The sequence below is a fragment of the Paenibacillus piscarius genome (genome assembly GCF_022234545.1).
Classification (GTDB): Bacteria; Bacillota; Bacilli; order Paenibacillales; family Paenibacillaceae; genus Paenibacillus_AQ; species Paenibacillus_AQ piscarius.
The window spans coordinates 1-56,789 of sequence record NZ_JAIEUI010000029.1; the positions used below are offsets into that span (position 1 = coordinate 1).

Below are 56,789 nucleotides of genomic sequence, written 5' to 3' on the forward strand. Positions count from 1 at the left end.
TCCTCCTCCTATATCTAGTCTACATTTTTGTGGGGGAGGACTCCAACTTCTTTAGGGGGCTGTGGAGGCATTACATCTCATTCCCTACAGAACTATCGAGTAGTTCGCCTTGCGACATTTCCGGGCTATTTTTACCGCGCTTTGAAAGATAGAGCATACGTAATTCCCTATTAGACTTGCGAGCACTCTTGATGGCCGGTTTAACCAATATCCCTTGATCGGGGATTAGCTCTAGTTCGACTTTCGCGCCCATAGTTAACTGAAAGTTTTCCAGAAAATCCTGTGGAATACGGATTCCGGCGCTATTTCCCCATTTACCAATAGTAGTTGTCACCATACAAACCAATCCTCTCTGGTGATTTTGAGTTAAGGATATCACATCGATTCCGGTTTGTAATGGCTTTATCTCCGCGACCCAACCTAGGCCTCATCCTGGCTGCCGAACAGGAGAAGCAGGGGGTCCTGAAGCTTGACCTGACCACTAGCCAGCGCCGCAACCTCTTTGAAATCAGCAGAATTCGTTACAATAACAGGCGTTATTGTAGAGAAGCCGGCTGCCTTGATTTGGTCCAGCTCGAATTCCAGCAGCAGATCTCCGGCCTTGACGCGGTCCCCTTCTTGAATATGGGAGGTGAAGTATTCGCCGTTCAGCTTCACCGTATCGACGCCGACATGAATCAGGATTTCCGCTCCTGTATCAGAGACTACGGCTAGTGCGTGCTTCTTCTTGAAGGCTACGGTTACGGTGCCATCGAAGGGGGCAACTACTCTGCCCGATACAGGCTCTACAGCAATTCCCTTGCCCATCGCTTCGGTAGCGAATGCAGGATCTGGCACACTTTCAAGCGGTAGGATGGTCCCTTCCAGCGGACTGCGGACTTCTTGATTGGCAGTAATCGTTGTCTGTCCGGATGGCACGGCCGGTGTGTCTGCAACTGCTTCTTCTTCCTCCACAGGATCTTTGAAGCCAAGTACGTAAGTCAATACAGCCGATAGAATGAAGGAAACTGAAATTCCGAGAATCAGGCCCGGGAAGCCTTGTCCGCCAGGTCCGTAGAAGATCGGCAGGGTCAAGAGCCCCGGTGCGCCAGAAGCGAAGGCTTGGGTTCCGGCTTGGCCGATAATCGCTCCGCCGACGGCCCCGCTGATCACTCCGGCGATGAACGGCCGCTTAAGCGGAAGGGTAATTCCGTATACCGCCGGTTCGGTAATCCCGAACAGGGCGGATAATGTTGCTGAACCGGCCAAGGCCCGCAGCTTCTTATTCTTGGTCTTCAGCATCACTCCGAAGGCTGCGCCCGTCTGCGCGAAGACGGATGCTGCGGCTGCTGGCTTAATGCCGTCCTTGCCATGAACCGCAATATTGTTGATGAAGATGGGAACCAGACCCCAGTGCACACCGAAGATCACAAGGACCTGCCAGCTGGCTCCGATAATAGCACCGGCCAGTAACGGGCTGAAGCCGAACACCGCTACGATTCCAGAAGCGATGGCATTGCCGACATAGACTCCGAACGGGCCAAAGGCGATCAGGGTCAGCGGAACCATAATGACCAGCAGCAGAAGCGGCGTGATGAAATTCTTGATACTCTCATGGAGAATCCGGTTGAAGAACTTGCCTAGCTTGCTCATTACAATGACTGACAGGATAATTGGAATCACCGTAGACGAATAGCTCATCATGATAACAGGAATGCCGAAGAAATCGACAGATGCTCCTGTTGTTTTTAGCTCAATAATAGAAGGGTACAGCATGGCGCCGGCAATGGTAACAGCAACGTAGATGCTTCCATCGAATTTACGGGCAGTTGTAACCGCTAACAGAACAGGCAGGAAATAGAACAGGCTGTCGGCGGCCGCCATCAGAATGATATAGGTTGTCTCCTTCGGCTCAAGCCAGCCGAAATTGGAGGCGAGCAGCAGCAGACCCTTCAGAATACCGGCCCCGGCCATGACACCAAGCAGCGGAGCGAAAATGCTGGAGATAATGTCAACAAGTCCGCTAAGGCCTTTGACAGACTTGCCAGGCTTCTCCTTGGGAGAGGAGGAATTCAGAATATTGGATACTTGCCCGATGGCACTGTAGACTTCAGGCACCTTGTTTCCGATTACGACCTGGAACTGGCCGCCATTCCGCTTAACGGTAATGACACCTTCCGTCTTCTCCAGCTTAGCCTGATCTGCCTTGCCCTCATCCTTCAGAACAAAACGCAGCCGTGTGGCGCAGTGGACCAGCGAGACCACATTCTTCTCACCGCCAACAAGCTGAATAATTTCCTTGGCCAATTTTTCTTGACTCATGCTCTAGCCTCCCCATTTACTCTAAGATGGCATTGCTTAGATTCTTTGCACAGATTCTTTGCACACAAAAAACCTAAGCCACAAGAGATAGACCACTTCGGTCCTCGTCCTTCCCGTGACTTAGGTTTTGCCTGCATAACCAGTAACAATCCCAGTTAAATCGATATTAAGTTTGTTTATAATTCCATAATAACATTAATTATACATATTTGTCAATATAAATCATCTGTTAACGACTCTTTGAATATGAACCGTCAAGTACAGCTTTTCTTCGTTGGTAAGCTCATGGTTGTATTCTTTTTTGACAAAAACCTCGATTTTGTCTATACAGGCCGCAGACTCGGGGTGCTTCTCCCGCATCATTTCATAGAAATGATCGTAATTATTCTCATAATGCGTTCCGTTAAATACACGCTGGGAGAAGAACTTCAGATGCGTAATAAAGCGGAAATAGCTTAGCGACTCCTCGTCGAACTCCATTCTGAAATGATACTTGGCAATATTCACGATTTGCTGGATGAACTTGGTAATATTCATGGTAGTGACTACTTCTTCATTCATCTCGGCATTCACGATATGCAGCGCGATAAATGCCGCTTCATCCTGGGGCAGCTCATAGCCCAGCTTCTCTTTGAGCTGCTCCAGCGTCCTCAGCCCCAAGGAGAATTCATCCTTGTACAGATGCTTAATCTCCCACATTAATGCATTCTTGATCTCGATCCCCTTCTCATAACGCTCAATGGCGAAGTGGATGTGGTCGGTCAAGGACACGTATATATTCTCGTTCAGCTTTTTGTGAAGGCTGTGTTTGGCATAATTAATGACTTCCTCCACAATGACAATGAGCTCAAGCGGCACCTCGCGCAGCAGCATTTTGAAATTATCGGAGGTCTGCTTATTCTTCAGCGCAAATACCTTCTGAATGCGGGTCTCGTCGACTTCTTCTCCGGGCTTTTTCTTAAAGGCGATACCACGGCCCATAACTACAAGCTCTTGACCATCTGCCTGATACACACTGATGACGTTGTTATTAATGACTTTAGCTATTTTCATCTCGTCCCCCATTCTCCCCGCGAAGAGCTATTCCCCCATCACCTAGTACAGCAAAAAAACCTAAAGCATAGCCAAATAAAAGGCAACATTGTCCTTGTTTGTTGGCGGCTTAGGTTTTGCCTACACAGATCTGCACGTTGCATGGAAGCATGCACAGTGCTCAGGTAGTAACAATCCTAAAGTATGGTGGATTCGCGTCAAGTATAACTTGAAGAGAGCAGAAATGTCAACGCTTTCAGGGAGAACATGTGGCTTCCGGGAGACCCGGGCCGGGTTCTACTCCCCGCCCAGGTTTGCACCGTCCGAAGCGATCACCTTCCGGTACCAGTCAAAGCTCTTTTTCTTCATCCGCTTCATGCTGCCGTTGCCTTCATTATCCCTGTCCACGTACACATACCCGTAGCGCTTCTTCATCTCTCCGGATGAGGCGCTGACAATATCGATACAGCCCCAGCTGGTATAGCCGATAATGTCTACACCGTCCTGAATGGCCTCTGCCATCTCAGCAATATGCCGCTTCAGATAATCGATCCGGTACGTATCGTCGATGCTGCCATCCGGCAAAATACTGTCGGTGGCTCCGAACCCGTTCTCTACTACAAATAACGGCTTCTGATAACGGTCATGGAGCTGATTGGCTGTAATCCGGAACCCCTTCGGGTCAATGGTCCAGCCCCATTCTGATTTCTGGAGATATGGATTGGCGACAGAGCCAAACACATTGCCGCTGGTCATATTCTTGATGATCTCCGGGTCTGTGCTCGTTGTACGGCTTGAATAATAGCTGAAGCCGATGTAATCAACGGTATGCTGCTTCAGAATCGCTGCATCCTCCGGCTGCATCTCAATACTCAGCCCATGATCCTTGAAGAACCTCTTGGCGTAGCCGGGATACTCTCCGCGGGATTGCACATCAATGAAGAAATAAGACTCGCGGTCCTTCTCCATGCCGAGGAATACATCCTCAGGGTTGCAGGTATACGGGTAGAAATTGCCAGCTGCGAGCATACATCCGATTTTGGCATCGGGGATGATTTCGTGACAGGCTCTGACAGCAAGCGCACTTGCGACCAGCTGGTGATGCGCGGCCTGGTACTGAATCTGTTTGATAGGATCTCCTTCTTTGAAAACAAGTCCGGCCCCTAAAAACGGCAGATGCAGCAGCATGTTGATCTCATTGAAGGTCAACCAGTATTTTACCTTATCCATGTACCGTTTAAATACGGTTATGGCATAGGTCTCAAACAGAGCAACCAGCTCGCGGCTTCTCCAGCTGCCATATTTCCCGACCAGGTTCACCGGTACATCGAAGTGCGCCAGCGTCACTACAGGCTGGATACCGTGTGCCAATAGCTCGTCAAACAGATTATCATAGAAAAGCAGTCCGGCTTCATTCGGTGCTGCGTCTTCGCCTGTAGGATAGATCCGGGCCCACGCGATGGATACACGCAGCGCCTTGAAGCCCATCTCAGCGAATAGCGCGATGTCCTCCGGGTAGCGGTGATAGAAGTCTATCGCTTCATGCGACGGATAGAATTGGCCGTCAAGCGGGGTGAGAGAGGGGACCTCCCCTTTCATCATCGCTCTTCTGGCTTCACCGGCAGGCAGCAGGTCAACAGTGCTCAAGCCTTTGCCGTCCTCCAGGTAAGCGCCCTCCGCCTGGTTGGCGGCCAAGGCACCTCCCCATAGGAAGTGCTTGGGAAATCTGAATGCGGACATTATAAATCTCCTTCCGTTGGATAGATTGGTTGCCGGTCAGAATGCAGCACAACAGAAAAAACCCAAACCAGCCTAGCTGCACGCAAGTGCAATTAAGCCGGATCAGGTTATGCCCATAAGGATCGGTAACATTCCTATGTAAAGTTATGCGGATGTGATGTGACTAAACCTTAGCAAGAAATAAAGGAGCTGTCAATATGGTTCCTCTTATCTGCGCGGTCCAGGCTCCCGCTGCTCCAGCCGGCTAAGCTCTCGCATAGCGTTGATCTGCCTGGTATGTCTTTCAGCCCGGCGGCTTTGTCTCGTCCGGAGCTGGCTCAGCATCACGAGCAGGCCAAGGCTGCCGAGCACATAAGAGGCGGCCGGCGGGATTTCATTCCACAGGATGGCCGCAATCAGCAGGAAAACCGCGCCCATAATGGCCGCTACAATCCGCTGCGTATTTTTGTTCTGCGTCTCGATTAACTTTTGCTCTAAGGAGCTCGACAGCTTGACCCTTAAGCCTCCGCTGTCCATTTTGTCGATTGCGGACATGAACTTCTTGGTTGTCGGCAGGATGTCTTTGAGCATATGCTTGCCATCTTCTACAATCTGGGAGATCACACTTCCCCGCAGATCCCTCCGCACCACCTTGTCCACATAAGGCCTGACGGTTCCCACCAGATCAAGCTCAGGGTCGAGTCCGGTACAGAGTCCGTACACAGTGACTATGGCTTTGCCCAGGAATGTGGTGTTGGCAGGTAATTGAAAAGGCTGGGAGTAGAGGAAATTACGCAATTCTTCCACATTATCGCCTGAGGTGACAAAGCTCAGGTCGAACGTATCCCCGTAGATCTGTTCGAATAATAACGTAAGATTCCGTGAGAAGACCTCCAGATCTACATTGCGTCTTAAGAATCTCAACCGTAGAAGGGCATCAATGGCGCCGTGGGCGTCCTTCAGATATACGGCCAGCAGAAGGGCGACCATCTGGGTCTTCATCTCACCGGGAATCCGCCCGACCATTCCGAAATCGATTAAGGCGATGGTGCCGTCCTGCTGTACAAGCACATTGCCCGGGTGCGGGTCAGCGTGGAAGAGCCCGTTCAACAGAATCTGTTCTACGAACATTTCGATCAGCGACGTCGCCAGCCGGGTCCGGTCCACGCCCCAAGCCTCCAGCTTGGCCCAATCATTGATTTTGACACCCTCCATGAACTCCATGGTCAGCACCTGTGAAGTCGTATATGCCCAATGAATGTCTGGAATCACGACATCCTTGCGGTGGGCTAACTGCTGCTGGAATTCTTCAGCATTGCGCCCTTCCTGCTGATAGTCGAGCTCTTCCATAATGGTGTCATGGAACTCCTCATACACCGCGTCCAGGTCCATGAAGTCTGTAATGATCTTCTGGCGCTTCAATAACAACATTGCGACTTGGATAGACTTCCAATCAATGGCGATAATGTCCTCGACTCCGGGACGCATTACCTTCACGGCGACTCGTTCGCCTGTCCGTAAGGTTGCCCGGTGAACCTGTCCGAAGGAAGCTGCGGCAATAGGAGCCGGATCGAACTCAGCATACATCCCGCTGATTGGTCCGCCCAGTTCACGCTCTACCTTCTGCCGGATCTCAGAGAAATCTACAAATTCTATGGAATCCTGCAGCTTGGTTAATTCCTCGATAACTTCCTTCGGCAGCATATCCACCTGTGCACTCACATGCTGCCCAAGCTTGATAATTAATCCGCCCATATCCATGGCGGTGGTTGTGAAATAGGCTGCCTGTCTGCGGTATAAAGCCCGCTGCTTCGCTGCAAAGCGCCGTCCTGACATCACATATTTCCGCCTGCTAAGCCACCAGTACTCCCAGGCGAATTTGAAAATCATCCGCATGGTTCGTCTGAACCGCGGGTCTTTCATCAATTTCAGGAATTCGCTCATACTTGTTCATCTGCCACAGAGTCATTATGCTGCATCCCAGATCTCTCCTTCTAATCATCCATCTGCTTAATTGTATGATATTTCATGACAGACAACTACACAATTACAGGCTTGGAAGACTGGCATCTGATGACTCCGGTTCATCCCGGAATGCCCGGCGGCCAAGTAAGCCGACTACCAGAGCCAGCGAGGTCAAAACTCCGGCCAGCAGATACAGGTTGACGATCCCGAACTGTTCGGCCAGCCCGGCCATGACCAGCAGCGAGATGCAGAAGACCAGATGCAGCAGCGAGGCTTGCGCGGACAGCACCTTGGGCAGCATCTGCTTGCTGGTGCTGCGCTGGATGAGGGTACGCCGGTTAATCACCGACAACTCCGTAAACGGTCCTGTCAGCAGAACAAGGATCAGTGCTACATAAGGCCGGGTATTCAGAGCATACATCAGGGTGAGCAGGCTGTAGCCTGCCATACCGATGAGCATCGCTCCCAGGTAGCGGTTGCCGATGAGCCGCACTGCCGACAGGACAAGCAGCCCGCCGCCGACCGTTCCGGCAAAATAGGCTGCGTTAATGAAGCCCCACCATTCTTCGCCTTGCTTCAGCGCCACCTGGACGAAGGCCAGCGTGAACGCGCCGACCCAGACCGAGCCGCCCAGCATGTCGATGATGTCCATGAAGGTCAGCATCCGCAGGCGGGGCATACGCCAGATGAGGCTCCAGCCTTCGGTGAGGGTCTTCCACTTCGAAGCCGCTGGCGGTTGCGGTTCGGCCGGCTGCCCCTGTATGTGGACACTTGTCTCTGCCGGCTCTCTTACGCCAAGCGTAAAAGCAGCTGCCAGCCCATAGATGGCCGCTGTCAGCAGCAGCGCCGGGCTGGGCCCCAGGAAGGCGACCAGCAGGCCGCTCAGTCCCCAGCCGGCAAACTGCACAACCTGATCGCTGACGCTGATCAGACCGTTGGCCTTAAGCAGCCCTTCCTCCTGTGTGATGAGGCGCGGCACCAGCGCATTACGGGCCGGAACGGTCCAGCCGTCGAGGAAGGACATGACGAAGACCAGAGCAAAGACAAGTAGGAGTGAAGCAGCCGCACCGTTAAGCTGCAGATACAGAGCAAGCAGCACAAACAGCAGGAACTGGCCGGTCTGTGAGATCAGCAGCAGCGAGGGCAGCTTGATCCGGTTAATAAGCAGCGGGGCGATGAAGCCGCTCACGATCTGCGCCGAGCTGCGCATCAGCGGCATCAGCGCCGCTGAGACAAGGGAATCGGTCCGGTCCAGCACCAGCACCGTCAGCGCCATAATATACAGGACATCAGCGGCATTCGCTGCCGTCTGGGTCGTCCAGAGATAATAGAAGGAACGTGTTAACAAGCGTGGCTTCAAGGAAATCGAGTCCTCCATTTCTGCATCCTTAACCTCAAATGTAAGTTAAGGATAACAATAATGGATATTTAAGCTTTTGACAAACCAAACAACCCATTCTACCTAGGGGGCCTTATCGTCACACACAACTATGCGAGTTGGCCGACTACTCTCCATGCTGCTTATCATCTCCGGTAAAGGGCAAGGATTTGCCGGGCAGTGAGGAAGAATTTGCGCGGCTGGTTTGGCAAGAATGAAGCTATTAATGACATCCTGCTAAAAATCGAGCATACCTATAAGTGGGAGCTTGATTCACAGTAAGCTTTTATGTTGAATGATATTATGTTGAATGACAATGTCCTCAGCATTAAATAAAACTAAAAGATTGCTTACAAAGATACACGGCAGCATTTTCCCATCATAATAGGAAAAATGCTGCCGTGTTAAGTTTTTTAAATATTGAAAATAAGTAATGTTTGTCCCTTCGGAAAAAACTACTTTTCGGAAAGTCCCATCTACTGATAAATCGTACCGGATCACACTTTCCCTTCTAATTTATAGATGTTTTTTAACAATAGTTAAAAGCAAGATTAATAATCGCTACTGATGCAGGATATAAATTTTCATAAAGGGAAGCACAATTTAGCAGAGCATTATCGCAGTTACATGCACCATAACCAAAAGCCGTATAACAACGATCATGTGCTCTACAGCAATAATCAAGAGAATTAATTGGTTCCCCCCCTCCAAATGTTAGTCCATCTCCACATCCGGGTCCGCAGTGTCTATAAAAACGCAATCCATCAATCATACAAACTGAAAACGGGAAATCCTCAGCAAAAACATGATTAATTAATTCGCCTGGAATGTAATCAGGGTCATCAACTAAGCTAGAAATATCGTGATCACTTAGTTCACCTTCATTAAGCTTATCGTGAATCTGTTCGACTTTCCCATTTTTGATTGTAAAAATCTTAATCATATTACTACTATCGTCTCCAACATAGGAGACTTTTCCAAGAAAAGAAAAACTGTGATCAGCTTTATTGGAGGTAGCAGCATCATATCGAATTGTTGCTTTTCCGTTGTTATACGAAAAGATAATGAACTCTGCTGTTACAACTTTGTCTTCTTCTACAAATTGATCGAATTGATAGGCCAGTTTAATTTCTACATTGTTGCTGTCAAAAGGTGATACTTCTTGTAATGTTGTAACCAAAAGCTGATACTCAGGATGTTTTTTTACATATTCGGTTAATTCGAGTTTTTTCTCTCCTTTAATAAAAGCACCATTCATTCTGCTTTCCATTTTCATCATCCTTTACATAATTTATGATAATTTAACAAGGGGCGCATTTGTTATAAACAATTTCTCCATCAAACCAAACTACTTTTCTTTTGCACGATGGTTCTGAATAGCAACAAAGTGTATCTAACTCACAAATATACTGGCCTTCAATCGTATCTTCTTCCAAAATCTTTTTATTCTCTTTCGCTTCATTGTTTTCCAACTATATCACCTCCTTCTCTATATCCAGTAAAGAGAAAAAACATCTCTAAAATACAACCCGAAATTTAATATTCTATTAGTTTAAGTTTAAGTAAAGCTTTTTGATAAATTTAGTAAACCGTTACCTTCTATCGTCGGGTTACCAAAAAGAAGTGAAGTGCTTTTTATTAACTGAGCATACAACTCTGCTTCAGTGAGTTCCCTTTTGAAGAGAATTCTTGCTTCTTCAATTAAGAGTGCCAATGCACCTGCAACAAAGGGTGCCGCCATAGAAGTTCCACTTAGTGACTTGTAGCCATTCTGTATAAAAGTAGAGTAAATACTCTCACCAGGGGAAATAATATCCAGTTGTTCATTTGAATTAGAAAAGGACGACAGCTTTTTTGTTAAGTTTACAGAACCCACTTGGATCACTTCATTGTAAGCACCTGGATACCTGTAATTGAGGACCTCTTTTCCATTTCTGTCATTCCCTGAGGCTACTACAATAGAAATATCATTCTTTACGGCATACTTTATAGCGTCATGTAGTAGTTTGATATTATTTTTTGTACCTAAAGACATTGATATTATATTTACCTTTTCTCCATTCTCACCTCTCCAATTAATAGCATAATAAATGGCTTGAATTAAATTCGTTACACTTCCTGAACCATTATTGTTAAGAGTTTTTAAAATTAGTAGACTAGATTTTGGAGCAACTCCTATATATTTTTTTTTATTTTGGGCAGCAATTATTCCCGCTACGTGAGTTCCATGTCCATTCCCATCCAGATAATTGTTAGGATTGTACTGATAGTCACTAGTAAAATTTCGTCCGCCAATTATATTATCTTTCAGCTCTTCGTGATTTATATCAATTCCTGTATCCATAACTGCAATGACAACCTTTGAACCCTCAATATTACGATTCCAAAATTGACTCGCAAAAATCATGTCTAAACCACTATTCTTTTGTTTGTCATCTGGCATAACATCAAATTCCAATAATGAGATCGAATCTTTCATTATATTTTCACTACCTTTCTTTTTTATTAAAAGTGCATTTACCAATCAGTTCTACAACCTTACATATACAAAAAAATACGAGTGTTTATTTAATTTATATAGCACCTAAAAAGCCCAGACCTTGGTGTCTATTTCACCGATCATCTGGGCTAAACTTTTACTTATTCAGGTGTAATGTTTTATATTTCTCAGAGCATCACTATATTAATCAACATTGTTATTCATATTCTTAATTGCTGAAATAAGTTGATTAACGGAGTCATTTAATTTATCGAATTTTTCTCCTAGAGTTTGTAAAATGTACCGGAGAAGAATAATACATAGCGCAACAGGAAATCCAACATTCGTTATTATTGAAACTATGTCTTCTTGATTCATGACCCTCATCCTATCTAAGAAAACTATTTCTTTTATAAGAGCACTCTCTTTAAAGCCACAGAATTGAAACCTTTCACAATTTCCTCTTCTCCTCGGCTATTCGTAATAATTGTATGGGGAACACCAATAATCTCTTTCTTTATTTTTGAGTCGGTAATTTCAGTAACATCTAATTCACTATAAATCATGTTGTTGTCATTCATCCAATCCTTTATTCTTGTGCAAAAAATGCAATCTGGTCGAGTATAAATCACAATTTTCTTATCCATTAAAATCTCTCCTTTTTAATGTTTTTGTAAGGGGGTGCTCAGATTTGAACCAGGTAAAAGTGTTACGGATTTTTTCCTCATCCACTTAGCGATACCCCCAAACTTGTTTTGAAATCATTAAATATAGTGTTGTTTGTTTTGAAAATAACAACCCCTTTATTTTTTTGTTTGGTTGTGTAGGATGCAATTTACTTCACTTTATCCAATAGAAATTTAAAGGAGTGATGAATATGACAGAATTAGATAATTGGAGAGTTAGACACAAAGCAATAAAGAATGAACTTTTAAAATTAAGTAACAAAATCGCTGAAGCTAAATATCCAGAAGATGTAACTTTCTATCAAGAAATCTGTGAAAGATATGCTTATCATTTAAAGAAAATAGAAAATTCCTGTCATGAAGAAATAGGAGTATATCTCTGTAATTGTAGTTTTAATGATAAACAGTGTGATTATACGATATAAAAACTTAAAAAGCCTCAATTACTACTTTTGTAGATAATTGAGGCTTTTTACATATGCATTTAATTGTATTTAGAGAATTTCCACAAAAAAAGAATAAAATTTATTAATTTAGTTTCATTGTGGTTGTTATTCCAGAAAGACACAACACTTTAAATGGTAATTATAAATAATGAAGGGAGAAAATATAAATATGTCCCAAGATACTGAAAGTATTTTAGCATATTTGAATAGGAATCCTATTATTAAAAACTTTCTTAATGATAAAAGTAACTATGAATTGTTATTAATGAATATTAAAAACCCTACTTTAAGTAATAAAAATCAATTAGACGAAGCATTTAAAACATATTTTTTTGAAATAAGATTTATTTCATATATATCATCTTTAATCCGTTATTCCTCTATTGATTTCGACAAAAAGGAAAGAATAATTCAAAAAAGGATGGTTTTTACTTTAGATGATTTTAATTCTATTAGTACTCAAGATTATTTTTTAGAAGATGCACAAATTGAGAGTATTGCTTCTACTTCTCTTTTATATAATGGAATCAAGTTATTAACAAAAAAGGAAAAAGAGGTACTTGAGGAATTTTATATTAATGGTCTTTCCGATACAGAGATTTCAAAAAAAAACAATGTTTCACAACAAGCCACTTTTAAAATAAGAACTAAGGCATTAAAAAAGTTAAGGGAGTTTCTTACAAGAGGAGAATGCGAATGATGGAAAACTTAATGAATTTAATAAAAAAAGCGAAGCAAAAAGACAGAGCAGCTATTGCAACGATCATTGATAAGTTCACTCCTAAAATTCAAAAATCACTCTATCAAACTAACGCACAGAATCGTAATGATTTAAGGCAAGAGGTAAATCTAAAAATGATTGAGGCTATAAATAAGTATGATTTAGAGTCAGTCCCAGGGTTTTGGGAGTTTGTTAACCAAAATATGTATGGAAGTTACAAAGAAACCAATTAGATAAAATTCCAGAAATGGGGTGGTCAAGGGCTGGGTACAAAGCGGAGGAGCGGCCGGTGTGGAAAATGGAACGGTAGAGAATCTACAGGCTCACTTGAAAACACATTGGGAAACAGTGAAAGCCGAACATGGAGGAAAGAATTAGCCGATTAAACCGCTCCCGGATTGGGTGGCTTGGCTACTTCCATCTAGCTTCGGCCAAGACGCACCTCCAAACATTGAACCAGTGGATTCGAAGAAGACTGCGAATGTGCCTATGGAAGCAATGGAAACTAGCGCAAACACGAATTCGGAAACTCCGAGCACTAGGAGTCCCTGAGTGGGCTTGTTTTACAATGGCCAACTCGAGGCGAGGCGCATGGGAAATGTCCCCGGAAAACGAACAATGCCCTTCCGACTTCCTATTGGGAAGCAAAAGGGCTGAAAAGTTTGCTTTCACGTTATCTGGAACTTTGTTAACCTTTTGGAACCGCCGTATGCGGATCCGCATGTACGGTGGTAAGAGGACGGGGACTTGCCGCCCCCTCCTACTCGATTTATGGTCTTTTTGTATTAGACCAAAAGAATCCGAAAATTAAAAAATAAGCAAAAATAATTATTACAATTGCAGCAGATATCCATCTGATAGCTTTGTTAATTTTATCGTTTTTCACAAAAAATGTTGAAACAAATGTGATTACAAAACCGATGATAAAAACAAATAAAAATGCGCGATTATAATTCACAACAAGGTCAAATGAATAAATACCTAAAGTGATGAGGGAGATTAAAAATAAAACTCTGGATAATAGTTTCATAAATCCTCCTTTTATTAGATCTTCCTCAGTAAGTATAACATAATTGGGATTAAAGTAAAGTTTTGTATAATACGCGGAAGGTTTAGAAACTCCATTGCTAAAACTATAAAGGATTTATTTGAGACATTTCTTTATCTTATAATATGTATCAGAATTTTGAATAATTCATCTTTCACTAATAAGATAATTCATTTCTTCGTTTGGAAAGTTAAATTTTTTTACTCGACCTGGTTCCAGCCTGCGTGAACTTTTATTTTTTGAATTAATCTTTACTGATCTATTTGAAATGCTGTGGGCTAAAATCCATACCTCATTCACCTCCCTAGTTTACTTTTTATTTAACATGGGAGCGTAGCCTCCTTTTACAAAGAGTCGAGTGATATTTTTTAGGGGCTTTTCCTTGCGTGAATATAAAATTGTAAAGCTCTATTAATTAGCTAACGCGGCGGGTCAACGCCCAGAATATCAGAGCCAGCGCACTGACCGCTGCACCGAGCAGGCATACCCCGTTCCAGCCCCAATATGCATACATACTGGTAGAGGCAATCGATCCGGTGGCGCTGCCGATCGAATAGAAGACCATGTAACCGGCAGTAATTCTGCTGCGGACTTCCGGGCGCAGATTAAGGATCATGCTCTGATTGGTGACATGTACGGCCTGTACGGCCAGGTCAAGCAGGATAATCCCAATGATTAACGCGAGCAGCGAATGTGTAGTATAACTGATTGGGAGCCATGAAAGCAGCAGCAGAGTCAGCGCCACGCCGGTGGTCTTTTGCCCCAAACCCCGGTCGGCCAGACGGCCAGCCCGAGCAGCTCCTAACGCTCCGGTAACTCCGGCGAGACCAAACGCTCCAATCGCAGTATGGGACAGAGACAACGGCGGAGCGCTGAGCGGCAGCACCAGGGAAGTCCACAATATACTGAATGCAGTAAAAATCAGCAGGCATAGTGCAGCGCGGATCCGCAGCAGCCGTTCTTGTGCGAACAGGGTAAACAGCGAACGGAGCAGCTGCGGGTAGGATAGGGATTCTCTCTGGGGTTCCGATTGCGGCAACACCTTAAACAATACACCAGCCATGATTAGCGTAAATCCCGCGGAGACAAGATAGACAGCCCGCCATCCGGCCAGATCCGTTAATACGCCGGCAAATGTACGGGCCAGCAGAATACCAATGACAATTCCGCTGGTCACCACACCCACTGTACGCCCGCGTTCAGCCGGGGCAGCCAGGGTGGCGGCGAAGGCCACGAGTGTCTGGGTCACTACCGCCAGTAATCCAACCGTAGCGATGCCTATAAATAACACCATGCTGGTGGGGGCAGTGCCCACCACAAGCAGAGCCAGCACGGACACCAGCATCTGTCCGGCAATCAACCGGCGCCGGTTCAGCAGATCCCCGAGCGGCACCAGCAATAGCAGTCCAAGGGCGTAACAAATCTGAGTAATGGTGATCACAATGCCTACAGATGAATGCGTAATCCCGAATTGGCTGGAGATTGCGTCCAGCAGGGGCTGCGCGTAATAGATATTGGCGACTGCCAGTCCGCAGGTGACGGCAAACAGGAGTGCAACCTTGCGGGACATTAAGGATACAGGTACTGATTCTGCTTTTACATCATTTAATTCCGGTTCTTTCACAACGCTCGCCAAACCTGACGCCCCCTTCGATCTCTCGGTCTAATAATATACTAATTGGTATGAAATAATTCCTGATAAATATACCGTTAACAAAAATTAATTGTCAAGGGACAACTGAAGACAAAGGAATATAGCATGACTGCATTGACAGAAGAATCCTCTGCAAATAAAATCATAATATACCAATCGATATGAAATGAGGGAATTCTATGGCCCGGCCCCGCGAATTTGATCAGGATAAGGCGTTGGATGCAGCGATGCATGTGTTTTGGGAAAAAGGGTTCGAAGCAGCCTCTTTAAGCGACTTAACCGCCAAGATGGGCATTCAGCGTCCAAGTCTATACTCTGCCTTTGGAGATAAAAAGGGATTATTCGAAGCAGCGCTGCGAAAATATACAAGTTCCCATGCGCTCTATATCCGGGGCAGTCTGCAAAAGCATGCTTCGGTTAAAGCGGCATTCCGTAACTTTTTTGAAGATATGGTGTCACAAGAATATGAGAAAAGCCTGAGCACGGGGTGCTTCTGCATCAATTCCATGGTGGAGATGGCTCCCCATGATGAGAGGTTTGAGCTTCTGACCAGAGAGCATCAGATGTATCTCTCGGTCATCTTCCAGGAAACGATAGAACGGGGCCTGCGGTCAGGGGAGCTTGATGCCGGGATTAATGCCAAGAATATGGCGCAGACACTGGTCATTTCGTTAATAGGACTCACGGTGTTCCTGAAATCTCGTCCAGACAAGGCGGTGGTTGATAATTTTGTGAACCAAATCCTTACTTTAATAAAATAGAGGGAAGGTGATTACCATCTTCATGGAATCAGCTAAAGAGAGGGAGCTCTCCTTCGATATCCGCAGAACAATTATCTTAGGAGTTTATATGCAGGAGTGGCAGATGCCGGAGTACCGGGTGATCTTAAGCAAACCCGAAACAGGCGTTCATGTTGAGATCTATTATTTTCCGGCGGCGGGGGAGGGTGAGATTGCGAGGTTCGCGACAGTCGGGTTATCCGCAGCTCACCGGCCCAATGGACAAGTAGTGGGTGCGGAGTGGATGATGGCTCTAACCTCTGACTTAGGCGGGGAGTCTGCGGACCGGATATTCAGCTATCTCAGTGATCTTATTGCCCATCATATTGAGACGGCTGGTGATTCGCGGATACCTAGAGTAATGGGGGAGAGTCCGCTTGCTCCGGCCAACTGGACAACCACTGCCCTGCTGCTGGATGAGCTGAGGGGAGAAAGTGAGGAACTGGAGGCGATCGAGGTTGGAGACGAGGGGGTTCAGATCCAATGGGCGGTGCCAGTTACGGTGCAGGAAGCCGCATTAATCTTAAGTGAAGGTGTGGAATCGTTCGATTCCTATATAGAGGAGATTGAGCATTCCATCATTGATCCCCGGCGGCCGGATGCTTCCACCGAAGCGTAACATTTTCCATGAAAAGGGTTGCATGAAAGTCTTGTTGAACCCAAAGTTCCATGTTATAATCGGTCCATAATTAAATAGATAACGTGGATTGTAACTACGTATGTAGGCAAGACCATTAACGGCACTATTTTGATATAGTGATGTTTTTGGTTTTGCCTTTTTTATTTTTGGGCAAAGGTGATTATTATGAGAATCCAAAAAGTGTTGAATAATAATGCCGTGATCACTGTGAATGAACAGAATAAAGAAGTTGTGGTAATGGGCAGGGGTATTGCGTTCAGGAAGAAATCAGGCGATCTGATTGAGGAGGCTCAAATCGAGAAGATCTTCATGGACAACGAGAGTATCTCGGACCAGATGAAGACGCTTTTATCCGAGATTCCGCTTGCGCATATGGACATTTCGGAGCGTATTATTAATCTTGCCAAAATGAATCTGGGAAAGAGACTGCACGACAGCATCTATGTCAGCCTGACCGACCACATCCATTCGGCGATTGAACGGTCCAAGCAGGGTCACCATATCAAGAATGTGCTGCTGTGGGAGGTCAAGAAATTCTACCAGGACGAATTCGCGATTGGTGAGAAAGCGCTGTTACTGATCCACGAGGAGCTGGGAATCCAGTTCCCGGAAGATGAGGCCGCCCATATTGCGCTCCATCTGGTGAATGCGCATATGAATGAGGAAATTCCGAATGTAGTGAAAATCACCAAGATTGTGCATGAAATTCTCAATATCGTGAAGTATCACTTCAAAATCGATTACGACGAAGAGTCGCTGACGTATTACAGGTTCGTCACCCATCTTAAATTCTTCGCCCGAAGGATATTAAATGGCACGCATATTGAGAATTCGGATAGTGAGTTATATGAGATGGTCAAGCAGCAGTATAAAGATTCCTTCCTGTGCGGGCGGAAGATCCAGGATTATATCCGGAAAACATACAATTGCACCTTAACCAACGAAGAAGTCATGTATTTGACCATCCATATTGAAAGAGTGGTTCATCTAAAATAAACCCTTGTTTAGGGTTGCTACTGCGGAGCAGGCAAAACCTAAACTGGACATGGTTTATCCCTGTGTTTTACGAGGGGTATTCTTTGGCCGGTTTAGGTTTTTCTTATATTTTTTCTTATCAATGAAGAGGAGTGAGCTGCACCATGGATCAACACAAGCTGGCAAAAGAAATACTGAGGTTAGTAGGCGGGGAAGACAACATACAGGATTATACCCATTGTATGACCAGACTTCGCTTCAATCTGCGGGATAATGGGAATGCGGACCGGACGAAGCTAAAAGAGCTGCCTGGAGTGATGGATGTTAACATCAACGGCGGGCAGTTTCAGGTGATTATCGGGAACGATGTGTCCAAGGTGTACGGGGAGTTAACCAAGATTGCCAAAAACAATGCCGGCTCTGCCCAGGAGAATGCGGATCAAGGAAACAATAAAAAGCAGAAGCTTGGCATCAAAGGCTCGATCGGCAAGTTTTTTGCAGATGTATTACCCGGCATATTCAATCCGCTTGTTCCGGCTATAGCAGGAGCAGGGATGATCAAGGCGCTGCTGGCTGTAATCGTCATGTTCAATGCCACAGCGGCAAATACGGATCTCTACAAAATTCTGAATATTATTTCAGATGCCGTATTCTATTTCCTGCCGATGCTGCTGGCCTTCAGCTCTGCCAAGAAATTCAATGTCAATCCATATCTGGCGGTTGTGATCGGGGGCGTGCTGCTCCATCCTAACTTTGCCAAGTTTATGGCCGACGGTTTAACGTCCATGAGCTTCCTGGGACTGCCGGTCAAGCTGGTATCCTATTCGTCTACAGTTATTCCTATTATTGCTACGGTATGGATTATGTCTTATATAGAACGTTTTGTCCGCAAAATTGTACCGAATGTACTCAAGACCATCCTGGAGCCGATGCTGATCCTGTTGATTGTGGCCCCTATCGCATTAATCGTGATTGGACCACTGGGCATTTATATTGGTAACGCTATTGCCGACGGCTACATGTATTTCTATGAGCATTTCGGTGTCATCGCCGGTACGCTGCTTGGAGCCACCTTCTCACTGATGGTCATCACGGGACTGCACTATGGCCTCATTCCGCTGGTCTTCCAGGCGATTGCCCAGAACGGCTTCGATTACATTATGCCGATTATGACCGTTGCTAATATCGCGCAGGCCGGTGCGGTATTCGCCGTATTCCTGAGAACCAAGAATAGCAGTATGAAATCCTTATCTGGGGCGTCAACGATTAGTGCGCTGATGGGGATCTCTGAACCCGCGATTTATGGTGTGAACCTCAAATTGAAAAAGCCGTTTATTGCCGGATTGATCGGCAGTGCAGCAGGTGCATTCATCTTAAGTATCTTCCAGGTGGCAGCCTATGCGCTGGGAAAAGTCGGCTTGCCGTCCTTGCCGCTGTACATCGGACATAAATTCTCGCTGATGGTTCTGGCGGTGTGTGTCAGCTTTGCCGTTGCGGCTGTGGTCGCTTATGTTCTGGGCTTCAAGGATGTTACAGAGGCACCAGTAGAAGAGAACGGTACAGACCTTCCCGTGCCGCCCGTTCCCGCTAATGAACCTGAATCTGCATCTGCCAAGAAGCTGCAAAATGAACAAATCTATGCGCCCATTGCCGGCGAGGTTAAAAGCTTACGCGAAGTCAGCGATCCTGCCTTTTCGCAGGAGACGATGGGGAAAGGCGTTGCTATTCTGCCTAGCGAGGGCCGTGTGGTCTCTCCAATTAACGGTATTGTGTCAGTAGCGTTCAAAAAGAAACATGCTGTCCTGCTTACCAGCGACGATGGGGCAGAGGTTCTGATTCATGTCGGGATTGATACGGTCAAGCTGGGCGGCAAGCACTTCACGCTCCATGTGAATCAAGGCGACCGTATAAATGTCGGCGATCTGATTCTTGAATTTGATATGGACAGCATTATTCAGGAGGGCTTCGAGATCATTACTCCGGTCATCATCTCAAATACAGGTGACTACACAGACATTACTGCGGTCAGCCCGTCGACTGTGAAAGAGAAGGATACGCTGCTGAAACTTACTGTATAAACCAACAGAAGGGAAGAGGATAGAATGAAACAGACAGACATGCAATTCCCGGAAGGCTTCTTATGGGGCGGGGCGATATCGGCGAATCAGGCGGAAGGCGCTTATCAGGAGAACGGTAAAGGGTTATCGATTGCTGATATTTTGGCCAACGGGATCTTTAACCCGCCCTATGAGCATCCCGATAAGAAGAATCCTTACCATGAGGCTATAGATTTCTATCACAGATATGAGGAGGACATCGCTTTATTCGCGGAGATGGGCTTCAAGGCGCTGCGTACCTCCATTGCCTGGACGAGAATCTTCCCGAATGGTGACGAGGAGACTCCCAATGAAGCGGGCTTGCAGTTTTACGATCAATTATTTGATTGTATGCGAAAATATAACATTGAGCCGGTCGTGACGCTGTCCCATTATGAGATGCCGCTTGGATTGGCCAGGGACTACGGCGGTTGGAGAAACCGCAAGCTGATTGAATTTTTTGAGAGATATGCAATTTCTGTATTCAAGCGTTACAAGGACAAGGTGAAATACTGGATTGCCTTCAACGAGATCAATGTGCTGCTCCATATTCCCTTCGTCGGCGGAGGAACGGTCATTGAGGAAGGCGAGAACAAGAAGCAGATTATCTACCAGATGGCGCATTACCAGCATGTAGCCAGCGCATTGGCCGCGAGGGCCTGCCATGAGATTATTCCGGGCTCGCAGATGGGCTGTATGATTGCCGCAGGGCCGTATTACCCGCATACCTGCCATCCGGATGATATTCTCACAGCGATGGAGATGGATAGACAGGTCTACTTTTTCACCGATGTGATGGCTAGAGGATACTATCCTACTTACGTGAAGCGGTGGTTCAAGGAATATGACATCAAGCTGGACCTGACCGCAGAGGATGAACAACTGCTCAAGCAGCATACTGTTGATTACATCAGCTTCAGCTATTACAAGAGCCGCTGTGCCAGCGCTAATCCGAGTGATCTGGAGATGGTATCGGGCAACCTGGCTATGGGGGTCAAGAATCCTTATCTTAAGGCATCGGAGTGGGGCTGGCAGATCGATCCCACGGGCCTGAGATTCACGCTGAACCAGCTCTATGACCGGTATCAGAAGCCGCTGTTCATTGTGGAGAACGGGTTCGGCGCTGTGGACACGGTTGAAGAGGACGGGAGCATCCATGATGATTACCGGATCTCTTACCTGCGGGACCATATGATTGAAGCGGGCAAGGCGATTGAAGACGGTGTTGAGCTGCTGGGCTTCCTGAGCTGGGGACCGATTGATATTGTAAGTGCCTCTACAGGTGAGATGAAGAAGCGGTACGGGTACATCTATGTCGACAAGGATAATGAGGGAAACGGCACACTGCGCAGAATCAAGAAGAAGAGCTTCGACTGGTACAAGGAGGTTATCGCCTCCAACGGCGGGAGCCTGTAGTCTAATGGAAATGAGCTCGCGCGAAAATGCAGAAGGCACCCGTTTGGGTGCCTTTTAAATTTGCTGGCCAGATCCGCTTTGCCCGTCGCTTGACCATGCTGGATGGAATAATTACACTTTTCCTAAAAGGCATGGTAGAGGGGGCAATGACGATCGACAATCCAATGAATCTGCTGACCTGGAGAACAGACTGTATGCTGTATTATGCGGAACCGACCCTAGCGTACAGACCCCGGGCTGGCTGGATCGGTGGGAATGCGCCCGAATATTTTGACGATCCGGCCAATCCCGTTCACGAAGGGGACAGAGCCTATCTGTTCTATCTAAGCCTTATTCATCCGTATCAACCGGAGCGTATGATTTCGATCTTCATTCCTGAGGAATATGAGGATTATCTGGAACACAACATATATCCTGACTGTTCGATCAAGGTGCTGGAGCATCCTGCATCCACGGAGAGCGGCAAAGAGTTGTACACGAACACGGGCCTGCGCAAACACCATATTTCGAACGGAGAACAGTGCAGCGATGAGGAATCAGCGGACCAGCCTTTTTTGATCAAAATGGGTGGAACCCCGAGAATGCTTCAGAGTGAAGAGTATTATTCTGCACAACTGAAGGAGGAAGGCTTCTCTTTCTTCTTCCAGGTTGATGAGGACGGTTATCCCGACACCTTGCTTCAGGAGGACGCCAGTTATCCTTTTGGGTATGGGGCGCTTTATATTTACGCACAAATTGGGACGGCTGAGATGAAGCATCCGGTAGCGGGGTTCTGGCAATTCTCTTAGGGGGGGTTCCGGCTGATCCTGTTCAGGCTTACAGCTATCATCTATCATTATTAATGATACTCGCCTTCTCTTCTAATCATTTTACCTAACCGCTGTAACAGCCTACACTTTATATGAAGCCACTACAGCGTAATAGGAGGATAACGAGATGAAGGCAATTACACTTGGACCGCAGGGTCTGCAATATACGGAGCATCCGGACAAGCGTCCTGGACAGGGGCAGGTCAAAGTAAGGCTAAAGACAGCCGGACTCAATCACCGGGATTTGTTCATTATCGCTGCTGCTTCTGCTACAGAAGGTGCGCCGGGTCCGGTTCATCCTTGCGTGCTGGGTTCAGACGGAGCGGGCGTTATTGAAGAGACGGGTGAAGGGGTAAATGGCCTGGCTCAGGGAATGGAAGTCATCATTAATCCATGTCTCGGCTGGGAGCGGGCAGATGAAGTGCCTGTGGTTCCTGACATATTGGGCTACCCTGCAGATGGGACTTTTGCAGAATATGTGATTGTGCCTGAGCAGAATGTGGTGCCTAAGCCAGCGTATCTGTCCTGGGAGGAAGCGGGGGTGTTACCCTTAGCGGCACTCACTGCGTACCGGGCGTTATTTACCAGAGGGAATCTGAAGCGGGGCGAGCATGTGCTGATTCCCGGCATCGGCGGCGGGGTGGCTACCTTCGCAGCGCTAATGGCGGCAGCAGTTGGAGCACGGGTTACGGTCACATCCAGAAGTGAAGCGAAGCGTGTAGAGGCTCTGCAATTACCTGTAACACAGGTTATAGACAGCAACAGCCGTTGGCGGGAAGAAATCGGGAACCACCCTGTGGACCTCATCCTGGATAGTGTGGGTCCTGCGACATTTGAGCAATACTTCGAGGTCATCAAGCCGGGCGGGAAAATCGTCATGTTCGGTGCAAGCTCAGGCGATGATCTCACCATTCCGGCCAGAGCGCTATTCTTCCCTCAGCTTCAGGTGCTTGGAACCTCCATGGGCAGCCATGAAGAATTCACCGCGATGCTTCTGTTCATGGAGCAGCATCAGATTCACCCTATCATGGATAGCGTGTATTCCTTAGCGGAGACTCCGCTTGCCCTTCAGCGGATGGAGCGCGGGGAGCAGCTTGGGAATATTGCGCTCAGGATAGGCTGAAGGTAGAGGGATAGGAGATACGCGACACACGGACCGAATGTATGTGAAAAACAGCATACATTATGCTCGCAAGCAGGCACACGGACCGAATGTATGTGAAAAACAGCATACAATATGCTCGCAAGCAGGCACACGGGCCGAATGTATGTGAAAAACAGCAATATGCTCGCAAGCAGGCACACGGGCCGAATGTATGTGGAAAACAGTATACAGCACAGGGTTCTATAAATGCGCCTAATAAAAAACGCTACTGACATAACGTTGTCAGTAGCGTTTTTTTATGATTGGACATGTAACTATTGAGGAAAGGGTGAACACTTATGAATTTCGCTTCCATACGCGTGATTACGGACGACATCGATCGTCTGGTTGAGTTTTACGAGCAAGTGACAGGGATTTCGGCGGAGCGGCCTGCTCCGGTATTTGCTGAATTCGTAATGCCCACATGTACCTTGGCCATCGGCCACTCCAAGACAGCGCAACTATTCGGCACAGATGCTGTAGTGGCGGCCAGTAACCGCACGGTCATTATGGAATTCCGTGTCGATGATGTCGATGCCGAATATATGCGCCTCCAGCCGCTTGTCGGGGATTGGGTACAAGAGCCGACCACGATGCCTTGGGGGAACCGTTCGATGCTGTTCCGTGATCCCGACGGCAATCTGGTGAACCTCTTTCAGCCGGTGACGGAGGATGCAGTGAGACGGTTTGCGGGCAGACCTTGATGGAAGCTTAGACGGTTCCCCTCATAGCGCCCCTGCATCTCTTGCCGTATAGAACGACGGATAGATCGGCCGGTAGTGCAACTCGTCTCTAATCCGTGAGGTATCGACAATCATCTCCCATGGATCATATGGCTGCTGCAGAGCTTCCGGCGAAGGTTCCGCCTGATGAAGCTGAAGCATCTCGGCTACGGAGATCGGCGCATCATCAGCCACATTATAGATTCGTCCATCGATACCGGGTGTGAAGGCGGCGAGCATCAGCGCCTGGCTGATATCTGCATGATGGGCCATATGAATGCGTCTGGCCGGATGCCATTGGCTGAAGTAGGGCAGAGCCTCCGCAATATGGGGGTCGCGCTCACCATAGACGAAGGGAAGCCGTATAATGCGCAGCCCTAAGCCCCGTTCACGATGGAGTGCCAGCAGCGCTGCTTCAGCCTCGGCCTTGCTCTGGGGATAGGCAAAAGCAGGCCGGAGCTCATCCTCCTCCCGGCTGGGCCGTGAGTGTTCTCCCGGTCCGTAAACGTGGTTGGTGCTTGCGAATACGAACTTTGGCACATCCGCATCCAGCGCTGCGCGGGCCAGGGCCACAGCGCCGTCAATATTGGCTGTTCGGGTGGTCTGCTCATCCACGCCCCGGAACTGGGCGGCCAAGTGCACTACAACTTCATTGCCCCGCAGTGCCTCAAGGTAACTATCCGGCTGCAGAAGATCGCCTTCTACGCATTCAGCCCCTTGCTGGCGAAGCTCCTCCACCTTGGCTGCATTCCTGACCAAGAGTGTAACCTGATGGCCGCGCTGGAGCAGGCGCGGAACCAGGCGGCTTCCTACCTTACCCGTTGCTCCGGTCACAAAAATCTTCATCTTTAGATCCTCCTAAGTGGTTAAGTCATAGGAGGATTATAATGGGACGCGCGAATAGCATCCTTCCTGCCTTTATCGTATGATTGGGAGTGTCAGGATAAGGAGGAAGGTTCCATGGAGAACGGATTATCCAGAACGTCATTGGGTGAATTTCTGCGTACGCGTCGGGAGCGCCTTACACCAGAGGAAGTGGGGTTGATAACCTATGGGCGGAGGCGGCTTCCGGGGCTGCGGCGGGAAGAGGTGGCCCAGCTTGCCCATATCGGAACCTCATGGTACACCTCCCTGGAGCAAGGCCGGAGCGTCAATCCGTCGGAGGATGTCCTTAATAATATAGCCAGAGCACTACGGTTAACAGAGGATGAACGCCAGCATCTGCATCTGCTTGCCAGGCCGGTACAGCAGGACCGGGAAGCGGATTTGCACATTCCTGTGGGCATTGAACGGATGATACAGGCGTTAGGTCCGCATCCGGCTTTTGTGCTGGGGAGATATTGGGATGTGCTGATGTGGAACCAGGCGGCTGAGCTTGTGTTTCGGTTACCTTCGTATGCGGATACGGAGCCAGAGTGCATTAACTGGATCAGATATCTTTTGACAGGGATGGGGCCACGCGTAGAGGATTGGAGAACAGGAGCCAAAGTACTGATTGCCCAGTTCCGTGCGGATTATGCACGCTTCCCTGATGATGCGAGGTTTAAGCAGCTCATAGAAGAGTTCATGCAGAACAGCCAGCTCTTTCGCGAGATCTGGCCGCTTCATGAGGTTCAGGCGGTAGCAGACCACCACAAACAGAGATATGATCCCCGGATCGGTGAAATGGAGTTCGAGCATGTGACCCTGCAGCCTCCGGGCAATCCGGACCTGAAGGTGATGATCTACACAGCCTCAGCAGATACAAGTGTGCGGCTGCAGCGTGTGCTGGAGACCCTTGAGACAGAAGCGAAATAGAAATTAAAAAAGCTGGAAGGCCTCTTGAGTGCCTCCAGCTTTTTGCTGCATTGAACCATGTCTAGTTCCCGTAATCCTTAAGCCACGACTTCAGTGAACCGCTCATGATCTCATACTGGCTCTGTGCATCATCGGGATGCAGCTCAATGCCCCCGGACGGGCCCAGAATTACCATATCTACACGGGTCTGGTCCTTAAAGGTGATGGTTCCGGTATTGCTCGCTCCGAACGAATTCCCTGCATCAAAAGGTCTAAGCTCAGCATCCTGTATCATCTGGATCATTCTATTCGTTTCTTCTTCGCTTAATACGGTGGGGTTAATCATGCCGATGCTGATTTCCTGAACCTGTCCCGATTCCAGCTTCTCTTTGAATTGCTCGGACCAGCGGCGCTCTGCGTTCCCTGAGGCGCAGCTCGATACAATCAGGATGAAGCCGGCGATCACCAGGATCACCCCTGTTACCCGTTCCGCCCCCAGGGCCAGCCCGCTGGGCTCCGCATTCTTGAATCTCCAGCCCAGCCGTAAATACCAGGCTATCTTAGGCCAAATCGCTATAACCAATCCTATGGCTAGGATTCCAACACCCATCAATCCTGTCAAATCCATCACATCCCATGTCTGTTTATTCATATGTACTACGGGGGACTGTTCCTCCAGGTTTCTTTTATAGAAATTCCTTACAATATAGGTATTGACTTGACGTGCACGTAAACCTGTAGGATAGAGCCATGAAGTACTTCAAAGCCACAGGAAAGGAGAATATATGATTACCACTCAGCTGAGTAAAATCGGAGAGGTGTCGGGCCGGTACGGGGTCTCCAGCCGCACGCTTAGATACTATGAGGAGATCGGCCTGATCGCCAGCATCAGGGAACCTGGTAGCGCAAAACGCCTGTACAGCCAGGAGATGCTTAAGAAGCTTGAACTGATTCTGCTGCTGAAGCAGTTAAGCTTCTCCGTGAAGGACATATCAGCGGTTCTGCTAGCCTCTGAACTGTCAACGGCAGTCAGTGTCTTCTGTAATAAACTGGGTGAGACCCAGCGGGAGATCAGCAATATGCTGGTACTCAGAGAGCTTCTCGAACGGTATGTGGAATTATTGCAGGCACAGGGTGTCGCCAAGGGGAATGCCATCGGTCTATTATTGGAGCAGTCGAAGCGGATTCATCTGGACGTTGCTGCCATGTTCCGGGAAGAAGAATTCAATATAGAGACGGAGGAATCAGGAAGAATGGAACAGCAATTAGTGAAGCTTGCGGATCATCAAGTCCGGTTTATCGAGCTGAAGCCAATGAGAGTGGCGTATTATCAGACGACTGCGGGGAATCAGCCGGAGGATGAGGCGTGGAATGTGCTGTATGCATGGGTGAAGGAAAAAGGGTTAGACCAGGTTCCGGCCACCCGGTATTTCGGCTTCAACCAACCCGGCGTGCAGAATGAGCATGGTTATGAGATGTGGGCTACGGTCGCTGAGGACACCGAACCCTCGGGCGAGGTACGGATCAAGCAGACGGGCGGCGGACTCTATGCCGTCTCCAGCCTATACGGGCTCGATATTCCCGAAGCCTGGAACCGCTTAAATGAGTGGGTGCAGAGCAGTAAATATCAGCCGGGCCCGGGTCAATGGCTGGAGGAGCACTTCCTGTTCAACGGGGATATGTTTGTTGACGAAACGTTCCAGATGGATCTTTATTACCCCATAGCCGTACAGGCGAAGGGTTAATCCAGACGTAAGCACCAAGGCCATCCGCCAAGGATGGTCTTAGCTTTTGGAAGGGATAACGGGGCGGTTAACCGAAAAGATATATTAGTCAAAAAACCAGCGAAACGGAAGGATAGAGCTATGAGTAACTTAATCCTGAAGCATTGGACGGAGGAGCATGAGCTGCCCGGGATCGATTGTATCGCTTATGCAGATGGCAGTCTTACGATTCTGAATATCGAGACCTGCTACGACCCGAATACCCATGAGCATACCATGAGCTGCCACCCCCTGTGCGACACAACGATTGAGAGCATTGTGAAGTATAATGATGATCCTTGGACCATCGTGGATGCATGGACGAGTCTGGAGTATGAGGGCGGAACAATCTACGGCGGGGATGGGCAGATGGGGAACGAGGGCTTCATTGCCTGCACCGGTGCGGGCGGTGATTTGGTTTGGGCTTTTTTCTCAGCTGTCACTAATCCTATCAAGCAATTAAGCATCGAAGGCCGGACATTAACCGCGGTGAATGAGCATGATGAGCTCGGGGTTGAGATCAATTTGGATAATCCTACAGAGATGAAGCTGATTCCATGCCGCAAGTAGAATCAAGAAATGCTTTTTCCTGTAATCTAGAATGAGAATAGAGCGGTTGGAACGAGGGGGTGAGCGGGCAGATGTACGAGTGGCACAGGCAGATCCAGACCATTGTCGATGAGATGGACCAGAGTATTAAGCAGCATAACAGTGAGGCCATAACGCTGGAATATTTGGCGGCCAGGCTGGGGTATTCGGAATTCCATACGACCAGGAAATTCAAAGAGATATCAGGGATGCAGCTTAGGGATTACCTTCGCCACCGGAAGCTGGCTTTTGCACTGAAGGAGGTGCGCGACAGCGGCAAAAGCATTCTCGATATTGCGCTCGATTATGGATTCTCCTCTCATGAAGCTTTTACGCGCGCGTTCAAGATGACCTATGGTGTAGCCCCAAGCGAGTACCGGAGGCACCCGTATCCCGTTGTCCTGCGGACCAAGATCAACCCGTTTGACCGCTACTTATTCGGATTAGGAGAGGTTGGCATGGTAAAATCTACAGATGAGGTTAAGATGTATTTCGTCACCATTCCTGCACACAAGTTCCTGCACATTAAGAATTACGAGAGTAACGGATACTGGGATTTCTGGCAGAAGCAGAGCCTGATTCCCGGGCAGGACTGCGAGACCATCACCGGCTTGCTGGACAGTATCAAGGGCAAGCTGGATGATGACGGCGGAAGCGATACGAACAGCGGCAACGGCCAGATCATGGCCTATATGAATGACCCGGACGGCAGACTCTGCGATTGGGGATTTCCGCGTACAGAGTGTTACGGTGTGCGTCTCCCTTACGATTACGAAGGCGAAGTTCCCTCCCAGATGCTCATGGCGGATATTCCCGAGGCCGAGTACATTGTGTTCGAGCACGGGCCGTTCGATTACGAGCAGGAGAACCGCAGTGTCGAGGAACGGATGGAGCAGGCGATGGCCGCTTTTGACTATACTGGCACTGGTTACTGCTTCGACCCTTCCCCCGGCCGGATCATCTACTTCTATTTCAACCCGGAGCGGTACTTCAAGTATGTCCGGCCTGTGCGGAAGTCCTAACTGCCGTTGCCATGCGCCTGCTGCTCTCATAGGGCAGGTGCTTTCTGGTTCCAGAGGAAGAAGAGTAATGTAACTCTATGCATGACATACAGCACTGAGGGCATCCATAATTTGTGATTAACTTGTAGGAGTTAGTGACGAAAGGTGATGTTTCTTGTGGATGTAAAAAATTCCAATACATACGGCGGCGTAGCGGCTCAGACGCGAATAAGATTGGCTCGCCCTCTGCTGCTTGCCCTAATCGCTATCCTGCTGATCAGCAGCCTGACAGCTTGCAGCGGCAACTCTTCTGCGGATGAAATAGCAAGTCCGGCTGCACAACCAGCCAGTCCATCGGCGCAGCCTGCCGAATTGGCCCAGGCAACCCCTGCCGCCACCCCGCTAACGACCAAAGCGACCGGCCAAATATATCTGTATGGCGAAGCCCATGGCGTGGCCAAGATTATGGACAAGGAATATGAAGCTTGGTCTGATTATTACCACAACAAAGGGATGAGACACCTATTCGTGGAGCAGTCCTATTACGCTGCCGAATACTTGAACCTATGGATGCAGTCAGACAATGACGACATTTTGGAGGCACTTTACCAGGATTGGGAAGGGACGAAGAGTCACACTCCATATACGAAGACGTTCTTTAAGAAAATAAAGAGCGGTTGTCCGGAGACAATTTTCCACGGTACGGATGTTGGGCATCAAGAGGATACAACCGGTAAGCGGTTCTTGTCTTATCTTGCGGACAACAATCTCACCGGATCGGAGATGTATACTTTAACTGCCGAGGCAATACAGCAGGGCGAGAGGTATTACAGGAGTCGTGATAATGTATACCGGGAAAATAAGATGACCGAGAATTTCATCCGGGAATTTGAGAAATTGGGTAATGAGAGCATTATGGGCATTTACGGCTCAGCGCACACCGAGGTTAATGAAATGGATCTTTTCACCAAATCTGTTCCTTGCATGGCGAATCAATTACATAAGTACTATGGCAGCAACCTGCATTCGGAGGACATAAGCTGGATGGAGAAAGACATTGAACCTGCCCGGGTGGATCACATCACATTACAGGGCAAGAAGTATGCGGCATCATATTTTGGGAAGCAGGATTTGAACGGGTTCAAGGATTACGCCTTCCGGGAGTTTTGGCGGTTAGAAGATGCTTATGAAGATGTCAGCAAGCTGCCAACGACGGGTAATGTTCTTCCATATGATCAATATCCGATGTTGATCGAAGAAGGGCAGGTCTTTGCAATCAGCTTAACCAAAACAGATGGTTCGGTGGAAAGAGTGTACTATGTGGCTAACGGTAGGAAGTGGGAGGGAAGGGAGGCAACGTGGCAACTTAAGGTAACGGAATGATCTGCTGTATGTAAGCTAACCTGCGAAAATGGTATATTAGTGTAGAGTTTCCATTTTTTTAAGCGGATGGGCAGGTGTGGCATTTGGACATGAATGATGGAAAAGGAAAAGCTCAACTTAGGGAATTTATGACTTGGGCCGAGGAGCAGGGCTGGGATGTACAGAGGAAATCCGGTTCTCAGCTACATTTAGATAGCGGGATTACTTCCCGATATAAAGGACTGCCCGATGAGTATTTAGAATTTCTAGAGGTTGTTGAGACCTGCGTTGCGCCGGATGAGCAAACCTGGTTTATCTGTGAGGCTGAGTTTAACAATAGCGCGGAAACCGAATTCCGGTGGAATGAATTTGAAATGCTTAGTTTGGAAGCCGCAGCGGGCGATCCAGCTTGGGAGTCTGAGATTACGGCCTGGTGGGATCATCATTTGCCAATCGTAATGTCTGTGGAGGATGGATATTCCTTCTACGCTATTGACTTAACAACAGACAGCGGGGCTATTGTCCGTGGAGTTGAGCCTGAGTTTGAAGAGGTGGAGAAGGTAGCCGATTCTTTCGGGGAGTTTCTGGCCTGGCTGATGACGAATTGGAATAGACTGTAAGATGCAAGAAGATCAGAACCTGAGGGATAGGCTCTGATCTTTTTTTGTATGCATTGAAAGAGTACGTGGACCAAATGCATGTGAAAAACCGAATACAATGGGGCCCTTTAACTCAATTTCTTGCTTCAACCCTGCTCCCGGCCCCGGTCATACTCTATTTCAACCATTTTAATAAAGTCGGAGGGGGCGATTTTTAGGCCTCTGCAAAGCTCAAATATTTTGGTAACAGACGGCTCGTTGCGGCCGACCTCAATCATCCATTATCATTCTGTTATAATTGCCACAACAGATAAAGTATTCAACAAAAAGTAAATATAATACATTTTATGTGGTCATCATTTAGCTTAAGGAGGCTAACCCGTGCGCCCATTTATTCTGAAATCTTTTAATCCGGATATTCTGGTAGAGATGATTGAAATGGCTCATATGCGCGGAATTGCTTATCTGGAGAAAGAAGAATATGAGCAGGCCGAGGCTTGGGTTGATATGTACGCTGAGCTTGGGTGGATGGAAGGACTGGATGATAAAGGGCTTGAGGTGGTGGCTGAATTTCGTTTCTTGGCCCAAACTATCAGGTATGCCATCGATTTAATGTCAGGTAGGGTTGACGCTCTGGATTCATATGTAGATTTCTTGCGGGAGAACCCGGAATCAAGCGCATTATTATCGTTTTAGTCATCAGATGGCCTTGTATAAAGCACGGACGGGACAAAGAGGTGAGGCTCTTACACAGGTGGTGGAGACGGTGAGAATTGCCCATCACACTGGAAAAGATAATTATATTGGACAAAGCCTGGCTCTTTTTGAATGGTTGCGTGATACCGCTGCAGAAGAGCAAATTCAAGAGATCCGGGCAATTGTGCATGAGGTTTGGTACAACAAAGCTTGAAGAACAAAAAAACTCCTCTTGCATCAGGCAGGAGGAGGAGATTCTTTGGTTTGAAGCCCCACCATCTCCATAAACCTGCACATTGCACTGGAGAGCACGGCGTTGCGGCGGTAGATCAACCATACCTGCAGCTTCCGGTAATCTTCGGGCAGGCGGTGGGAGGTGATTCGTCCGGCCTCTTCTGCCTTGCGGATCGAGGACTTCGGCAGGAGGGATACGCCGAGTCCGGCAGATACTCCGTTCAGAATCATTTCCAGCGTGCCGAACTCCCGGATCTGAACCGAGTGCATCCCGCTCTCGCGCAGGAAGCGCTCTGCTTTGACCCGATGCGTACATCCTACGTCGAAGAACAGCATAGGCTTTTGAAGTAATTCTTGGAGCCCGCTTCTCCCCGGTTCAGCAATGAGCACCAGCTCCTCCTCGTATGCCGCAACATGCCCGATATCCGGTTGATCAACCGGGCCATAGACAAAAGCGCCGTCCAATTTATAATCAAGCACCTTGTGCAGCAGGTCATGCGTTTCACCCGTGATGAGCGACAGATGGACATCGGGGTAGCGGGAATGGTAATCGGCGATCATCGTTGTCAGATGAATGACCGCTGTCGTCTCAATAGAGCCAATCCGCAGCGGGCCGGCCGGGTGCTCGGAGTATTGGGTTGATTTTACAGCCTCATCCATTAGCATTAGTATAGCATCCGCATATTCCAGCAGGTTCTCGCCCGCAGGCGTTAACGTCATTCCCCGGTTGGACCGGTGGAACAGCGGGGCCTTAAGCTCAGCCTCCAGGAACTGAATGCGGCTGGTCACATTGGACTGTACATAGTTCAAGGCTTGCGCCGCCTTCGTAATCGTACCCTCCCGGGCCACAGCCTGAAAAATCCTCAAATCTCCACTTTCCATTGCGGTGTCACCTTCTGTATATCATAATCTAGGGTAGTACCTTCCGATGCTGATCATTGTACTGAATTCCATCCTTGATGACAAATCCGGCACCCGTAAGGGGCCGCCTGGATTAATGATCTCTTACAGGGAGTGAGTTAAATGGAGCGCCGCAAGTTAATAAATGCATACAACAAAGAGATTCGAACCCTCCAGAAGAAAACCGTATCCAAAGAAGAACTCAGAGAATGGTATGCCTTAATTAAAGAAAGCATCCAGGACGATATCAAAGACGGTTACAAAGAGACCATTGCCAGAAACCTGACGCTTGGAATCGGTGTACATAGCGGAGATTATCCGAAAAATCTGATTCTGAACGGGCAACAGGAAGGGTGGAGGTATGTTACCCGGTTTCTGTATTGGGAGGAGCATATTCTGCGGAGGCTGTTCAAGTATAAAGAGGTCTCTTCAAGAACGATAGGCAGTATTATCGGGCTGGCCTTGTTATGGGAGATGAAGGAGCTGGCGCAATTGGCCAGGGATTATTTTCAGATGATTTTGGAGGAAGATGCGCAGCGGTATGCCCATAAGGAGACGCATCATTTGTTTATGGCGTTATTACATGACTTGTTCGTCACGGAGCAGATCAATCAGGAGCTGTATCTGGTGCTGCCGGAGCAGCATGTGTACCGGAGACTTCTCGATCACTGGCTTACCACGGATGAAGAGCTGCTGGGCAGCCTGCTGGGTGAAATCTGCGATTACCATATCTACAGCTCACTGGATCTGACCCATAAATTCGCAGAAATTCTCTGCTTGAATTACATCCCTTATGAAGTCCGGCTTATCCAAAAAATGAGACAGGCCCGGGGACTAACCTCCGTTACAGCAGAACACCCGCTGCTGGCTACTCCGCTTGCTCAAATTCCTGAACGCAAAGTAGAGTGGGACTTGGCGGGCGATGAAGTGTATCAATTTTTATTAAAAAGGGAAGCCGGGAGCTAGAGCTGGTGGCAGAAAGGAGACTCATATGGCATATGATCGTATAGATTGGCATTCCGGCGGGGATTATCCTGCAGATCTGCCGGAAGAGAATGGCGGGATTCATATCGGTATGTTTCTGACTTGGGCGTTCAGCCACGGAATGGCGGGCGAAGGTCACCTTGAGGAGTCGGCGGAGGCACTGAAACGGCTGAAGCAGCGTGAGCTCACAGGGCTGGAATACCTGGTGGAGTATTGTGACGGGAAGTTCTGGGATGAGGATCTGGACGAGCGCGGCAATGCCTTCGCCACTGATTATTACGACGGTCAATCGGCGTTCGCTGCTCAGTATGGAAGCTATCTTAATGATTATTGTGAGGTCTTCAACCGCCAGGCGGCTGAACACGGGCGCGAATACCCCACTATCTATCATGTAGAGAACACCTGGGCGAATTATGACCGCCTACAGCCCCTGCTGGACAAACGTTATGCCCAGTGGGAAGTTTGGTCTGAGGACCCGTCCCACCGTAAGCTCGATCCCAAAGCGCAATTCCTTCAGGCCTGCCAGCAGACCGGAGAACAGTTCCTCCAGGCAGAGGGCTTCAAATCCAATAAGGCGGGTACAGTATGGAAAAAAACAGCGGCCGACAAGGACACCGTGTTCGAGTTATCCTTCCACCCGGAGTCATACAATACCCGCACCGATGTGCGGATGACGGTGAACCTGCGGATTGCCAGCAAGCAGCTCAAAAAATGGACTGCCGGGCAGGCCGGCAGAGGGGACGATACTGTTCTGTTCGGCTCGCTGCGCAGACCGCAGAAATCGTCAAGCGCCATCGTCTGGCAGATTGCCGGCTCACAGCTGGATTCCTCCCTGCACGAGATCGGTCAGATGATCGGGGAACGTGTGCTGCCGCTATTCGAGCTGTTCGCAGACCGTTCCCGTGCACTGGAGCAGCTTGCCGCCTGCGGCGCAGGATTCCCGGGCATCTGCGATGCTGAATCCGGTCCGCTGGCTTACCTGCTGTGCTTCGGCACAGGGGAGCAGGCCCAGCGCTTCTTCGCCCATTACTTCAGCAGCCGGCCGTCGCCTTGGCGCCGGAATATTCAACAGACCTACAAGCGGTTACAGGAGGGAGAAGCCTGGGACTATTCCGCCTATTTCCGTGAGAATGATATCAAGCTCGCGTTCAAGAACGGCCTGGTTATCCCTTGATGCTATAGACGGGCAGCAGGGATGCTACCACACCCCGAAGCCCGGATCATACTCCCGGACGGCTGAATAAATCCCCTCTACGATACGGGGAAGGTCTTCTTCCGGGTAGCCATAGTCCTCGGGCATAGCCTGCGGGGGAACAATAGCAGTAACGCTGCCGGGGTACAGCTCAATCTTATGCTTTTCCAGGCCAATCTCGAAAGAATCCTTGAAGGTCAACCCGTCATGGGCCAGAAAAAAGTACATGTCATGTATATCATCCTCTTCAACGATGAGCACACCTTGTTCGTTCAGCTTCATGCGGCTAACCCCCTGTTCGAATAGTGTTGTATCTATTATATCGGATCGGGCAGGGAAAATGTACCAGATGTGTTATGCTGTAAGACAATCGGCCGGGCGATTTTGTAACATTCTTTCTAACCTGCAGGAGGGATCATCATGGAATTAGAGAAGCAGACTGCGCAGCTGGAACGGATCAAGACGAAGCTGGGGCAAGCCCTGCGTAAGGATGCGGAGTTCGCGGAATTCGGTGCCTCTTCGCATCAATATAAGCTGAAAAAGAAGCTTACAGCAGGCAAGCTGGCGGACTGGGAGACACAATATGGGATCAAGCTTCCTGAGTCTTTTGCCGGGTTCCTGACAGAGCTCGGGAACGGCGGGGCCGGACCGTATTACGGGATCTATCCGCTTGCACAGGCCACCTCCTATACCGAGCTTCCGGCCCTTCAGGGGCAGGCGGCGCTTCATCCGGAGATGACCCCAGAGGAATGGAATCTCTTGACGGAGCCTCTGACGGGCGAGCGGGACATCCCGGATGAAGAGTACGAGGAGGCCAGAAACAAGGCGCTTGGCGGAATGCTGTGTATCGGCACCCAGGGCTGCGATTATGAGATGTATCTCGTGCTGGAAGGGGAGCACCGGGGGAGGATTGTGTATACTTCGGAGTTTTATCCCGACCACCCGTTCTTCTTCGTCTATGAAGATAACTTCCTGGACTGGTACGAGCGTTGGCTGGATGAGATTATTCTGGATTATCACAACCCATGGTTTGGCAGCAGGCTGCCGGGTGACGAGAATACGCTCATTCAGCTGTACCAGAACACCCCTGACGGGAAGCTGCAGGTCAAGGCGCTGGAGGCCATGTTCAAGTTCAAGCGAATCGCCCCGACCACCCTGGAATTCCTTAACAATGTGGCTGAGCAAAGCCCCCGGGATTCCAAGACAGCCATCTCGCTGCTCTGCAAAACGTCCTTTGCGGCGGGCAGGCCCTATCTGCTGAAGCTGCTGCAGTCGGATGACGCGGAGGGAGCGCTGCACGCCTTAATCATTCTGAATACTCACGGCAACAATCAAGACCGGACCGAATTTATTCCGCTGATCCGGCAGCGGCTTGGGCACATTGACGATGCAGAAACCCTGCGTTATGCAGGTTATATCCTCAAAGACTGCGATGCTGTGAGCTTCAGCGACTTCGCACCCTTCCTGTGCCATGCCAGCCTGGATATGCAGACGACCGCGGTCTATGCTGTGAGAGATTGCCGGAACAAGCAGGAGAACTGGGAGATCATTGCACAAATGTTCCGCACTGGAGGAACTGAGGCGGTGCGCAGCAGCATTTTATATTGGGGTGTTATTCCGCATGAGAAGCTGCTGCCTTACTATAAAGCGATATGGCCGGAATACAAAGGCAATCCTAACTTCAGGGAGAAATTCGCCGCCTGCTTGCGGGAGCTGCATTTGCCGGAGGATTATTTCGGCTGACAAGTTAGCCCGGATCAGCATATAGCAGGATAAACATTCTTGGAGGGTATACGTATGCTTCTTTCAGAAATATTGCCCCATGTGGCCCGGTTACAGCCAGATCACTATGCTACAAAGTACAGAAATGAGTATCTGACCTATGAACAGTTACTGCATCAGGTGAGCTGTGTGGCGGGAGGTCTGAAGGACTTGGGAGTAGAACCCGGTGAACGGGTGGCGCTTGCAGGTGATCCATGCCCATATCTTGTGGTTGCAGAATGTGCCGTAATTGCTATAGGTGCCATTCCAGTTACGGTTTTTCCAGGTTTGGCTCCTGCCGAGATGAATCAGATTCTTGAAGATGCAGCCCCAACCGCTATCGTGTATGATGCAGATCATCCGGGAATAGCGCCTTCTTTTTCAGCGTCCAGTATAGCTTTTACCATCACGTTCAATCCGGTCAACGGCGGCCTGTCCTTGGAAGATTTAATCGTGACTGCCCCTCCATTAACAGAATGGTACACAGCACAGCCGGATGACATTGCGCTTCTGATTTATACCGGAGGTACGACGGGACGCTCCAAGGGAGTAATGCACTCCCATCGTGCGATTAGTAGGTGGGCCTTCATGAGCCCGGCAAGAGGCGGAGGGCATAATCCGGCCAAAAAATCGCTAGTCCCCAATCAAGCCCATCTTACCGGACAATTTATTCTTTGGACAACTCTTTTTGAAGGGGGCTGTCTCATTTATCCGGACTCCTATCCGCTCAAGGCTAAAGAGGTCATAGACATTATTGAGCGTGAGCAAATCAGATTTCTGGGAACAGTCGGACTCCTGTTTAGGGATATTACTGCCTTGGCAGGCAACCGTTCCAGCAAAGTCGGGTCTGTGGCAGGCATATCCTGCGGAGGTGCTCCGATTAGTGAGAAGACCTTGCAGCAAGCTCTGGAAGTATTCCCTAACGCACAGATCTCCGAGGTGTATTCACAGACAGAGAGCGGCCAATTTATCAGCTTTTTATCTGTACAAGAGTGTCTTGCAGAGGGGAAGCTGCACCGGCTGCAATCGGTCGGGAATCCATCCCATATGGACCGCTGGGGCCAGAAGCCTTTTGAAGTGCGTATAGTCAATGATTCAGGGCAAGATGTAGAGCAAGGAGACATTGGCGAGATTATATGCCGAAGTGAACAAATCATGCTTGGCTACTGGAACAACCCGCAAGAGACGGACAAAACCATCCGAAATGGCTGGCTCTATACGGGTGATCTGGGCAGATTGGATGAAGACGGTTATCTATACCTTGTGGACCGGAAGAAAGACATGATTATAGTGGGGGCTTCTAATGTCTACTGCTCTGAAGTGGAACAAGCAATCAGCGCACATCCTTCAATCCTTGAGGCTGCTGTTGTAGGAATGCCCCTGCCGGATGAAGGTGAAGAAGTCACTGCGGTAGTTGTACTGAAGCAGGAGCAGACGCTTGCGCTAGAGGACCTGCGACAATTCTGCGGTCAATACATAGCGGAGTATAAGTTACCCACCCGTTTAGTGATTAGCCAGTCACTAGCCAGGACCTCCGTAGGCAAAATGGATAAGAAGGCGATAAAACAAACTATTTGCTAAAGGAGAATCTTCATGAGACTTCGTGATAAAGTCGTTCTCGTAACAGGCGTTACGGGCACGGCAGGAGATAAAATAGCCAGAAGATGTGTTGCCGAGGGAGCGGAGGTCAAAGGGTTTATCCGAAATAGGGACCAGATCGCGTTATGTGAAGAGCTTGGCATTACACCTATACTGGGTGACTTGACGGACAGGGCCCCTATCAGGGCCGCGCTTGAAAATGTGAGCGTTATCATTCACGCTGCCGCTTATCTGGGGGCGGACCGGGCGCTTGCTGAGGCATCCAATATTAAAGGGGTACAAAATCTGGTTGACGGCGCTGTATCTGCGGGAGTGGAGCGCTTCGTGCATATTTCTACGGTATCGGTCTATGGTCATTTTGATGGAGAGGTGGAACTGGATGAGGCAAGCAGCCTTGCCTTCGGCCACGGGGAGGTATACATTTCAACCAAATGTGAATCGGAACGGATTGTGCAGGCTGCAATGGCTAACGGGTTGCCAAGTGTGATTCTGCGTCCTGGAGTGATTTGCTCTGAATCCAATTCGTATTGGGGCGACCGGCTGATCGCTAAGCTTGCTGATTCCGCGGAAGTGGACTGGATTCATCCGCAGGATTTGACGCCCTGGGTCCATGCGGACAACCTGGCTGAGATGTGTGTACTGGCGGCGGCGCAGCCTGCGGCTGTGAACCAGTGCTACAATGCGATTGACGGAAATTATCCGGAAAAGGATTTTACGATGCGTATCGGGCTTGCCCTAAACAAGAAGTTCATTATACCGGGCGGAGACCCCATAAGAACGGCGTATAGCTGCGATAAAATAAAAAACGGGCTGGGCTACCGCCCGGTCAAAACGTTCGAGGAGACCGTTGTCCGGCTGGAGCAGCAAGCTAGGGGAGAGCAAAATGTATAATAAACCGAAGGCCATGCGTTCCGTTCTAGACCCGAAGTATTTAGAATATTGCCTTAGTCCTCTGTATGACCTTGGAGACTGGAAGAGTTGCCTGTTCTGGTTACGCGGCTTGAACGATACTTACAGAATCCGTACCGGCAGCGGCACTTATATTCTGCGGATCTACCGCCAATCGATAGCTGAAGGTGATGTTGTCTATGAATTGTCCCTGCTGACACAGCTGGAACACCAACTGAGCGCAGTGAATACAAAGGTTTCCGTTCCCATCCCTCAAAAAAACAGCAGCTTATATACGGTCATCGATGCGCCGGAGGGTCCGAGAATTGCCGTGATTTACAGCTATCTGACAGGAATTGAGAACGTACTGCATGATGAGGAATCATGTGTCTCTTTCGGACAATCTGCTGCTGAATTGCACGCTGCCATGGACAGGGTTTCTTTAGATTTGCCTAGACCGGATCTGGATGCCCAAGCTCTGATTCTTCAGCCGCTGGAACGTATTGTGGATTATCTCGGTGAGGGACATCGCTCTGCTGCGTACCTGCGTGAGTTCGCCGGTGCATTAACGGAGCGGATCAACGCTGCTAGTCCGGGCCTGGACTGGGGCATCTGCCACGGAGATTTACACGGGAACAACAATGCCTTCCAGGAGGGTGATACGTTTACGCATTATGATTTTGAATGGGCGGCACAAGGATGGCGTGCCTACGACCTGGCTCAGGTCCGGCATAGAAAACGTCTGCCTGAGGAGAAGAAGGAACCGCTGTGGCAGGCGTTAATGTCAGGCTACCGCTCGGTCAGAGACTTTTCTGAACAAGATGAATCTGCGATTGATCTGTTTATGATTGCCCGCCGCTTGTGGGTAATGGGGCTTGATGTCGAATTCATCAGTGACAGCGGTGCGCTGGATTACACGGAGGACTGGCTGGAGGAGTTCATTAGTGAATTCCGCTCTTATGAAATAGTCTGATGATCCGATATTTAAAAACGGACAGAGCTTCCAGATTACTACGGCCGGGTGAAAAAAGAGCTATAGTGCGGATTGCTCCCCCTTAGGTCGAATGCCTATAAAAGCTCTCTGCAGATAGGCATCCGCCCAGGCATCCTCTCCGCGAATGCATATGATGATTATGCCTAATGAAACGAGAGAGGAGCGATTGGATATGGGATTCTTACCAGTGCCGGGAGGCGGCGGAGGGTTTCCGGGAATACCGGGGTTGCCAGGCGTACCAAGTGTGCCGGGAGGACCCGGATTCCCCGGCGGAGGACCCGGAGGATTTCCGGGAACGCCGGGAGGTGCACCGTCAGGGGTGCAGGCGCCGAGCTCGCCTCCGCCGCAATTCGTACCGCAGGCTCCCGCTGTTTCCACCTTTGCTGTTGACCCCGGGGGGATTAGAGGCTGCCTGTTCCGCAATACGTATGTCTGGCTGAATAACGGCGAGCAATTCTGGTTCTATCCGGTATTCGTCGGGCGGACTTCGATTGCCGGCTTCAGATGGAACGGCTTTTTCTGGGGATACTTCGGCATTGATCTGAACCGGATTAGCTCGTACACCTGCTTCTAGGCTGACCTTTCTCCCTGTTTGGCCTCACTTGTGCTGGTTAAGTATACAGCAAGACAACTAGACAGGGAGGTGTACCATGGGCAACCTATGGATGGCATTCGTCTATCCCGGCAGCTTCTTGAGCCTGCTCGGGTTGGTACTACTGATCATTGGTTATCAGCGGCGGCGCACAGGCCGGCGTACCCGTCTGGAGAGTATCACCGCCCAGCCGGGCCCGCCGGCACCGGGAGGACCCGGTACGGCATCGTTCCAGCGGGAGGTCCGCTATTCGCTGATGGGCGGCATTCTGCTGGGGCTGGGATTGCTTGTGTTTGCTGCACTGGGCGTTACTTCTCTCGTCAGCTAGGACAAGCGTATGGAGCTGGCAACGGCTTAAGCGATAGCATGCAGTACGATACACCTTGCTAAAATAAGGAGCAGGGTGTATTCTTAGGTTAAAATGTCAGTTAGCACTGACAGCCAATTTTTGAAATGAGGAATACCATAATGGAGAACAAATCATTAAGTACCGATGATAAGCTCCTCGCCGCTGCTGTTGATCTATTCGCAGAGAAGGGCTACAAGAGTGTGACCACCCAAGAGATTGCGGCGGAGGCAGGCTTGAGCGAGAAGACGCTGTTCCGCAAGTTCGGAACTAAGCTGAACCTTCTGGAGCGGGCCTTCGACCGGTATCATTATACCGAGGATATGGCCAGGCTGTTCAATGAGCGCATTGTTTGGGAGCTTCATACCGATCTGCTGCTGGTCAGCCGGACGTATCATGAGATTATGAACCGCAACCGGAAGATCAATAGGATATTTATCAAGGAAGGGGATCAGCTCCCCGGATTCAAGGAGTATAGCAGAACTGCCCCGGAGCAGCTGATGCGTCATCTGACGGATTATTTCAAGGCCATGACTGAGCAGGGGAAGCTGATTCCCGGGAACCCGAGAGTGCAGGCTGTGCAATTTATGGTGATGAATTATGGTGCATTCCTGAACAATCTGGACGATGAGGGAAATTTCACTTCGGTGTCGCTGGAGGAATTCATTACGGCCAGTGTTCAGACCTTTACTAGGGCTTTCACACCCTAGTTGTTTTTTTGAATGAAATGACAGTAAGTACTGACTGACTCAATAGGATGAAGATATGGAGAGAGGAGTATCATCTATGAAGAACCTTGCTGTAACCCCTACTGCTAAAGGGAATATTTTAATGCGCGCGCTCGTTTTTATTCTGGTGATCTCATCAATGAATGCGAATATGTTCAATATTGTGCTGCCGACGATTAGTAAGCAATTTGAATTATCGCCATCCCAGGTGAGCTGGGTCATTACCAGTTATATGATTGTTTATGCTGTCGGTGCGGTTACTTTTGGCAAATTGACGGAGAAGTACCGGCTGACGGACCTGCTGACGTATGGATTGCTGCTCTTTGTACTGGGTTCTCTGGCCGGCGTTGCCGCCACCGAATATTGGATGATTATTGTGGGCCGTGTAGTTCAGGCAGGCGGGGCTTCGGTGATCCCTGCTATGGCGATGATTATTCCGGTCCGTTATTTCTCCCCCGAGAAAAGAGGCCGTGCGCTGGGGACGTCTGCCATCGGGATAGCCTTGGGCACAGCGCTGGGGCCTATTATTGCCGGTATGGTTATCAGCGTCTGGAGCTGGCGGATTCTGTTCCTCATTCCGTTGCTGTCGCTGCTGGCACTGCCGGTCTACCGCAAATATCTGCAGGATGATGAATCAGGGAAGGCGGGCCGGATGGATTGGCTTGGCGGCCTGTTGCTGGCTGGGGCGGTAACGGCTATCCTTTTGGCGCTAACGAACGGGAGCTTCCCGTCTGCGCTGGCAGCGGTTCTGATGCTCATCCTGTTTATTCTGCGTATCCGCTCCGCTGCGGCTCCGTTCATCCAGCCCGCTATTTTCCGCAATAAGCAGTATTCGGTCACCCTGATGATTACCTTCTGCATTACGGGCATCAGCTTCAGCTCTCCGTATCTCATCCCGCAGCTGCTGGCGCTTGTAAACGGCCTGTCTCCTGCCTATATCGGAATCGTCATGCTGCCCGCCGCTATCGTTACCTCGGTGCTGGGCCGCAAGGGCGGCAAGCTGGCCGATGAGCACGGGAATCCGCGGCTTGTGTATACGGCGGCATTGCTGTTATGTATAGGCTTCCTGTGTTTGTCTTCAGTCGCTGGAGGCTCTGCGGTTCTGGTCTCCCTCTCGCTGATCTTCTGTGTGCTGGGCCAGTCGTTCATGCAGATTGCGATGTCCAATACAGCCTCGCGGACATTGACCCCGGAGCAGACTGGAGTGGGAATGGGACTGTTCTCCATGCTCACCTTCATCTCGGCAGCTGCATCGACGGCGGTCCTGGGCAAGGTACTCGACTCTGATTCCCCGGCAGCGGCGTTCAATCCGATACCGGGGAATCAGGCTGCCTTTGTGTTTAGTAATATTTTTGTGGTGCTTGCTGTTCTGGTTATTGTGCTGAGTATAGTCTATTACGTGCAGTTTGGACGCAAGGATGGCAGAGCATCCGAGACGATAAGCAGAGGCTTATAATACCAGACCGGCCAGCCGGTGAATCCCCTGCCCGATTAAGGCTGCATCCACCTTGGCGAACCCCAGCACCCATCCCTTCCGGCGGCTCTGAAGGCAGTAATGCGCAAGCGGGTATACCCGGATTCCCTGCTCCAGAGCTAACCGGGTCACGGCTTCCTCGTCATCATCAGGTTCAGCCTCAAGGAAGACATGCAGCCCCGTCTCTGCTCCGCTGAGGGTGAACCGCTTCCCCAGACCGCTGGCGGTGATCGCCTTGGTGATGGCCTCGTGTCTGCGGCGGTACACATTGCGGACTCTGCGCATATGGCGCATGAAATGCCCCTTCTGGATGAAGTGGGCTAGGGTAAGCTGGTCCATCACCGGAAGGTGGCGGTAGGTCAGCTCTTGTACCCGCGCCAGCTGGGCAATGGCCCGGGCTGGGCCGACAATCGCTGAGAGGCGTATGGCTGGGGCGATCATTTTGGAGAAGCTCATCAGATACAGCGTATTATTCGGCGCCTGGCTATAGAGGGTGGGCAGCGGGTCGCCGCGGTAGCGGAATTCACTGTCATAGCCGTCCTCTATAATCCACCGCTGCTCCTGTACAGCCTGATGCAGCAATTGCTGCCTGCGCGGCTCTGACATCACCGAGCCTATGGCGCACTGGTGCGATGGGGTTACGAAGACCAGTCTGGATTCCGGGTGGATCTGGTCAACCACAAGACCATGCCCGTCTACAGGGACAGGAGCTACGTGCATCCGCCGGTAATTCATCGCCATCCAGGCCGCTGGGAAGCCGGGATCTTCCACGGAGACGGTATCCCCTTCCGTGAGAAGCGATTGAGCAATCAGATCCAGGCTGTGTTGAGCGCCTGAGGTTAACAGAATCTGATTAGTCTCAATCCGTATGCCCCGCTCAAGCAGTAAGTAACGCTGAATCTGTTCCCTGAGCGCCAGGAGACCATACGGATTGCCATAAGACCAATCGGCTACATCCATTGCAGCGGAGGCGTGCAGCAGCGATTGCCGCCATTGGCTCTGAAAGGTCCTGTCCACATACGGCTCATGAGGGGTGAAGTCGATCTCCACCACCTGAGACTGCTGGCCTCCGAACCAGTCTTGCAGCTGATCTACCGCCGAGTTCAACAGGGGCAGAGAAGGAGGAACGGGTCCTTCCGGCAGGGTCTCCCGGGTTGTCTGGATGGCCGGATTCCAGTGGCTGACCCGTGTGCCGCCCCGCCGGGAGGTTACGGTATATCCTCTGCTCAGCAGCTCTTCGTAGACGAGCTGCACTGTGGAGCGTGAGACTCCGAGCTGCTCGGCGAGCTCACGGGTAGGGAGCAGCAGTTCGCCTGGCTTCCAGATACCCTGTGTAATATTATGAATGGCCTGATTCAGCAGCTGCTGCCAGATCGGACTTGGGTCGTTGCGGTTGACGAACATCATGAGGAATCCTCTCCCGGTTGTTGTTGCGGTACAGTGTCTTGAATATGGATTGGTTGAAACTATGCTCTTTGGATATTTTAGCACAGTCCATTCGTTGATATACTACCGAATAACGTATACGCGGAGGACGCGGGGAGGAGAGGGTTCGGGATGAATCCGGTTCGTTACAAGGTGAGGGAATGTAAGGATGAGGCGAGGATTGAACTGTTTTTGCGGCAGGCGAGAATTGGGTTTCTGGGATTAGTCGACGGGAATCTTCCCTATGTGGTGCCGCTGAACTATGTGTGGATGGACGGAAAGCTGTATTTCCACGGGGCCGGGGATGGAAGACGCAATCAGGTGATGAGTGAGAATGCAGAGGTATGCTTCACGGTCTGTGAGGAGTATGGGACGATCACGAACCCCGTGCCCGCCAAGACGGATACCGCCTATATGAGCGTGATGGTCTTCGGACAGGCAGAGCCGGTGACGGATCTGGATGAAGCTACGCAGGTCCTGCAGGAGATGATGAACAAATATGTGCCCGGTTACTATAACCGGCCGTTGTCCAAGCAGCATGTCGAGAAATACCGGTCAGCAGTATACGGCGGGCCCGTGCAGGTCTGCCGGATCACTCCGCAGCATCTGACAGCCAAAGAGAATCCGGTTGAAGCGGAGAGCATGTACAAGGCAGGGACGAATGAAGGGCAGAGCGTGTGATTGCTGCACGGCAAACTAAATAGAGAATGAGCGCCCTGGGCCGGTAACGGCCCGGGCTTGTTTGTGTTGTGGTCCAGGCGGAATGTATGTGGAAAAGCGAACACAAAATGCTCGGTGTAGGCGAGTGGACCAAATGTAATCGGAAAACCGATTACAATGCGCTCGGTGTGGGCAAGTGGAGCAAATGTAATCGGAAAACCGATTACAATGCGTTCGGTGTGGGCGAGTGGACTAAATGTAATCGGAAAACCGATTACAATGCGTTCGGTGTGGGCAAGTGGAGCAAATGTAATCGGAAAACCGATTACAATGCGTTCGGTGTGGGCGCGCGGACCAAATGTAAGCGGGGATAGAGGGCCGGCAAAGTTGCTGTCAACCTCAGGATATCGTATGGTTAAGGGAGCAGAGTGAAAACAGTTACAGTATAAAGACAGCAGTTAAGCTGAAGCAGAAAGGATGAAGCAAATGACCAAGGATCACCACGCTCAATCCCCGGCGCCCCTTACTGAACCCGGACGTTATGTCCTTGATCTGACGGGGCCCGGCAGCCACACGCTTGAACGCAAGCCTGGTATGGGCAGTTTATCGATCGGCCCCCGGGAGTCGAAGCCGCCGGCAGAGGTGCTGGTCGCTGCGGATGAGCGCATCAACTGGTCGGCCTTTGAGCCCTTCGCCACCCCGGCCGGCTCGCCCTGGCCGCGTTATATAACCTATACCGGCGGTGACACGGGCTTCCTGGAGTGGGCGGAACGGCGGCCGATTGAGAGTATAAGCTGGACCCCGGTGCTGCCGGAGGCTGTACGCTTGGACGGTAGCCGGGCAGATATCTATAACCTGGGTATTAAGCTGGGGCCTAAGGCAGCGGGACAACTTAGCCTGGTCCTGCCGGAGAAGCTGTACAACCTGAGCCTGTCCGGCGATCTGACCCGCATCTCGGCCTCCGGCCATCTGCCGACTACTCTGGCCTTAGTACCGGATATGAGCCGGCGCAGGAGTGATGCGCCGTACCGCCTGCCGGATCTGGGGGAGCTGCAGGGTGTGACTCACCTGACGCTGAATAGCCCGCCCTTGGGCCAGCCCATCTCGCTGGACGGCCTGGAGCGGTTCCCGAATCTGGAGTCGCTCAGCCTGTGGGGAAGCTTCTGCGATCTGGAGGCGCTTGCCCGTCTTAAGGAGCTGACCACCCTGGAGCTCCGTTTCATGCCGGAGCTGGAAGGCTTGCCTTCCCTGGATACGTGGCCGCTGCTGGACCGGTTCGTTGCCTATAACGTTGAGGAGGCCGTAGGCAAACGTCTGCGGCAGCAGATGAAGGCGCGCGCCAAGGTCCGCCCTTGGGATGATTATGCCTCCATAAGCCAGCTCAGGAAGCCGGAGTGGTGGCTGAGCGAATACGGCCGCCCGTTCGCGGCCTGGCCGAAGCGTCTCGCGAAGCTGGCGAACGAGGCTTACGATACAGCACTGGCCTCAATGGCGGAAGCCCGCACTCTTGCCGATGCGGAAGCGGCAATTACCGTGTTCACCGAGCGCTTCAACTCACTGAAGGGCATCGAGACGACGGAAAGAGAGGATCTGGGCGAAGCGGTATGGCAGCTCAGCCAGTCCAAGCACGGAATCGGCCAGCCGATCCCGGAGGAGACCGCCCAGGGCTGGTTCGACGCTGCGCGGGATTATTGAGCTGAAGCAGCAGGTCTTAGCGTAACGGCTGGAAATCGCCTGGAAATCATCGGTTCTTATAAAAATTAAGATAAATCTTAAAATTTATATCCATTAGTGATAAACTAGGGTCAAGGATCATCCATAACGGTGCGTGACCCGGTCCGTGCCGGCTGGCTGTGGCGCCTGAGCAGGAGTGCCTGCATCCTTCCTGCAAATCGTAGGGAAGAAGGACGGTAGAAAATGAGCAACCAACAATCCAAAACAGACGTTATTTTAATTGGTGCTGGAATCATGAGTGCAACACTTGGTTCAATGCTGAAGGAATTAGTTCCTGACTGGAAAATAACCGTGTTTGAGCGGCGTTCGGGTGCGGGAGAAGAGAGCTCCAATGAGTGGAACAATGCGGGAACGGGGCATTCTTCACTGTGCGAGCTTAACTATACTACTGAGCAGCCGGACGGATCGATTGACATCAGCAAGGCAGTTCAGGTGAACGAGGAATTTCAGCTCTCGAAGCAGTTCTGGTCCTATCTTGTGAAGCAGAAGCGTATAGAGGACCCGCAGGATTTCGTCGTGCCTGTTCCGCATATGAGCTTTGTTGAGGGGCAGAAGAACGTCACGTTTCTACAAAAAAGATTTGAAGCGCTTTCAGCTCATCCGCTGTTTCAGGGGATGGAATTCACGGACGATCCGGCGAAGCTGACGGAATGGATTCCGCTGATGATGCGAAGCCGGAACGTGAGCCAGCCGATTGCGGCAACCCGGATCGATTCCGGGACTGACGTGAACTTCGGGGCGTTGACCCGTACGCTGTTCAGTCATCTGCAGAGCAACAACGTCGATATCCGGTACAACCATCAGGTGCAGGACATTAAGCGTACTGCGGACGGCTCCTGGGAGCTGAAGGTGCATAATGCCGCTACTGGCGCGGCCGAGCGCCATACGGCTAAGTTCGTGTTCATCGGGGGCGGAGGCGGCAGTCTGCATCTGCTGCAGAAATCCGGCATTCCGGAAGGCAAGGGAATTGGCGGCTTCCCGGTGAGCGGGCTGTTCATGGTCTGCAAGAAGCCGGAGATCGTAGCACAGCATCATGCCAAGGTGTACGGTAAGGCTGCGGTAGGCGCGCCGCCGATGTCGGTGCCGCATCTGGACACCCGGGTCATTGACCGGCAGGAGTCGTTGTTCTTCGGCCCGTTCGCCGGCTTCTCGCCCAAGTTCCTGAAGTTCGGCTCCATGTTCGATCTGATTACCTCCGTCAAGCCGAATAATCTGTTCACTATGCTCGCAGCAGGGGCCAAGAATATGCAATTGACGAAGTACCTTATCGGTCAGGTCATGCTGTCGAAGGACCAGCGTATGGAAGCGCTTAGGGAATTCGTTCCGGAGGCGAAGAGTGAGGATTGGGAGCTGGTAGTGGCAGGCCAGCGCGTACAGATCATCAAGGACACCGCCGCCGGCAAAGGCACGCTTCAGTTCGGCACCGAGGTCATCAGCAGTGCTGACGGCTCGATTGCGGCCTTGCTGGGCGCTTCGCCGGGAGCCTCAACCGCTGTATCGGTTATGCTGGAGGTCATCGGCAAATGCTTCCCGCAGCATCTGAAGGAGTGGGAGCCGAAGATCAGGGAGATGGTTCCATCCTACGGAATCTCCTTATCGGCCAATCCGAAGCTGCTTAACGAAATTCAGGCCGCAGCAGCAGAATCACTCGGTCTGGTGACAGGAACCGAAGGCGGCCAGCCGAACAAGCCGCATAACCATGAGCCGCCGATCGCGGTTAACCATTCATAGGCAGAGGGAGTGATTGGCAGATAACCCGACAGCTCCCTTATAAACATAGAGGCCACCCCGCCTGGGGATGGCCTCTTAGCTTGTAGTATGAAGGTAATCAAGCCTTACGGACCTTGAACAACCACATGGCCAGAATCCAGGCCACCGCTACAGCAGCGAGACCCGCCCAGTTCAGGTGGAGCACCGAGGTACAGCTGATCACGAAGCCGCCTAAGGCGGAGCCGAGTGCGAATCCGAACTGGATGAAGGATGTATTGACACTCAGCGCCATATCCGGGTTCCGGGGAACCAGGGTAACCAGCAGGAGCTGCTGCGCCGGGGAGATGCTCCAGGTCCCCAGCATGAAGATCATCAGCACCAGGATGAGCACGGTCACATGGACACCCGCCAGGGAGAACAGGATGAGCATGATTCCTTGGAGCAGAAGTCCCGTAAGGATGGTGAACTTCGAGCCTTTGGCATCGGCCAATTGTCCGCCTAGCTTGGACCCCATGAAGCTGCACACCCCCGCCAGGAACAGAACGCCGCTGATTTCAGTGACAGACAGGGAGGATGCGGCTTGCAGGTAAGGGGTAATATAGGTGAAGAGTGTAGCGTAACCCCCAACATATAACAAGGTGACCGCCAGCGCGGTGACAATCCGGGAATCCTTCAGCACGGAGAGCTGCATCCGTAAGGTTACGGCTTCTTTTTCCTGAATGGCCGGGACCTTGGCCGAGATGATGAACAGCGGCAGCAGGCTCAGCACCCCGATGATGACGAACAGAGTCCTCCAGCCAAACTGTTCACTGAAAAAAGTACCCGCAGGAACGCCCAGAACCAGCGAGCTGCTGAGTCCCATCAGAATAATGCCAATCGCATTGCCTCTCCGCTCCTTCTCCACCAGCCGTGTGGCCACGGCCATAGCGACTACAGTCGCAATTCCCCCGCTTGCCCCTTGAATGATCCGCACGCCCAGCATCGCCTCATACGGCAGGTTCAGCAGCATCAGCCCGTTGCTGGCAATGAATATGCTAAGGGCCGTCAGCAGCAGCTTTTTGCGGTCCATATTAATGGTCAGTGCAATGAGAACCGGTGCAATAATGGCTGCGGACAGCGCAAATACCGTCACCATCAGCCCCACCTCGGAGGTGGATACGCCAAGCTCTGCGGCCATCATCTCAATGACACCGGTAATAATATATTCAATCGTCCCGATCAGAAAAACGGCAAGCGCCAGAATATATATCGTCAATCGGTTATTCAATTTCGTTCACTCCTTGTCCATTCATCACGGAATCGGCCGCCGTTCTTGTCATCACTCTACGATGCTGCTAAGGTTAAGTCAAAGAAACGTTTCTGAACGGAACGTTCATTTTTTTTGAACGAAGGAGTGAGATGTGATGGAATTACGCCAGTTGAAGACCTTTTATACGCTTGCTTCCACGCTGAACTTCACCCGCACCGCTGAGGTGCAGAACTACGTCCCCTCTACGGTTACCATGCAGATGAAGGCCCTGGAGGAAGAATTAGGTGTGAAGCTGGTAGACCGGCTGGGCAAAAGCGTGACCTTAACCGATACCGGCAAAAGGTTCCTGCGCTATGCAGACAATATCCTGTGCATGGTGGAGGAGGCGCAGCACGCACTGAAGCAGCCCGGTGAGCTGACGGGTACCCTCGTGATCAGCGCAGATGAGACGTTATGCACCTACCGGCTTCCCGCTGTGCTGCAGCGGTTCCGGCAGCTCCATCCCGGAGTCCGGCTGATCTTCCTGCCGCTGGTGAGTCCAAGCCTCCGGCAGAGCCTGCGGGACGGGGATGTCGATGTCATCTTTATGCTGGATGAAGTGAAGGGCGAGAGCGGATTTTGCGGAGAAAAAATAAGGGAGGAACGCTTCTGCCTCCTGGCCGCCCCCGATCATCCGCTGGCGTCGCGTCCGGCGCTGGCCATCCGGGATTTCCACGGCGAGACCTTCCTGCTGACGGAGCAGGGCTGCTCCTACCGCATCTTCTTCGAGCGTAGCCTGTCGCAGAAGGGGATGGCCGGCATTACGGAACTGGAATTTCACAGCGCAGAGGCGATCAAGCAATGTGCGAAGCTGGGCATGGGTATCGCCATCCTGCCGGAAATGGCTGTGAGGGAGGAATTACAGCGCGGGGAGCTGGTCTCCCTGCCGTGGGATCTGACCGCCGCCTCGTTCGCCACCCAGATGTTCTGGCATGAAGAGAAGTGGCTTTCCCCGGCAATTGAGGCTTTTTTAGAGCTGGCCCGGAACATGGAATCCTCCCCTTGACCTTAGGTCAGACCTAAGGTGTATTGTAGAGCTAATCCAAGCCGCATCCGGGGAGTGACTGTGATGAGAACTGAAATAACGATTAGTGAATTGGCGAAGCTGATGAATGTGTCCGTCCATCAGATCCGCTATTTCGAGGAGAAGGGTGTTCTTCAGCCTGCCTATACCGGGGAGAACCAGTACAGGATGTACAGCCTGGCGCAGGTGTATCAGCTCGCGCATATCCTGCTGCTCCGCAAGCTGGAGGTTCCGGTGCAGGCCATTAACGAATGTATGCACTATAGCACGGACCAGCAACGCAAGCTGCTGGAGCATTCTCTGGACGGAATCGAACAGGAGCTGAAGCGGCTTCAGGAGCTGCGGCAGTGCATCCGCAAAGTTCTGCATGAACAGCAAAGCTACAGCTCTCAGGCAGAGCCGTTCCAGCGGGGGGCGCAGCCTGAAGTCCATCTCTCCCGCTTGATGAAGCTGAAGCCGCATAGTCAGCTCAGTGCGTCATTGCTGGCGGAGCAGGCGGCAGGCATACCCAATCTGTTCGAATCGGATATTTATTATGTGGCAGATGAGCAGGATACCGTGACCTTATATCTGGAGGTGCAGGCCCTTGGCGATCTGACGCTGCCGGGCGGGGAGTACCTGATCTGCCACTGTGTGATTCAAGAGGAGGAGCTTGAAGAACAGTGTGATCATTTCTTGACCTATGCGGCTGCACAAGCGATCAAGCTGGCCGGACCCCTCGTGGCGATTGAACGGTCGTATCTGTCGCTGTTTGCTCCGGGTAAGCTGCATTATGAGCTGAAGGCGCTGATTCAGCCGGGAGCACCTGTCGAAGGTGCGGCTTCCTTATGAGTGAAGCCCCAATTACAATAGAGCCGATGCAGCCCCGGTATAACCGGCCGGTAAGCCGGCTGCTGGCACAGGCGTTCCGGGCCAAATTCCACAGGCGGCTGCGCCTGAATGAGGCTGTACTGGCTGAAGGTCTGGAGGCGCTATTCGAATATGCTCCGGCTGGACCGTTCTCCCCCAGAAGCGTGGCCGTGCAGCAAGGTGAGGTGATTGGCAGCATCGGGATCAAGTATAAGTCTGCGGCAGACCAGGAGGTAAGGGGCAAGCGGCTGCCTTCGTTATCCGCCGTATCCCGTCTGCTGGGCAGAAGGGGCATGGTCCGAATGCTGACCGGTCTGGCTGTACTTGAACATTACCCCGAGACCGGCGAGTGCTATATTACCGATCTTGCGGTTCATCCGGCCCACCACAGTAAGGGAATAGGCCGGATGCTGATCGGCTGGGCCGGTGGGGTTGTGGCTGCCGATCCCGGCCTGGACCGCCTCAGCCTGCATGTTGCGGCCAGCAATCCGCGGGCCAGACAGCTCTATGAGCGGCTGTTCTTCCAGACAAGTGCCTGTCACAACAGGCAGCTCCTGCACTTATTATTGGGCGAGCGGGTATGGGAATACATGGTCCTGGTCCAAGAAGGGGGACAGATACAGAAATGACGAGGAACAAGAAAATTTGGATTTATTTATGTGTGGTAGTGCTTTTGCTGGTTGGCGGGGCAGGAATGTATGTCGTGCAGCAGAACCGTTTTGCGATGGTAGAGCAGGCCGTCCAGATTGATTCGCCCGCAGGCCAGCTGACGGGGACGCTGGTGCTGCCTAAGGAGTCTTCCGCTTCCGGCAAGCTGGGGTTAGTTCTCTTCATCCACGGGGACGGACCGATTAATGCCTCGCATGATGACGGCTACAAGCCGCTATGGGAGCGGTTAGCCAGCCTGGGGTATGCCTCCTTGTCCCTGGATAAAAGGGGAATCGGCGGTTCCGCAGGCGATTGGCTGGACCAGAGCATCGACGACCGGGTGGAGGAGGCGCGTGAAGCGATTGCCTGGGCCCGGAAGCAGCCGGGCATTGACCCGGACCGGATCGGGGTGTGGGGCGCCAGTCAAGCCGGATGGGTGATTCCCAAGCTGGCCGGTAAGGAGCCGCTCGCCTTCAGTATTCTGGTATCCCCGGCTATTAACTGGCTGCGCCAGGGGGCTTACCATACGCGGCAGCAGATGCTGAAGGACGGGCGATCGGAGGTAGAGATTGCAGCCGAAGAGGCGGCTAACAACGGGGTTCGGCAGCTTCTGGCGGGGAAGGCCAGCTACGAAGATTACCTGGCAGCGGTGACGGAGGATGACCCGATGACGCGGGAGCGGTGGACTTTTGTCAGCAAAAACTATCTGTCGGATGCCGGGCCGGACCTTCGCCAATTCAATTCGCCTGTGCTTCTGCTGCTTGGTGAACAGGATATCCATGTCGACTGGCAGGAGACGGAGCGGGTGTACCGCAAGCGGATCAAGCCGGAGCTGCTGACTGTGGCCGTCTTACCGGAAGCCGAGCATTCGATGCTGAGCCGGAAGACAGCGGACTCCAGCCTCCGGGCACTTATGATCAGTCTGTTCGCCCCCCGGAAGATCACCGTTCCGGGCTATATGGACCAGATTGAGGATTTCCTTAAGAAGTCTTATAGCGGCTCACCATTTCCAGCAGGTAATCCGTGAAGGCCTCCACATACGGCCCTGGCGCAATCACCGTCAGACGGGTGCCGAACCCGGCCAGGAATTGGTATCCGACCGGGTGCTGCGGGATGTGGAACGTAGCCAGGAGCTGTTCTGCGTCGTAGGGTTCAATGCTCTTGCGGCCAAACCGTTCAATGAATTGATCCTTGACCGACTGCGCGATCAGTGCCTTCACTTCAGTTAACTCCGGTGGAACCTCAGATTTATACGTCTGGTCCAGCATCTCTGCTCTAGGGCTGAAGGTCTGTTCACTCTGCTCCAGCTGCTCCATCCGGGAGAGCTTGAACATCCGCGCGCCCATCCGCTCCAGGCAGAAGCCCTTCAGATACCAGCTCGATTCACTGAAATGAAGCAGGTAAGGCTCCACCGTCCGTGTCGTCGGGGTGCCTGATCGGTCGGTGTAGGCGAAAGTCAGCAGCCTGCGTCCGGCGATGGCTTCCTGACAGAGCCTCAAGGCTCCGGCAAGCTCCGCGCGGCCCGCCCAATCATAGAAGGATAGCTGAACCGATCCCCTGGAAGCGGTGGGATTTACCATCGCTTCTATTTTGCGGAGCGTCATGGCCACCTCCTCGCTGATCAGGAGCTGCTCCAGCCCGCCGAGCGCAGCCAGTATATTCTCCAGGTCTGCACTGCTCAGCAGGCGCTTGTCCACCTTGTATTCCTCCATAATGCCGTAGCCGCCCTGCACGCCGGGAGTGGCGTATATAGGAATATGCGCCAGGCTAAGCGTCTCCATATCGCGGAGAATCGTCCGTTTGGACACGCCGAATAATTGAGCGAATTCAGTGCTGGGCACAATGTCTTTTTTGAGCAGAATCATGATGATGGTAATCAGCCGTTCGACCTTGTCCATCCGCTTCCCTCTTTCTTGATGTGAGTATGAAACGGTGACATACAGCCGTCACCTATCGTGTATTATACTACATTTATCTTATGAAGGAGGTTATGCTCAATGTCAGCGATTGCTTATCTTAATTTCGATGGTGTTGCCGGGCAGGCAATTGAATTCTACACAGAGGCTCTACAGGCCACCCAGGTGAAAAAGGTCCAATTCGGAGATATGCCGCAGGACCCGAACTATCCCCTGTCTGAGCAGGAGTCAGTGATGATTATGGAATCCTCTATCGAATTCGCAGGCGGCACAATCATGATGTCGGACCTGCTGCCCTCCATGCAGGCGGTAACGGGACCGCTGGTGAAGGGAAATGCCATGCTGATCAGCCTGGTGATGGAGGACAAGCAGAAGCTGGAGGAGTACTACAAGGGCCTGTCTGCAGGCGGACATGTCATCATGCCTTTATCCGCTACACCCTGGTCTTCATGCTTCGGAATGCTGGTGGATCAGTATGGCGTGGGGTGGAAATTCAACAGCGATGCCGAGCAGTTCCTGGATGCGATCATCGAGAGGAATGCAAGTAAATTGCAATAATGGGATGAAAAACGCGGTTTGCAAAATTTTCTGCGCTGACGCCCTGAATCGTTGAAGGATTTAGCCTGAATATATGGAAAGATAGGAGTACCTGAGACCGGTCTAAACCATATATTCAGGAATTCACTCATGAAATGAGGAATTTGAGCTGATGTCAACGATTCGTCTGGGCAATACCCGGCTAACAGGAGCGGATGGCGTTCGTGCGATCGCCTGCCTGTCAGTCATCCTGCATCACTTGTCGCAAAAGCTGATGCCCCCCGCACAAAAGCCCTGGGTACAGGAGCTGCAATCCGTGCTGCTGCTGGGAAACAGCGGGGTCAGTCTGTTTTTTCTGTTAAGCGGTTTCCTGCTGTCGTTCCCCTTCTGGAGTGCGTATCTCGATAACGGGCCGTATCCGAGCCTTCGGACGTACACTCTGCGCCGTGCCGCAAGAATTATGCCCGGCTTCTATGTATCCATGCTGGTCTGCCTGCTCCTGACCTGGAGGCTGGACATTCCTATGGAGTACTTAGGCCGGCGGATTGCCACAGCGTTCACCTTCACCTCAGGCTTCCACTACACCACGTTCTTCCTCTCCGACTTGAACGGACCGCTCTGGTCCATCAGCTTCGAGGTCTTCTGCTACATGCTTATGCCCCTCTTCATGGCTGTACTGTTCATGTTAGGCAAGCGACATTCATTTGGTAAGGCGCTCCTGTTCTGGGTCGCCGTATTTGGGTTGGTGCTGGCCGCCAATGCCCTCATTCACCAATGGTTTACACCAGGCGAGCAGGGCCGGGGCTGGGACTACGGCCAGGTCGGCGGCGCGAAATTCTGGATGCCGAACTACAACCCTGTTGGCTTCTTCGGCCATTTCACCATCGGCATTCTGGCCGCAGGCATCACGAATGCCTTGCTGCAGCATCAGCCCGCAGCGGATCGGCTCAGCAGGCTGGGCGTGTTCGATGCGGCCGCAGTGCTTGCACTGGGCCTTGCCGGTCTCCTGATCTGGCGGATGCGCCACGCGGGTGAATTCGACTTCAGTCTTCAGCAGCAGCCGTATCTGTTCCCGGTCTATGCCATGCTGTTCGGCATCGTGCTGTTCACCGCACCGTTTAGCCGGATGGCCGGGCGTGTACTGGACAACCGTTTCTTCCGGTTTACGGCGAAGGTATCTTTCGGCTTGTACATATGGCACTATCTGTTCATCACCTTGATCGAGAAGTACGGGCTTCAGGATTACCACTTTGCCGGGGTCAGGGATGTGTGGCGCTGGCTAGGGATCAGTCTTACCGTTGTAGCCATCTCTTACGCAGCCGCGACCCTCTCGTATTATCTCATCGAGCAGCCGTTCATTAACTGGTCCAAGGGCAAGCCGTTCTTCCGGCGCAAGCCGAAGGAGCAGCCTGCGGAGGCGGCAGCCTAACCTTCACCGGACCGTTGACTTTGTGAAATCCCCGTGATACATTGTGTATACACGGAATACACAATTTATTGGGGAGGGTTGT

The 56,789-nt window shown here is 50.8% G+C and carries 57 protein-coding genes and 1 pseudogene; 39 read left to right on the plus strand and 19 right to left on the minus strand.

Annotated elements, in window-relative coordinates; translation table 11 throughout:
* Positions 1 to 70: 70 nt before the first annotated feature.
* From K1558_RS29485 to K1558_RS29530, 10 genes are all read right to left on the minus strand, one after another.
* Positions 71 to 337, minus strand: coding sequence for an AbrB/MazE/SpoVT family DNA-binding domain-containing protein (locus K1558_RS29485; protein WP_238655553.1), 267 nt, complete (start codon positions 335 to 337; stop codon positions 71 to 73).
* An 83-nt stretch (positions 338 to 420) separates the two neighbouring features.
* Positions 421 to 2,301 (minus strand): beta-glucoside-specific PTS transporter subunit IIABC, encoded by a 1,881-nt coding sequence (locus tag K1558_RS29490; protein WP_238655554.1) that lies wholly within the window; start codon positions 2,299 to 2,301, stop codon positions 421 to 423.
* A gap of 222 nt (positions 2,302 to 2,523) precedes the next feature.
* Complete coding sequence (gene licT, locus K1558_RS29495; protein ID WP_238655555.1) at positions 2,524 to 3,354, minus strand: BglG family transcription antiterminator LicT; 831 nt, start codon at positions 3,352 to 3,354, stop codon at positions 2,524 to 2,526.
* A 276-nt stretch (positions 3,355 to 3,630) separates the two neighbouring features.
* Positions 3,631 to 5,073 carry a 6-phospho-beta-glucosidase gene (ascB, locus tag K1558_RS29500; protein ID WP_238655556.1) on the minus strand — a complete coding sequence of 481 codons (1,443 nt, stop codon included), beginning with the start codon at positions 5,071 to 5,073 and terminating at the stop codon, positions 3,631 to 3,633.
* Positions 5,074 to 5,280: 207 nt separating this feature from the next.
* On the minus strand, positions 5,281 to 6,996 hold the full coding sequence (locus K1558_RS29505) for an ABC1 kinase family protein (RefSeq protein ID WP_238655557.1): 1,716 nt from the start codon (positions 6,994 to 6,996) through the stop codon (positions 5,281 to 5,283).
* A gap of 103 nt (positions 6,997 to 7,099) precedes the next feature.
* A complete protein-coding gene (locus K1558_RS29510; RefSeq protein WP_238655558.1) occupies positions 7,100 to 8,377 on the minus strand; it encodes an MFS transporter in 1,278 nt (425 codons plus the stop codon).
* Between the two features lie 547 nt (positions 8,378 to 8,924).
* Entirely contained in the window at positions 8,925 to 9,665 is a 741-nt protein-coding gene (locus K1558_RS29515) for a phospholipase A2 family protein (RefSeq protein ID WP_238655559.1), read from the minus strand.
* A 31-nt stretch (positions 9,666 to 9,696) separates the two neighbouring features.
* A complete protein-coding gene (locus tag K1558_RS29520) occupies positions 9,697 to 9,867 on the minus strand; it encodes a hypothetical protein (RefSeq protein WP_238655560.1) in 171 nt (56 codons plus the stop codon).
* An 86-nt stretch (positions 9,868 to 9,953) separates the two neighbouring features.
* On the minus strand, positions 9,954 to 10,874 hold the full coding sequence (locus K1558_RS29525; RefSeq protein ID WP_420800482.1) for a S8 family peptidase: 921 nt from the start codon (positions 10,872 to 10,874) through the stop codon (positions 9,954 to 9,956).
* 410 nt (positions 10,875 to 11,284) lie between these two features.
* Entirely contained in the window at positions 11,285 to 11,521 is a 237-nt protein-coding gene (locus K1558_RS29530; RefSeq protein ID WP_238655562.1) for a glutaredoxin family protein, read from the minus strand.
* A 230-nt stretch (positions 11,522 to 11,751) separates the two neighbouring features.
* Between K1558_RS29530 and K1558_RS29535 the strand changes: the two genes are divergently transcribed.
* The 4 genes and pseudogenes from K1558_RS29535 to K1558_RS29550 form a co-directional block, all read left to right on the plus strand.
* Positions 11,752 to 11,985, plus strand: a complete 234-nt coding sequence (locus K1558_RS29535) for a hypothetical protein (RefSeq protein ID WP_238655563.1) — start codon at positions 11,752 to 11,754, stop codon at positions 11,983 to 11,985.
* A gap of 190 nt (positions 11,986 to 12,175) precedes the next feature.
* The gene (locus K1558_RS29540; protein ID WP_238655564.1) at positions 12,176 to 12,706 is read left to right on the plus strand and encodes a sigma-70 family RNA polymerase sigma factor; all 531 of its coding nucleotides are present in this window, start codon (positions 12,176 to 12,178) and stop codon (positions 12,704 to 12,706) included.
* A complete protein-coding gene (locus tag K1558_RS29545; protein WP_238655565.1) occupies positions 12,703 to 12,960 on the plus strand; it encodes a helix-turn-helix domain-containing protein in 258 nt (85 codons plus the stop codon). The genes K1558_RS29540 and K1558_RS29545 overlap by 4 nt, the downstream gene beginning before the upstream one ends.
* Before the next feature lie 128 nt (positions 12,961 to 13,088).
* Positions 13,089 to 13,419, plus strand: a pseudogene (locus K1558_RS29550) (group II intron maturase-specific domain-containing protein); the annotation flags it as partial.
* A 77-nt stretch (positions 13,420 to 13,496) separates the two neighbouring features.
* Here the strand turns inward: K1558_RS29550 and K1558_RS29555 are convergent.
* On the minus strand, positions 13,497 to 13,757 hold the full coding sequence (locus tag K1558_RS29555) for a hypothetical protein (protein WP_238655623.1): 261 nt from the start codon (positions 13,755 to 13,757) through the stop codon (positions 13,497 to 13,499).
* 433 nt (positions 13,758 to 14,190) lie between these two features.
* Positions 14,191 to 15,345 (minus strand): MFS transporter, encoded by a 1,155-nt coding sequence (locus K1558_RS29560; protein ID WP_238655621.1) that lies wholly within the window; start codon positions 15,343 to 15,345, stop codon positions 14,191 to 14,193.
* A gap of 263 nt (positions 15,346 to 15,608) precedes the next feature.
* Here K1558_RS29560 and K1558_RS29565 point away from each other — a divergent pair, with 263 nt between their 5' ends.
* The 8 genes from K1558_RS29565 (at position 15,609) to K1558_RS29600 (ending at position 23,992) form a co-directional block, all read left to right on the plus strand.
* A complete protein-coding gene (locus K1558_RS29565; protein ID WP_238655567.1) occupies positions 15,609 to 16,190 on the plus strand; it encodes a TetR/AcrR family transcriptional regulator in 582 nt (193 codons plus the stop codon).
* Positions 16,191 to 16,212: 22 nt separating this feature from the next.
* Positions 16,213 to 16,827 carry a suppressor of fused domain protein gene (locus K1558_RS29570; RefSeq protein WP_238655568.1) on the plus strand — a complete coding sequence of 205 codons (615 nt, stop codon included), beginning with the start codon at positions 16,213 to 16,215 and terminating at the stop codon, positions 16,825 to 16,827.
* A gap of 186 nt (positions 16,828 to 17,013) precedes the next feature.
* On the plus strand, positions 17,014 to 17,844 hold the full coding sequence (licT, locus tag K1558_RS29575) for a BglG family transcription antiterminator LicT (protein ID WP_238655569.1): 831 nt from the start codon (positions 17,014 to 17,016) through the stop codon (positions 17,842 to 17,844).
* Positions 17,845 to 17,987: 143 nt separating this feature from the next.
* A complete protein-coding gene (locus K1558_RS29580; RefSeq protein WP_238655570.1) occupies positions 17,988 to 19,901 on the plus strand; it encodes a beta-glucoside-specific PTS transporter subunit IIABC in 1,914 nt (637 codons plus the stop codon).
* Between the two features lie 24 nt (positions 19,902 to 19,925).
* Positions 19,926 to 21,335, plus strand: a complete 1,410-nt coding sequence (locus tag K1558_RS29585) for a 6-phospho-beta-glucosidase (protein WP_238655571.1) — start codon at positions 19,926 to 19,928, stop codon at positions 21,333 to 21,335.
* 146 nt (positions 21,336 to 21,481) lie between these two features.
* Positions 21,482 to 22,123 carry a hypothetical protein gene (locus K1558_RS29590; RefSeq protein ID WP_238655572.1) on the plus strand — a complete coding sequence of 214 codons (642 nt, stop codon included), beginning with the start codon at positions 21,482 to 21,484 and terminating at the stop codon, positions 22,121 to 22,123.
* A 148-nt stretch (positions 22,124 to 22,271) separates the two neighbouring features.
* Positions 22,272 to 23,267 (plus strand): zinc-binding dehydrogenase, encoded by a 996-nt coding sequence (locus K1558_RS29595; protein ID WP_238655573.1) that lies wholly within the window; start codon positions 22,272 to 22,274, stop codon positions 23,265 to 23,267.
* Positions 23,268 to 23,587: 320 nt separating this feature from the next.
* Positions 23,588 to 23,992, plus strand: coding sequence for a VOC family protein (locus K1558_RS29600; RefSeq protein ID WP_238655574.1), 405 nt, complete (start codon positions 23,588 to 23,590; stop codon positions 23,990 to 23,992).
* A gap of 21 nt (positions 23,993 to 24,013) precedes the next feature.
* Here K1558_RS29600 and K1558_RS29605 read toward each other — a convergent pair whose 3' ends face one another.
* A complete protein-coding gene (locus K1558_RS29605; RefSeq protein ID WP_238655575.1) occupies positions 24,014 to 24,856 on the minus strand; it encodes an NAD-dependent epimerase/dehydratase family protein in 843 nt (280 codons plus the stop codon).
* A gap of 114 nt (positions 24,857 to 24,970) precedes the next feature.
* Between K1558_RS29605 and K1558_RS29610 the strand changes: the two genes are divergently transcribed.
* Complete coding sequence (locus K1558_RS29610) at positions 24,971 to 25,807, plus strand: helix-turn-helix transcriptional regulator (protein WP_238655576.1); 837 nt, start codon at positions 24,971 to 24,973, stop codon at positions 25,805 to 25,807.
* A 61-nt stretch (positions 25,808 to 25,868) separates the two neighbouring features.
* Here K1558_RS29610 and K1558_RS29615 read toward each other — a convergent pair whose 3' ends face one another.
* On the minus strand, positions 25,869 to 26,408 hold the full coding sequence (locus K1558_RS29615; protein WP_238655577.1) for a DUF6199 family natural product biosynthesis protein: 540 nt from the start codon (positions 26,406 to 26,408) through the stop codon (positions 25,869 to 25,871).
* 163 nt (positions 26,409 to 26,571) lie between these two features.
* Between K1558_RS29615 and K1558_RS29620 the strand changes: the two genes are divergently transcribed.
* The 7 genes from K1558_RS29620 (at position 26,572) to K1558_RS29650 (ending at position 32,009) form a co-directional block, all read left to right on the plus strand.
* Positions 26,572 to 27,531 (plus strand): MerR family transcriptional regulator, encoded by a 960-nt coding sequence (locus K1558_RS29620; protein WP_238655578.1) that lies wholly within the window; start codon positions 26,572 to 26,574, stop codon positions 27,529 to 27,531.
* 120 nt (positions 27,532 to 27,651) lie between these two features.
* The gene (locus tag K1558_RS29625; protein WP_238655579.1) at positions 27,652 to 28,119 is read left to right on the plus strand and encodes a hypothetical protein; all 468 of its coding nucleotides are present in this window, start codon (positions 27,652 to 27,654) and stop codon (positions 28,117 to 28,119) included.
* A 71-nt stretch (positions 28,120 to 28,190) separates the two neighbouring features.
* Entirely contained in the window at positions 28,191 to 29,159 is a 969-nt protein-coding gene (locus K1558_RS29630) for a helix-turn-helix transcriptional regulator (RefSeq protein ID WP_238655580.1), read from the plus strand.
* Positions 29,160 to 29,306: 147 nt separating this feature from the next.
* Complete coding sequence (locus K1558_RS29635) at positions 29,307 to 30,521, plus strand: hypothetical protein (RefSeq protein ID WP_238655622.1); 1,215 nt, start codon at positions 29,307 to 29,309, stop codon at positions 30,519 to 30,521.
* An 89-nt stretch (positions 30,522 to 30,610) separates the two neighbouring features.
* The gene (locus K1558_RS29640) at positions 30,611 to 31,120 is read left to right on the plus strand and encodes an SMI1/KNR4 family protein (protein ID WP_238655581.1); all 510 of its coding nucleotides are present in this window, start codon (positions 30,611 to 30,613) and stop codon (positions 31,118 to 31,120) included.
* 360 nt (positions 31,121 to 31,480) lie between these two features.
* Positions 31,481 to 31,795: a hypothetical protein gene (locus K1558_RS29645; RefSeq protein ID WP_238655582.1), complete on the plus strand. Its 315-nt coding sequence runs from the start codon at positions 31,481 to 31,483 to the stop codon at positions 31,793 to 31,795.
* A gap of 70 nt (positions 31,796 to 31,865) precedes the next feature.
* Positions 31,866 to 32,009, plus strand: a complete 144-nt coding sequence (locus K1558_RS29650; RefSeq protein ID WP_238655583.1) for a hypothetical protein — start codon at positions 31,866 to 31,868, stop codon at positions 32,007 to 32,009.
* Between the two features lie 23 nt (positions 32,010 to 32,032).
* Here K1558_RS29650 and K1558_RS29655 read toward each other — a convergent pair whose 3' ends face one another.
* A complete protein-coding gene (locus K1558_RS29655; protein ID WP_238655584.1) occupies positions 32,033 to 32,911 on the minus strand; it encodes a LysR family transcriptional regulator in 879 nt (292 codons plus the stop codon).
* 141 nt (positions 32,912 to 33,052) lie between these two features.
* Here K1558_RS29655 and K1558_RS29660 point away from each other — a divergent pair, with 141 nt between their 5' ends.
* Both K1558_RS29660 and K1558_RS29665 read left to right on the plus strand, forming a co-directional pair.
* A complete protein-coding gene (locus K1558_RS29660) occupies positions 33,053 to 33,895 on the plus strand; it encodes a hypothetical protein (RefSeq protein WP_238655585.1) in 843 nt (280 codons plus the stop codon).
* A 25-nt stretch (positions 33,896 to 33,920) separates the two neighbouring features.
* A complete protein-coding gene (locus tag K1558_RS29665; protein WP_238655586.1) occupies positions 33,921 to 35,087 on the plus strand; it encodes a DUF7832 domain-containing protein in 1,167 nt (388 codons plus the stop codon).
* Between the two features lie 24 nt (positions 35,088 to 35,111).
* On the opposite strand, the gene K1558_RS29670 is transcribed toward K1558_RS29665, so the two are convergent.
* Entirely contained in the window at positions 35,112 to 35,387 is a 276-nt protein-coding gene (locus K1558_RS29670) for a hypothetical protein (RefSeq protein WP_238655587.1), read from the minus strand.
* A 138-nt stretch (positions 35,388 to 35,525) separates the two neighbouring features.
* Here K1558_RS29670 and K1558_RS29675 point away from each other — a divergent pair, with 138 nt between their 5' ends.
* The 8 genes from K1558_RS29675 to K1558_RS29710 all read left to right on the plus strand — a co-directional run bounded on the left by K1558_RS29675 (position 35,526) and on the right by K1558_RS29710 (position 43,469).
* On the plus strand, positions 35,526 to 36,848 hold the full coding sequence (locus tag K1558_RS29675) for an SMI1/KNR4 family protein (protein WP_238655588.1): 1,323 nt from the start codon (positions 35,526 to 35,528) through the stop codon (positions 36,846 to 36,848).
* A gap of 54 nt (positions 36,849 to 36,902) precedes the next feature.
* A complete protein-coding gene (locus K1558_RS29680) occupies positions 36,903 to 38,447 on the plus strand; it encodes a class I adenylate-forming enzyme family protein (RefSeq protein ID WP_238655589.1) in 1,545 nt (514 codons plus the stop codon).
* A gap of 12 nt (positions 38,448 to 38,459) precedes the next feature.
* Complete coding sequence (locus K1558_RS29685) at positions 38,460 to 39,356, plus strand: NAD-dependent epimerase/dehydratase family protein (protein ID WP_238655590.1); 897 nt, start codon at positions 38,460 to 38,462, stop codon at positions 39,354 to 39,356.
* A complete protein-coding gene (locus K1558_RS29690) occupies positions 39,349 to 40,326 on the plus strand; it encodes a phosphotransferase (RefSeq protein WP_238655591.1) in 978 nt (325 codons plus the stop codon). Before K1558_RS29685 ends, K1558_RS29690 begins: the two co-directional genes overlap by 8 nt.
* Before the next feature lie 193 nt (positions 40,327 to 40,519).
* Positions 40,520 to 40,921, plus strand: a complete 402-nt coding sequence (locus K1558_RS29695; protein ID WP_238655592.1) for a collagen-like protein — start codon at positions 40,520 to 40,522, stop codon at positions 40,919 to 40,921.
* 76 nt (positions 40,922 to 40,997) lie between these two features.
* The gene (locus K1558_RS29700) at positions 40,998 to 41,267 is read left to right on the plus strand and encodes a hypothetical protein (RefSeq protein ID WP_238655593.1); all 270 of its coding nucleotides are present in this window, start codon (positions 40,998 to 41,000) and stop codon (positions 41,265 to 41,267) included.
* A 140-nt stretch (positions 41,268 to 41,407) separates the two neighbouring features.
* Positions 41,408 to 41,995, plus strand: a complete 588-nt coding sequence (locus K1558_RS29705; protein WP_238655594.1) for a TetR/AcrR family transcriptional regulator — start codon at positions 41,408 to 41,410, stop codon at positions 41,993 to 41,995.
* 76 nt (positions 41,996 to 42,071) lie between these two features.
* Positions 42,072 to 43,469: an MFS transporter gene (locus K1558_RS29710; protein WP_238655595.1), complete on the plus strand. Its 1,398-nt coding sequence runs from the start codon at positions 42,072 to 42,074 to the stop codon at positions 43,467 to 43,469.
* On the opposite strand, the gene pdxR is transcribed toward K1558_RS29710, so the two are convergent.
* Positions 43,464 to 44,894, minus strand: coding sequence for a MocR-like pyridoxine biosynthesis transcription factor PdxR (pdxR, locus tag K1558_RS29715; protein WP_238655596.1), 1,431 nt, complete (start codon positions 44,892 to 44,894; stop codon positions 43,464 to 43,466). The genes K1558_RS29710 and pdxR overlap by 6 nt on opposite strands.
* A 150-nt stretch (positions 44,895 to 45,044) precedes the next feature.
* On the opposite strand from pdxR, the gene K1558_RS29720 reads away from it, so the two are divergent.
* The 3 genes from K1558_RS29720 (at position 45,045) to K1558_RS29730 (ending at position 49,037) form a co-directional block, all read left to right on the plus strand.
* Entirely contained in the window at positions 45,045 to 45,593 is a 549-nt protein-coding gene (locus tag K1558_RS29720; RefSeq protein WP_238655597.1) for a pyridoxamine 5'-phosphate oxidase family protein, read from the plus strand.
* 465 nt (positions 45,594 to 46,058) lie between these two features.
* A complete protein-coding gene (locus tag K1558_RS29725) occupies positions 46,059 to 47,267 on the plus strand; it encodes a leucine-rich repeat domain-containing protein (RefSeq protein WP_420800481.1) in 1,209 nt (402 codons plus the stop codon).
* A 222-nt stretch (positions 47,268 to 47,489) separates the two neighbouring features.
* Positions 47,490 to 49,037: a malate:quinone oxidoreductase gene (locus K1558_RS29730; RefSeq protein WP_238655599.1), complete on the plus strand. Its 1,548-nt coding sequence runs from the start codon at positions 47,490 to 47,492 to the stop codon at positions 49,035 to 49,037.
* 97 nt (positions 49,038 to 49,134) lie between these two features.
* Here K1558_RS29730 and K1558_RS29735 read toward each other — a convergent pair whose 3' ends face one another.
* Complete coding sequence (locus K1558_RS29735) at positions 49,135 to 50,283, minus strand: MFS transporter (protein ID WP_238655600.1); 1,149 nt, start codon at positions 50,281 to 50,283, stop codon at positions 49,135 to 49,137.
* A gap of 136 nt (positions 50,284 to 50,419) precedes the next feature.
* Here K1558_RS29735 and K1558_RS29740 point away from each other — a divergent pair, with 136 nt between their 5' ends.
* The 4 genes from K1558_RS29740 to K1558_RS29755 all read left to right on the plus strand — a co-directional run bounded on the left by K1558_RS29740 (position 50,420) and on the right by K1558_RS29755 (position 53,852).
* On the plus strand, positions 50,420 to 51,310 hold the full coding sequence (locus tag K1558_RS29740; RefSeq protein WP_238655601.1) for a LysR family transcriptional regulator: 891 nt from the start codon (positions 50,420 to 50,422) through the stop codon (positions 51,308 to 51,310).
* A 63-nt stretch (positions 51,311 to 51,373) separates the two neighbouring features.
* Entirely contained in the window at positions 51,374 to 52,159 is a 786-nt protein-coding gene (locus K1558_RS29745; RefSeq protein WP_238655602.1) for a MerR family transcriptional regulator, read from the plus strand.
* Entirely contained in the window at positions 52,156 to 52,806 is a 651-nt protein-coding gene (locus K1558_RS29750) for a GNAT family N-acetyltransferase (protein WP_238655603.1), read from the plus strand. Before K1558_RS29745 ends, K1558_RS29750 begins: the two co-directional genes overlap by 4 nt.
* Entirely contained in the window at positions 52,803 to 53,852 is a 1,050-nt protein-coding gene (locus K1558_RS29755; RefSeq protein WP_238655604.1) for an alpha/beta hydrolase family protein, read from the plus strand. Before K1558_RS29750 ends, K1558_RS29755 begins: the two co-directional genes overlap by 4 nt.
* Here K1558_RS29755 and K1558_RS29760 read toward each other — a convergent pair.
* Entirely contained in the window at positions 53,806 to 54,723 is a 918-nt protein-coding gene (locus K1558_RS29760; protein ID WP_238655605.1) for a helix-turn-helix transcriptional regulator, read from the minus strand. The two genes, K1558_RS29755 and K1558_RS29760, sit on opposite strands and share 47 nt — an antisense overlap.
* Before the next feature lie 99 nt (positions 54,724 to 54,822).
* Between K1558_RS29760 and K1558_RS29765 the strand changes: the two genes are divergently transcribed.
* On the plus strand, positions 54,823 to 55,299 hold the full coding sequence (locus K1558_RS29765; RefSeq protein ID WP_238655606.1) for a VOC family protein: 477 nt from the start codon (positions 54,823 to 54,825) through the stop codon (positions 55,297 to 55,299).
* A 151-nt stretch (positions 55,300 to 55,450) separates the two neighbouring features.
* Positions 55,451 to 56,707: an acyltransferase family protein gene (locus tag K1558_RS29770; RefSeq protein WP_238655607.1), complete on the plus strand. Its 1,257-nt coding sequence runs from the start codon at positions 55,451 to 55,453 to the stop codon at positions 56,705 to 56,707.
* Positions 56,708 to 56,789: the final 82 nt, after the last annotated feature.

Bases quoted from the DNA above. Each gene is read 5' to 3' on its own strand.
- K1558_RS29485 (WP_238655553.1), bottom strand. From the start codon at position 337: ATGGTGACAACTACTATTGGTAAATGGGGAAATAGCGCCGGAATCCGT.
- K1558_RS29490 (WP_238655554.1), bottom strand. From the start codon at position 2,301: ATGAGTCAAGAAAAATTGGCCAAGGAAATTATTCAGCTTGTTGGCGGT.
- licT (WP_238655555.1), bottom strand. From the start codon at position 3,354: ATGAAAATAGCTAAAGTCATTAATAACAACGTCATCAGTGTGTATCAG.
- ascB (WP_238655556.1), bottom strand. From the start codon at position 5,073: ATGTCCGCATTCAGATTTCCCAAGCACTTCCTATGGGGAGGTGCCTTG.
- K1558_RS29505 (WP_238655557.1), bottom strand. From the start codon at position 6,996: ATGAGCGAATTCCTGAAATTGATGAAAGACCCGCGGTTCAGACGAACC.
- K1558_RS29515 (WP_238655559.1), bottom strand. From the start codon at position 9,665: ATGGAAAGCAGAATGAATGGTGCTTTTATTAAAGGAGAGAAAAAACTC.
- K1558_RS29525 (WP_420800482.1), bottom strand. From the start codon at position 10,874: ATGAAAGATTCGATCTCATTATTGGAATTTGATGTTATGCCAGATGAC.
- K1558_RS29530 (WP_238655562.1), bottom strand. From the start codon at position 11,521: ATGGATAAGAAAATTGTGATTTATACTCGACCAGATTGCATTTTTTGC.
- K1558_RS29535 (WP_238655563.1), top strand. From the start codon at position 11,752: ATGACAGAATTAGATAATTGGAGAGTTAGACACAAAGCAATAAAGAAT.
- K1558_RS29540 (WP_238655564.1), top strand. From the start codon at position 12,176: ATGTCCCAAGATACTGAAAGTATTTTAGCATATTTGAATAGGAATCCT.
- K1558_RS29545 (WP_238655565.1), top strand. From the start codon at position 12,703: ATGATGGAAAACTTAATGAATTTAATAAAAAAAGCGAAGCAAAAAGAC.
- K1558_RS29555 (WP_238655623.1), bottom strand. From the start codon at position 13,757: ATGAAACTATTATCCAGAGTTTTATTTTTAATCTCCCTCATCACTTTA.
- K1558_RS29560 (WP_238655621.1), bottom strand. From the start codon at position 15,345: ATGTCCCGCAAGGTTGCACTCCTGTTTGCCGTCACCTGCGGACTGGCA.
- K1558_RS29565 (WP_238655567.1), top strand. From the start codon at position 15,609: ATGGCCCGGCCCCGCGAATTTGATCAGGATAAGGCGTTGGATGCAGCG.
- K1558_RS29570 (WP_238655568.1), top strand. From the start codon at position 16,213: ATGGAATCAGCTAAAGAGAGGGAGCTCTCCTTCGATATCCGCAGAACA.
- licT (WP_238655569.1), top strand. From the start codon at position 17,014: ATGAGAATCCAAAAAGTGTTGAATAATAATGCCGTGATCACTGTGAAT.
- K1558_RS29580 (WP_238655570.1), top strand. From the start codon at position 17,988: ATGGATCAACACAAGCTGGCAAAAGAAATACTGAGGTTAGTAGGCGGG.
- K1558_RS29585 (WP_238655571.1), top strand. From the start codon at position 19,926: ATGAAACAGACAGACATGCAATTCCCGGAAGGCTTCTTATGGGGCGGG.
- K1558_RS29590 (WP_238655572.1), top strand. From the start codon at position 21,482: ATGACGATCGACAATCCAATGAATCTGCTGACCTGGAGAACAGACTGT.
- K1558_RS29595 (WP_238655573.1), top strand. From the start codon at position 22,272: ATGAAGGCAATTACACTTGGACCGCAGGGTCTGCAATATACGGAGCAT.
- K1558_RS29600 (WP_238655574.1), top strand. From the start codon at position 23,588: ATGAATTTCGCTTCCATACGCGTGATTACGGACGACATCGATCGTCTG.
- K1558_RS29605 (WP_238655575.1), bottom strand. From the start codon at position 24,856: ATGAAGATTTTTGTGACCGGAGCAACGGGTAAGGTAGGAAGCCGCCTG.
- K1558_RS29610 (WP_238655576.1), top strand. From the start codon at position 24,971: ATGGAGAACGGATTATCCAGAACGTCATTGGGTGAATTTCTGCGTACG.
- K1558_RS29620 (WP_238655578.1), top strand. From the start codon at position 26,572: ATGATTACCACTCAGCTGAGTAAAATCGGAGAGGTGTCGGGCCGGTAC.
- K1558_RS29625 (WP_238655579.1), top strand. From the start codon at position 27,652: ATGAGTAACTTAATCCTGAAGCATTGGACGGAGGAGCATGAGCTGCCC.
- K1558_RS29630 (WP_238655580.1), top strand. From the start codon at position 28,191: ATGTACGAGTGGCACAGGCAGATCCAGACCATTGTCGATGAGATGGAC.
- K1558_RS29635 (WP_238655622.1), top strand. From the start codon at position 29,307: ATGTTTCTTGTGGATGTAAAAAATTCCAATACATACGGCGGCGTAGCG.
- K1558_RS29640 (WP_238655581.1), top strand. From the start codon at position 30,611: ATGAATGATGGAAAAGGAAAAGCTCAACTTAGGGAATTTATGACTTGG.
- K1558_RS29655 (WP_238655584.1), bottom strand. From the start codon at position 32,911: ATGGAAAGTGGAGATTTGAGGATTTTTCAGGCTGTGGCCCGGGAGGGT.
- K1558_RS29660 (WP_238655585.1), top strand. From the start codon at position 33,053: ATGGAGCGCCGCAAGTTAATAAATGCATACAACAAAGAGATTCGAACC.
- K1558_RS29665 (WP_238655586.1), top strand. From the start codon at position 33,921: ATGGCATATGATCGTATAGATTGGCATTCCGGCGGGGATTATCCTGCA.
- K1558_RS29670 (WP_238655587.1), bottom strand. From the start codon at position 35,387: ATGAAGCTGAACGAACAAGGTGTGCTCATCGTTGAAGAGGATGATATA.
- K1558_RS29675 (WP_238655588.1), top strand. From the start codon at position 35,526: ATGGAATTAGAGAAGCAGACTGCGCAGCTGGAACGGATCAAGACGAAG.
- K1558_RS29680 (WP_238655589.1), top strand. From the start codon at position 36,903: ATGCTTCTTTCAGAAATATTGCCCCATGTGGCCCGGTTACAGCCAGAT.
- K1558_RS29685 (WP_238655590.1), top strand. From the start codon at position 38,460: ATGAGACTTCGTGATAAAGTCGTTCTCGTAACAGGCGTTACGGGCACG.
- K1558_RS29690 (WP_238655591.1), top strand. From the start codon at position 39,349: ATGTATAATAAACCGAAGGCCATGCGTTCCGTTCTAGACCCGAAGTAT.
- K1558_RS29695 (WP_238655592.1), top strand. From the start codon at position 40,520: ATGGGATTCTTACCAGTGCCGGGAGGCGGCGGAGGGTTTCCGGGAATA.
- K1558_RS29700 (WP_238655593.1), top strand. From the start codon at position 40,998: ATGGGCAACCTATGGATGGCATTCGTCTATCCCGGCAGCTTCTTGAGC.
- K1558_RS29705 (WP_238655594.1), top strand. From the start codon at position 41,408: ATGGAGAACAAATCATTAAGTACCGATGATAAGCTCCTCGCCGCTGCT.
- K1558_RS29710 (WP_238655595.1), top strand. From the start codon at position 42,072: ATGAAGAACCTTGCTGTAACCCCTACTGCTAAAGGGAATATTTTAATG.
- pdxR (WP_238655596.1), bottom strand. From the start codon at position 44,894: ATGATGTTCGTCAACCGCAACGACCCAAGTCCGATCTGGCAGCAGCTG.
- K1558_RS29720 (WP_238655597.1), top strand. From the start codon at position 45,045: ATGAATCCGGTTCGTTACAAGGTGAGGGAATGTAAGGATGAGGCGAGG.
- K1558_RS29725 (WP_420800481.1), top strand. From the start codon at position 46,059: ATGACCAAGGATCACCACGCTCAATCCCCGGCGCCCCTTACTGAACCC.
- K1558_RS29730 (WP_238655599.1), top strand. From the start codon at position 47,490: ATGAGCAACCAACAATCCAAAACAGACGTTATTTTAATTGGTGCTGGA.
- K1558_RS29740 (WP_238655601.1), top strand. From the start codon at position 50,420: ATGGAATTACGCCAGTTGAAGACCTTTTATACGCTTGCTTCCACGCTG.
- K1558_RS29745 (WP_238655602.1), top strand. From the start codon at position 51,374: ATGAGAACTGAAATAACGATTAGTGAATTGGCGAAGCTGATGAATGTG.
- K1558_RS29750 (WP_238655603.1), top strand. From the start codon at position 52,156: ATGAGTGAAGCCCCAATTACAATAGAGCCGATGCAGCCCCGGTATAAC.
- K1558_RS29755 (WP_238655604.1), top strand. From the start codon at position 52,803: ATGACGAGGAACAAGAAAATTTGGATTTATTTATGTGTGGTAGTGCTT.
- K1558_RS29760 (WP_238655605.1), bottom strand. From the start codon at position 54,723: ATGGACAAGGTCGAACGGCTGATTACCATCATCATGATTCTGCTCAAA.
- K1558_RS29765 (WP_238655606.1), top strand. From the start codon at position 54,823: ATGTCAGCGATTGCTTATCTTAATTTCGATGGTGTTGCCGGGCAGGCA.
- K1558_RS29770 (WP_238655607.1), top strand. From the start codon at position 55,451: ATGTCAACGATTCGTCTGGGCAATACCCGGCTAACAGGAGCGGATGGC.